The following is a 56,970-nucleotide window of genomic DNA, read 5'->3' on the forward strand; positions in this document are numbered from 1 at the left end:
CGCGGAAGGTCTCGATCGCATCCCACGGCGCGTCCTCCCAGACGTGCCGCCGCGTCGCCATGATCCTGCTCGACGCCGGGCCACCGTCGCGGGTGAACTTCCCGGTCAGGAGCCCGTTGTGCAGCGGGAAGTACGGGAAGAAGCCGAGCTGGTACCGCTCCACCGCCGGCAGCACCTCGCGCTCGGCCGCGCGAGCCAGCAGCGAGTAGTGGTTCTGCGCGGAGATGAATCGACCGGTCGAGCGGGCGCGCGTGGTGAACTCCGCCTCGGCGATCTGCCACCCCGTGAAGTTCGAGTGGCCGTAGTAGCGGATCTTCCCCTCGCGGACGAGCTCGTCGAGCGCGTCGGTGGTCTCGGCGATCGGCGTCTCCGGATCGGGCAGGTGCAGCTGGTACAGATCGATCCAGTCGGTGCGCAGTCGTCGCAGGGACTCCTCCACCGCCCGACGCACGTAGCGACGGGAGCCGCGGGCCGCGGGGAACGCGTAGCCCATGTCCCGCTCCTGCCCGAACTTGGTCGCCAGGACGACCCTGTCGCGGCGTCCCTCGAGCGCCTCGCCCATCAGGGTCTCGCTGGCGCCGGCGACCGCCCCGTACATGTCGGCGGTGTCGAAGAAGGTGATGTCGTTCGCGAGCGCGGCATCGATCACCTCGCGTGTGCCCGACAGGGTCTCGGTCGCGGTGCCGGCCCGTCCGAAGTTGTTGCAGCCGAGGCCGGTGGAGGAGACGAGAAGACCGGACGCGCCGACGCGGCGCTGGGACGAGACCATGTCCTCTACGTTAGCGGCCACGTCGGATCGGGCGGCATCCCGAACAGCACAGAGCCCCCGACCGGAGTCGAGGGCTCTGTGTCAGAGATCACGCAGGCGGCTGCGTGGGATCCGTCGGCGGGGCCGGCGGTGCCGCGGGCGGCGCCGGCGGTGCTGCCGGCGGAGCGGTCGGAGGTGCGGGCGGTGCTGCCGGCGGAGCGGCAGGAGGCGCCGGGGGCGTGGTCGGCGGCACCGGCGGAACCGGGGCACCCGTCGCCGGAGCGGTGGGCGTCGCCGGAGGCGCGTAGCCGGGCTGGGCGGGCGGCGCGTACCCCTGCGGGGCGGGCGGAGCGTAACCCTGCGGGACGCCGTAGCCGGGCTGCGGGGCACCGTATCCGGGCTGCGGGGCGGCGGATGCCTGTGCCGGAATGCCGTCCCAGGCGGTGCGGTCGCCGAGCAGCGAGTTCGCCGCCCACGATGCGGGCTGGATGTTCGAGTTCCAACGCGACTTGTCGAACGCGTTGATGCCGAGCCACACGGGCGGGAGGAAGAAGTAGAGGATGACCCAGACGGCATCCTTCTGCAGCTTGAGACCGACGCGCCAGGCCGCGATCAGGTCGAGGACACGAGCGGCGATGCCGGCGAGCGGGAGGATGAGGAACCAGCCCAGGAACGGGATGATCGCGCCGAGGATGCTGGCGCCGATCAGGTAGAGCACGAGCCAGGGGCTCAGGTCACCGAGCTTGTAGAAGATCATGGAGTTGTAGACCGGAACCCACGCACGCCACTTCCCCTGGACTCCCGCCTTCTCGAAGATCCTCATGTAGAACCACGAGTAGAGCGCGTAGATGGCGAGCGGCAGGATCGTGTAGACCAGGATCAGCGCGACGAGCGCGCCACCTGACAGACCCCCGTAGCCGTAGTAGTCGTCCATGGTTCCCTCCAAGAAGTTCATGATGCGGCGTCGTGCGTTGATCACAATAGCGTGTCGAAGCACCGGGCGCATGACTCTCCGCGCTCGGGCGCGTTCGATCCGGACCTGTACGGGAAGCCGGATTCCGCAGGTCTCGCAGCTACTCCGCCACGACGAGTTCGATCGTGCCAGGCTGGTCGGCGTCTCGGAGGACGATCCCCCGGGACTCGGCCCAGGACCGCAACGCACGAAGCGACCCCGCACGCGGCCGGTCCTCCGCGAGTGCGCGCACGAGCAGCCCCTTGGACTTCTTGTTGAAGTGGTTCAGCGCTCTGCCGTGCGGTGTCACGACGCGGACATAGGCGGAAGGCACGGTCACCGGAATCGGCCCGAGTGCCACGTATGCCTCGCTCCGCAGGTCGAGCACGAAGACGGGCGCTGCTGCGCCGATCGCCTCCGACGTCGCCTCTGCCCAGTGCCGGCGGAGGGGCGGGACCCCGGGAAGAGAGGTACCGGCCGCGAGGCGGTAGGTCGGCACGGCATCGAGGGCACCGACCGGGCCGAGCGGCGCGCTGTGGATCCAGACGTGCTCCCCCAGCCAGCGCCGCGAGGCCGCGGAGAGCGACGGCGCCTCGAGCGCGTCGTACAGCACCCCGGTGTAGCGGTCGACCGCCGCCATCGTGGGGGCCGTCCGCAGCGCGCGGTTGTGCGCGATGTCACCGAGCTGACGTTCGCTCAGCTTGAGGACCCGGCGCGCCGATGCCTCGTCCGCCGAGAGCTCGACGAGCGCGTCGACCACCGCGGTGCGATGCGCCGCCAGCCCGGGCAGTGCCAGCGAGCGGACATCGAGCGGCGCGCCGTCGCCGCCCACGTGCTTGGTCTCCGACGGAGGGAGCAGGATCTTCATGAAACCTCGGTGGATGCAGACGCGTCCGCCTCGGGACCCGAGCGGGTACCGAGGCGGACGTGTCGAAACGAGTGCTGCTAGGCGATGAGTGCCGCGTTGCCGGCGACGATCGTCAGGGTGTCGCCCTCCATGGAGAGGAACCCGTCCTGCGCGTTGGCCAGCACCTTGGTGCCATCGGACTGAGTGATGCGGACCTGGCCTTCGGCAAGGATGGCGAGCACCGGCTCGTGGCCGGTCATGAAGCCGATCTCACCCTCGACGGTCTTGGCGACCACGAGGCTCGCCTCTCCCGTCCAGACCTCCGCGTCAGCGGAGACGAGGCTGACATGCAGCGCCATGGTCAGCCGTTCTCCTTCTGGATCTTCGCCCACTGCTCTTCGACGTCGGAGATGCCACCGACGTTGAAGAAGGCCTGCTCGGCCACGTGGTCGAAGTCACCGCGGGTGATCGCATCGAACGACTCGATGGTCTCCTTCAGCGGAACGGTCGAGCCCTCGACACCGGTGAACTTCTTCGCCATGTAGGTGTTCTGCGAGAGGAACTGCTGGATGCGACGTGCACGCGACACGACGATCTTGTCCTCTTCCGAGAGCTCGTCGACACCGAGGATCGCGATGATCTCCTGCAGCTCCTTGTTCTTCTGGAGGATCTGCTTGACCGTCGTGGCGACGCGGTAGTGGTCCTCGCCCAAGTAACGGGGGTCCATGATGCGCGACGTCGAGGTCAGCGGGTCGATGGCCGGGTACAGACCCTTCGAGGCGATCTCACGAGAGAGCTCGGTCGTTGCGTCGAGGTGGGCGAACGTGGTCGCCGGGGCCGGGTCGGTGTAGTCATCGGCCGGCACGTAGATCGCCTGCAGCGAGGTGATCGAGTGACCACGCGTCGAGGTGATGCGCTCCTGGAGCACACCCATCTCGTCGGCGAGGTTCGGCTGGTAACCCACGGCGGAGGGCATGCGGCCCAGCAGCGTGGAGACCTCGGAACCGGCCTGCGTGAAGCGGAAGATGTTGTCGATGAAGAGCAGCACGTCCTGCTTCTGCACGTCACGGAAGTACTCCGCCATCGTCAGAGCCGAGAGGGCGACCCGCAGACGCGTCCCCGGCGGCTCGTCCATCTGGCCGAAGACGAGGGCGGTCTTGTCGAAGACACCCGCCTCTTCCATCTCGTGGATGAGGTCGTTGCCCTCACGGGTGCGCTCACCGACACCGGCGAACACCGACACACCACCGTGGTCCTGCGCGACGCGCTGGATCATCTCCTGGATGAGGACGGTCTTGCCGACACCGGCGCCACCGAACAGACCGATCTTTCCACCCAGCACGTACGGGGTGAGGAGGTCGATCGACTTGATGCCGGTCTCGAACATCTGAGTCTTGGACTCGAGCTGGTCGAAGTTCGGCGCCTTGCGGTGGATGGGCCAGCGCTCGGTGACCTCGATCGTCTCGCCGGGCTCGAGGTTGAGCACCTCGCCGATGACGTTGAACACCTTGCCCTTGGTCACGTCGCCGACGGGGACCGAGATGGCCTCACCGGTGTCGCGGACTTCCTGGCCGCGGACGATGCCGTCGGTCGGGTTCAGGGCGATGGCGCGGACGAGGTCGTCGCCGAGGTGCTGAGCGACCTCGAGCGTGATCTCGGTGGACTCTTCGCCCATCGCGATCGTGGTCTTCAGCGCGTTGTAGATGTCGGGGATCGAGTCGTGCGGGAACTCGATGTCGACAACCGGACCGTTGACGCGTGCGACGCGCCCGACGACCGCGGTCGCCGGCTGATCAGCCGGAGCGGTGAGGGTCATTTTCGTCTCTTTCCTGATGGTCTATTTGCTCGAGAGGGCGTCGGCGCCGCCGACGATCTCGGCGATCTGCTGCGTGATCTCCGCCTGACGCGCGTTGTTGCGCAGACGGGTGTAGTCGGTGATGAGCTTGTCGGCGTTGTCGCTGGCCGACTTCATCGCCTTCTGCGTCGCGGCCTGCTTGGCAGCAGACGACTGCAGGAGAGCGTTGAAGACGCGGCTCTGGATGTACACCGGCAGGATGGCATCGAGAACGGTCTCGGCATCCGGCTCGAACTCGTACAGCGGGTAGACGGTGCTACCGGCTTCCGACTCATCGGCTTCCGTGATCTCCAGCGGGAGCAGGCGCACGGATTCCGGCGACTGCGTCATCATGCTGACGAAACGGTTGTACACGAGGTGGATCTCGTCGACGCCGCCGTCCTGCCCACCACGGGAGAAGGCCTCGAGCAGCGTGGCCGAGATCTCCTCCGCGGTGTGGAACGACGGGGTGTCGGTGTCGCCGGTCCACTCCGCAGCGGAGGCGAGGCGTCGGAACTGGAAGTATCCGACGGCCTTGCGACCGATGAGGTAGAAGACCGGCTCCTTGCCCTGCTCCCGCAGGAGCTCCGCCACCTCGAGACCCTCACGGAGGATCTGCGAGTTGAAGGCTCCGGCGAGACCGCGGTCCGAGGAGAAGATCACGACCGCGGAGCGGGTGATGTTCTCGGACTCGCGGGTCAGCGGGTGATCCACGTTCGAGTGCGTCGCGACGGCCGATACGGCCCTCGTCACGGCACGCGCGAAGGGAGTGGACGCCTTGACGCGTGCCATCGCCTTCTGGATGCGCGAAGCCGCGATGAGTTCCATCGCCTTCGTGATCTTCTTGGTCGTCTGAGCAGAAGAGATCTTCTGCTTGTAGACCCTGAGTTGAGCGCCCATATGTCAGTACCTCACGCGGTTACGCGCGACGACCCTTGACGATCTTCTCCTGGTTGACGTCCTCAGCCTCGGCTGCAGCGTGCTCCTCGTGGCCCGGGGCGCCGATGGCGTGACCCTTGCCGCCCTGGAACTCCAGGATGAAGGCATCCGTCTGCTTCTCGAGCTCGGCGACCGTGGCGTCATCGAGGACGTTGGTGTCGCGCAGCGTGTCGAGAACCGTGGTGTTGCGACGCAGGTAGTCCAGGAGCTCGCGCTCGAAGCGGAGGACGTCCTCCACCTCGATCGTGTCGAGCTTGCCGTTGGTACCGGCCCAGATCGAGACGACCTGCTCCTCGACGGGGTACGGCGAGTACTGAGGCTGCTTGAGCAGCTCGGTCAGGCGCGCACCGCGGGAGAGCTGACGACGCGAGGCCGCGTCGAGGTCGGACGCGAACATCGCGAAGGCCTCGAGCGAGCGGTACTGCGCCAGCTCCAGCTTCAACGTTCCGGAGACCTTCTTGATCGACTTGACCTGCGCGTCACCACCGACTCGCGAGACCGAGATACCCACGTCGACCGCCGGACGCTGGTTGGCGTTGAAGAGGTCGGACTGGAGGAAGATCTGGCCGTCGGTGATCGAGATCACGTTGGTCGGGATGTACGCCGAGACGTCGTTCGCCTTGGTCTCGATGATGGGAAGACCCGTCATGGAACCGGCACCGAGCTCGTCGGACAGCTTCGCGCAACGCTCGAGCAGACGCGAGTGCAGGTAGAACACGTCACCCGGGTAAGCCTCGCGGCCCGGCGGGCGGCGCAGCAGGAGGGAAACGGCACGGTAGGCCTCGGCCTGCTTCGACAGGTCGTCGAAGATGATGAGGACGTGCTTGCCGCCGTACATCCAGTGCTGGCCGATGGCCGAACCGGTGTAGGGAGCCAGGTACTTGAAGCCGGCGGGGTCGGAAGCCGGAGCGGCCACGATCGTGGTGTACTCCAGGGCGCCGGCCTCTTCGAGCGCGCCCTTCACCGAAGCGATGGTCGAGCCCTTCTGGCCGATGGCGACGTAGATGCAGCGAACCTGCTTGTTGACGTCGCCCGACTCCCAGTTGGCCTTCTGGTTGATGATCGTGTCGATCGCGATGGCCGTCTTGCCGGTCTGGCGGTCACCGATGATCAGCTGACGCTGACCACGGCCGACGGGGATCATCGCGTCGATGGCCTTGATGCCGGTCTGCATCGGCTCGTGCACCGACTTGCGCTGCATGACGCCGGGCGCCTGAAGCTCGAGGGCACGGACAGCCTCGGTCTCGATCGCGCCGAGGCCGTCGATCGGGTTGCCGAGCGGGTCGACCACGCGGCCGAGGTAGCCGTCGCCGACGGGGACCGAGAGGACCTCACCGGTGCGGGTGACTTCCTGGCCGGCCTCGACACCGGTGAACTCGCCGAGGACGACGACACCGATCTCGTGCTCGTTCAGGCTCTGCGCGAGACCCTTGGTGCCGTCCGCGAAGATCACGAGCTCGTTCGCCATGACGCCGGGCAGTCCCTCGACGTGAGCGATGCCGTCGGCGGCGTCGATGACCGTGCCGACCTCGGTCGCCCCGGCCCCGGAGGGCTCGTATGCTGCGGCGAAGTCCTTCAGCGCGTCACGGATGACGTCGGGGCTGATCGATAGTTCTGCCATTGTCTTCCCTTTGTATCTGGGTGCGCGGTTCCCCGCGCGAAGTCGTGTTAGCCCGCGAGCTTCTGGCGAAGGTCGGCGAGTCGTGCGGAGATGCTGCCGTCGATGACGTCATCGGCGATCTGCACGCGCAGACCTCCGACCACGGCGGGGTCGATGACGACGTTGAGCGACACCTGACCGTCGTAGCGACGCGAGAGCGAGTCGCTGAGACGGGCGCGCTGCGCGTCGGTGAGGGCAGCCGCGGTGTGAACCGTGGCGACCACGCGACCGCGCTGGCTCGAGACGATGTCCATCGCCCGGTTCAGCAGCCGACGCACGCGGCGTCCGCGCGGCTGACGCACGAGCGACGAGATGATCAGCGTCGTGGCGGCGCTCGTGGAGCCTTCGGCCAGGAGACGCTCGATGAGCGTGCTCTTGGCGTCTTCTCCCCCGATGTGGCTGCCGAGCGCGAGCTCGAGCTCGGGGTTGGCCGCGATCACCCGGGAGAAGCCGAACAGCTCCCCTTCGATGTCCGCATCCGGCTCGGCGATCGCGGCAGCGCGGATCGCGAGCTCCTCGATACCGTCGACGAGTTCACCCGCGTTCGACCAGCGCTCAGCCACGGCGGTCTTCAGAACGCCCTGACTGCCTGCGGAGAACCCGCCGAACACCGCGGCGACGACGTTCTGTCGTGCCGCGGCGGGAGCGGAAGGGTCAGCAAGCGCGCCGCTCAGCTGGGACGACTCGCTCACAGCACGCGCGGCAGCCAGCAGCTCCCGTGCGGTGTCGAGAGAGACGTCCTTCGCTGCGGCAAGCGTCTTGATGGATGCCGCGAGTGCCTGAGTGGTCGCGCTGCCCATTACTGAGCCGCCTTCTCGGATGCCTCGAGCTCGGCGAGGAAGCGATCGACGACAGCCGTCGCACGTGCGTCGTCGGACAGCGTCTCGCCGACCACGCCACCGGCGAGGTCGATGGCGAGCGTTCCGACCTCGCTGCGCAGCGAGACGAGAGCGGTCTGACGCTCGGCCTCGATCTGCGTGTGCGCGGTGGCGGTGATGCGTGCGGCCTCGGAGGTCGCGGCATCCTTCGCCTCGGCGACGATCTTCTTGCCGTCCTCACGGGCGGCCTCGCGGATCTCGCCGGCCTCGGTACGCGCCTCAGCGAGCTGACGCGTGTACTCCTCGAGTGCCGCCTCCGCCTGCTTCTGCGCCTCGTCGGCCTTGGCGATGTTGCCCTCGATCGCGGCGGAGCGCTCATCGAGCATCTTCGTCAGCTTCGGAAGGGCGACCTTCCAGACCACGATGAGGATGACGATGAACCAGAGGCCCGACCAGATGATGTCGTACCACGCAGGGATGAGCGGGTTGTTCGGCTCACCCTCTGCTGCGAGGTTCGTGACAAGAGCGTTCAGCATCCTGTCTCCTTCAGAAGTCGGTGAGGATTACGGGAAGGGAATGAATGCGACGGCGATGCCGACGAATGCAAGCGCCTCGGTGAAGGCGATACCGATCCACATGAGGACCTGGAGACGGCCGGCCAGCTCGGGCTGACGAGCGACACCCTCGATGGTCTTGCCGACGACGATGCCGACGCCGATGGCCGGGCCGATGGCGGCGAGGCCGTAGCCGACCGCTCCGAGGTGACCGTTGATTTCAGCGAGAACCGTAGTAGCGTCCACGGGTTTTTCCTTTCGTTGGGTGGGAAGGCTGATGCCTGCCCGCTCAGTGCTCTTCTGCGACCGCGAGCTGGATGTAGACCGCGGTGAGGACGGTGAAGACGTATGCCTGGAGAACGGCGACCAGAATCTCGAAGAGAGTGAAGGCGCCGCCGAAGGCGAGGGTTCCGACACCGAGCGCGGCCCAGCCGCCGCCTGCGGTGAAGAAGAAGAACTGGGTCGCGGAGAACGCGAGGACCAGGATCATGTGCCCCACGACGAGGTTCATGAGAAGACGCAGCGTCAGCGTGACGGGGCGCAGGATGAACGTCGAGATGAGCTCGATGATCGCCACGATCGGCATCGCTGCCGCGGGGACGCCCTGCGGGAACAGCGAGTTCTTGAAGAACCGGAAGCCGTGGCGCTTGATGCCCGCGTAGATGAACGTCACGTAGCTGACGATGGCGAGCGTGAGCGGCACCGCGATGATCGCCGTTCCCGGCATGTTCAGGAACGGGATGATTCCCGTGATGTTCATGAACAGCACCATGAAGAAGATCGTGGTGAGGATCGGGAGGAAGCGGTCGCCGTCCTTGCGCCCGAGCATGTCGTGGGCGACGTTGGTCCGGACGAAGCCGAGCCCCATCTCCGTCAGGCTCTGGAAGCGTCCGGGCACCACCTTCATGCGGCGGGTGCCGAGCCACAGGAACAGCACCACGGCGATGACCGCGAGGAGCTGCACCAGATGGATCCGGTTCACAGGGATGGGTCCGACGTGGAAGAGGATCTCAGGGAAGAAATCGTCGATCGAAGGGCCGTGGAACTCGCCGTCAGAGGCGAGTCGAGGGGTCAGGGTCGCAGCAAGATTGAACAGCGCGGGCTCCAGCTTCGGGGCACCGGTCTAAACCGGGGCGACGATGGTCGGTGTGCTACACAGCGCAAGCGCTCGCGGGCGAGCGGCGGGCACGTCTCAACAGTATCAGAATCTGAGGGTCCCCTAAGACCGCGGACCCTCCTCGAGGGGCTCGTCATCGACCTTGTTCGCCGCTCCCGGGGCGCGATCCTCCGGCACCTCGGTCGGCAGGGTCGCATCGCTGACGTTCGGCAGGCGCATGCGGGTCAGCACGATCACGTCGATCGCGAGCGACATCAGCACTCCGGCGACGATCGAGAGGAAGAACACCATGGGGTGCAGCCACGGCTGTCCCGCGAGCAGGATCATCGCCACGACGAAGAGGCCGAGCTTGAGGAGCCAGCCTCCGAGCACGATCGCGAAGAAGAGCTGCACGTAGATCGGATCGCCGTACCAGCGGTTCGCGATGAGGATGCTGATGCCGGTGATCGCCAGGAAGACGGCGGCCAGGAGGACGCCGAGGAGGCCGCTGACGAGCCCCTCCCCCTGCGCGACGAGGTAGCCGATGCCGCCGGCGACGACGGCCAGCACGGCGGTCGCCACCGCCGACCAGATGAGGGTGCGACGCAGGATCGGCGTGCTGGAAACGGGGCTCGGGCTCATCAGGACTCCACGGGTGTCGGGTCGGTTGCGGCGGCCGCTGCGCTCTTCCTGCGGCGGGTGGGGCTCAGGGTGACGACGAGGCAGGCGGCGATGCCCACGATGCCGAAGCCGACGCCCGGCAGATACTGGCCGGGCCAGTCCTCCCGCGCTCCGACGTACATCAGCAGGACGGCGAGTGAGATCACGGCCGTCCAGGCGTAGAAGATGAGGACCGCGTCGCGGTCCCGGTGGCCCAGGTCGAGCATCCGGTGATGCAGGTGCTTGCGATCGGGCGAGAACGGCGAGCGGCCCGCGCTCATGCGCCGCAGCACGGCGAGGCCGAAGTCGAGCAGGGGCAGCAGCACCACGAGCAGCGGCAGCAGGATGGGCAGGAACGCACCGACCAGCTGGGAGCGGCCGACGCGCTCGGGGTCGAGGGCCGAGGGGTCCATCTGCCCCGTGATCGCGATCGCCGACGTCGCCATCAGCAGGCCGATCACCAGGGCGCCGGAGTCGCCCATGAACAGCTTCGCCGGGCTCCAGTTCAACGGCAGGAATCCGAGACACGCGCCGATCAGCACGGCGGCGATGAACGTGGACAGGTTGAAGTAGCTGGAGGCGCCGGAGTCACGCGTGAAGATGTAGGAGTAGGCGAAGAACACGCCGTTCGAGATGAGGCACACGCCCGCGACGAGGCCGTCGAGCCCGTCGATGAAGTTCACGGCGTTCATGACGATCACGATCGCGAACATCGTGATCGTGATGCTCAGCCAGCTGGAGACCACGATCAGATCGCCGAACGGCAGCGACAGGATCTGCAGGCCGCCGCCCACCGTGATGAGGCCGGCCGCCAGGAACTGCGCACCGAGCTTGATCATCCAGTCGATGTCCCACAGGTCGTCCACCACGCCGATGATCGCGATCAGCAGCGCCGCGCCCAGGATCGACCACATGGTCTGCGGCGGGATCCAGATGCTGTGGAAGAACGGGTTGATCGCCGAGAACCCGAAGGCCGCGGCGATGCCGAGGAAGATCGCCACTCCGCCGAGGCGCGGGGTGGGCGTGGTGTGCACGTCCCGCTCGCGGATGCCCGGGTACAGCTTGAAGCGGAGACTCAGCCGCCACACCACCCAGGTCAGCGCGAAGGTGATCGCGGCTGTGATGAGGATCGTGGCGAGATACTGCTTCACGAATCCGCGTCCTGCTGCTCCTCCGCATGCGCGTGGTCCTCGGGCTGCTCCTCGGGCTCGAGCAGATCGCCGAGCACCTCCTGCAGCTGCTCGCGCGTCACGGCGCCGTCACGGAGGATGCGCACGGTCGCGGGTTCGGCGTCGGGGCGGACGAGCGAGGTCGCGTCGACGATGGTGGAGGCGATGCCGTCCTTGCTCAGCCCGTCGGCGAGGTAGACCGCGACGCTGTCGCCCAGCATCTTCTCAGCGTCGTACGCCGAGATGGCCGCGGGTTGACCCGTGAGATTCGCGCTGGAGACCGCGAGCGGGCCGGTCTCGGCCAGCAGCTCCAGGGCCACCCTCCCCTCCGGCATCCGGACGGCCACCGTGCCGAGGGTCTCCCCCAGGTCCCACACCAGCGACGGCTGGGCGGGCAGGACGATGGTGAGCCCACCGGGCCAGAACGCCTCGACCAGGCGCTCCACGGGCTCGGGGACGGACTCGGCCAGAGCGGCGAGCGTCTCCTTCGTGCCGATCAGCACGGGCGGCGGCTGGTCGCGGCCTCGCCCCTTGGCGTCGAGCAGTCGCTGGACCGCGGCCGGGGAGAAGGCGTCGGCGGCGACGCCGTACACGGTGTCTGTGGGCATGACGATGAGGTCGCCACGGCCGATCGCCTGGCGCGCATTGCGCATGCCGGCGAGCAGCTGCGACTCGTCGCGGCAGTCGAAGATGGTTGACATGACGGTTCGATTCTATGCGGCGCGGGTGTTGCAGATGCTCGGAGGCGCCTGATCAGGGCCTGAGCGCAGTCGTGGCGCGGTCGCGCAGCGTGAGGTCGCGATGCGTCGCCGGCGCCCGCCACCCGTCGGCGGTGAGGATCTCGCGGATCGCCTCGCCCTGCAGCTCGCCGTGCTCGATCACGAGGAGACCGCCCGGGCGCAGCAGATCCCGCGCCCGCGAGCTGAGCACGCGCACGATGTCGAGGCCGTCCTCTCCGCCGTAGAGCGCCAGCGCGGGGTCGAAGAGCCGGACCTCGGGATCGCGGGGGATCGCGGCGTCGGGGACGTACGGCGGGTTCGAGATGACGACGGACGCCGTGCCGTCCAGCTCGGGGAACGCCTGCCCCAGATCGGACAGGACGAGCGTGAGGTTCTCGACACCGGCGACGTTCCGGCTCGCCCAGGCGTGCGCGTCCTCCGAGAGCTCGGCGGCGAAGATGCGGGCGTGCGGGACCTCGGTGGCCATCGCGAGGGCGATCGCCCCGCTGCCGGTGCCGAGATCGATGCCGATCGGGGCGGGGTCGGCCGCGTTCAGCAGCGCATCGATCGCATACTGCACGACGGTCTCGGTCTCGGGTCGCGGGACGAAGACGCCCGGTCCGACCGCCAGTTCGAGATGACGGAACGGCGCGGTCCCGGTGATGTGCTGCAGGGGCTCACGGGTCGCCCGTCGCGCGACCAGGGCGTCCAGCGCCTCCACCGCGTCGTCGTCGACCCCGTCGCCGCGGATGATCGCGGCCTGCACCTCGCCGCGGCGAAGATCGAGCGCATGACCGGCGAGGAGCTCGGCGTCGACCAGAGGATCCGGGACGCCGGCGTCGGCCAGGCGCTGGGCGGCGGCGCGCACGATCGCGGCGAGGGAGGTGTCGGGCATGGGTTCCAGCGTAGAGTGCTGACGGCTGTCACAAAGCCGACCGCGAAGGCCCCCTCACGTAGGCTGGACCGGCAGCGACCCCCGCACAGGAAGGCTCCTCATGCCCGGCATCCACTCCGACATCACGACCGCGTTCGGCAACACCCCGCTCGTGCGTCTGAACCGCGTGACCGAGGGCCTGGGAGCCACCGTCCTCGCGAAGCTCGAGTACTACAACCCGGCCTCCAGCGTGAAGGACCGCATCGGCATCGCCATGATCAACGCGGCCGAGGCATCGGGCGAGCTGACCCCCGGCGGCACGATCGTGGAATCGACCAGCGGCAACACCGGGATCGCCCTGGCGATGGTCGGCGCTGCGCGCGGCTACCGGGTCATCCTGACGATGCCCGCCTCGATGTCCAAGGAGCGCCGCGTCCTGCTGAAGGCCTTCGGCGCGGAGATCGTGCTCACCGACCCCACCAAGGGCATGAGCGGCGCGATCGAGGAGACCAAGCGCATCGTCGCCGAGACCCCCGGCGCCATCTGGATCCGCCAGTTCGAGAACGCCGCGAACCCGCAGATCCACCGCGAGACCACGGCACAGGAGATCCTCCGCGACACCGACGGCGCAGTCGACATCCTCGTCGCGGGCGTCGGCACCGGCGGCACCGTGACCGGCACCGGCCAGGCACTGAAGGCAGCGAAGCCCAGCGTGCAGGTCATCGCCGTGGAGCCCAGGGACTCCCCCGTGCTCACCGAGGGACACCCCGGCCCGCACAAGATCCAGGGCATCGGCCCGAACTTCGTCCCCGACGTGCTCGACCGCGAGGTGCTCGACGAGATCCTGACGGCCGAGTTCGAGGAGTCGCTGCGCGTCGCGCGCGACCTCGCAGCGAAGGAGGGACTGCTGGTCGGCATGTCCTCCGGAGCGGCCGTCGCCGCAGCACTGAAGGTCGCCGCGCGGCCCGAGAACGCCGGCAAGACGATCGTCGTGGTCATCCCGGACACCGGTGAGCGCTACCTCTCCACCGCGCTGTTCGAGGACCTGCGCGAAGACTGAGACCGTCGATGGGCATGATCGGGCGAATGCGCGAGGACATCGCGGCGGCTCGCCTCCGTGATCCGGCTGCGCGCAGCGCCGTCGAGGTGGCTCTGCTGTATCCGGGACTCCACGCCATCTGGGCGCACCGCGTCTCGCACGCGCTGTGGCGGCGCCGGCTGCGGCTGCTCGCGCGCGCCGGCTCCCAGGTCTCGCGCTGGTTGACCGGGATCGAGATCCATCCCGGCGCGAGGATCGGACGCCGCTTCTTCATCGACCACGGCATGGGCGTCGTGATCGGCGAGACGAGCGAGGTGGGTGACGACGTGATGCTGTACCACGGCGTGACCCTCGGCGGACGCACGCGGACGTCGGGCAAGCGGCACCCCACCCTCGGGGACGGTGTCGCTGTCGGTGCCGGAGCGAAGATCCTCGGTCCCGTGACGATCGGGGCAGGCTCCGTGGTCGGCGCGAACGCGGTGGTCACTCGCGACGCCCCGGCGGACAGCATCCTCGTCGGCGTTCCTGCCAAGCCTCGACAGCGCCACGTCGGTGAGGACACGCGGGCTCTCCTGACCGCCCCCGACTACGCGATCTGAGCGGCGACGCGCAGGACTAGCGGCGACGGCCCTTGGCGGCGTCGACCTTCTTGCGCAGGAAGATCAGCGGGAGCACGACACTGCCGACCGCGGTGATCAGCCACACGATGACCGACCCGAGCAGCCAGCCGGTCAGGTCCGTGATGCGCAGACCACCGATGGGGAGCAGCACGACCACGACGAGCGAGATGAGCGTCGAGAAGATCCCGATGCCTCCCATCAGCACCGGCGCGTAGCGATCGGCGAGCTTTCCGACCCACGGCGCGAGCACGCTCTGCAGGATCGCGAAGATCAGGATGCAGATGACGAAGCCCCACCACTTGTCCCACTCGATCTGGAACCCGTCGAGGAGGAGGTCGGCGGCGATGAGGCCGAGACCGGCGGACACGACGTACATCAACCCGCGGAACAGGAGTGTGATCACGCGCCTGAGCCTAGCGCCCCACGCCCCGCGCGTGCGGACAGCGACGCTCCGACGGACATCCGCGTCGCCGAAGACGACGACGGCGCCGAGTCACACCCCCGAAGGAGCATGGCCCGGCGCCGTCCTGGGGGCGGGTCAGTGACGCGCGCGTGAGCGACGTGCGGCCGCCCACGCACCGGCCAGCAGCAGAGCGAGACCGACGACGGCCGCCGTGCCCGCCGGGAACGACGAACCCGTCTGAGCCAGGTCACCGTTCGCGGGGGCGTGCGCCGGAGGCGTCGAGCTCGCCGGGGGCGTCGGGGGCGTCCGCGGGCGCACGACCGTCGGGTTCTCGACCGTGACGGCCACGGGCTGCGACGCATCGGTCACGGTGACGGTCGCGGTCGGACCGACATCCGCACCGGCGACGCGGAACGTCGGGCGGCCGTACTGGACGACACCGTCGGCGACCGTGACATCCGCGGGGCGGGCCTCCGTGAGCGTCACGGCAGTGCCGACGGGGATGTCCTCGGGAAGCGTGGTCGTCCGGCCGTCTGCGATCGAGAGGTCGCCCCGCACCGTGTCGCCATCCACGCCGTATTCGTAGTGCACCGTGTAGGCGGAGCCGTCGGGCAGGACGGCGGCCCCGTCCCCGGTGACGTGCTTGGTGACCGACAGGTTCCCCGTCGGGACGGCGGCACGGTCGGCGACGTTCTCGAGCACCAGTGCGACCGGGTCGCTGCTGCCCGGGGTGATCGCATACGTGCCGTCGCCGTTGTCCACGACCCCTGCACCCGTGATCGTGTGGGTCCCCCACGCGACTCCGTCGATCGCGGGGATGTCGATCTCCGAGATCACGAAGGTCGATCCGATCGGATAGCGCTCCGACATCGCACGATTCCCCTCGCCGACCGTGATCGGCAGGGTGCGCGTCTCGCCGGCCACCTCGTACTCCACGGTGAACACGGTGCCCGCCGGGACCGACGACGCCGCGTCGCCCGAGACGGACTTCGCGATCGAGAACCGCGTGTACGCGTCGCCGTCGCCGATGCCTCCGCCGAACCCGGTGTAGGTGAAGCTGCCGCTGGCCTTCGTCGACTGCACCAGAGCATCGTTCCGATAGGTGTCGCCGCGGAAGAAGGCGCCGTCCGGGGCCGTGAGGTACTGGATCTGGTAGACGCGCTTCTGGTCGGCGGGGACGTTGCCGACGATGAGCGAGAACGACTTCTGTCCGGCGGCATAGGTGTTCTCGACGATGTCCGCAGCGGGCACGCCGACGGCGGGACCGGCGAGGTTCCCGTCTTCGTCGACCGGCCGCCAGGAGACGTCGAGGGAGCCCACCAGGCTGTGGCTCTCGGCATCGGGGCCGCCCGGCACGAGGGTGTCGGCGACCGTGAACCGGCCGTCCTCCGCCAGGCCGCTCGGCACGCTGATCATCCAGCCCCAACGGCCGTCCTGAGCCGACTGCCAGCCGACCTTGGCGGCCGAGACGACGGCACGATCGGGCAGCTGGACGATGCCGCCCTCGCCGGGGATGTCGGCCAGGATCGGCGCGCCGCCGCCCTCGAACGCGAGCGTCGACGCGGTGGTCGCCGCGACGGCCTCCGCCTTGAACCACACGCTTCCGTGCACGTCGTCCCGGTCGTTGACGAAATCGGTCAGCGTGCACGTGAGCACGGGCAGGTCATCGTCGCTGACCACGCACGACCCGACCACGTCGCCGGCGGCGTTCTTCAGCTCGAACGCGGCATCGACGACGCGGCGGAGCTCGGTCGGGAGGGTCATGCCGAAGGTCTCGCCGCCCACCGCGCTGTCGGGCACCGCCCAGTCGGCCGTCACCACGAGCCACTGCCCGACCCGCGTCGGACCGCCCTCCCCCTCGACGAAGGACAGCTCCACGTGGGAGATGGCATCCGGATAGGTCTCGGTCGCGGCGGTCGCCGCGGCTGCGGCGGTGAGCACGCCGGTGACGGCGAGTACGATCCCCAACGCCGCCGCGACGAAGGATGACATTCTGCTTCTGGGCATGGTGTTGTTCCCCCCGGGCCGTGGCCCTGATCGACGAGTGTCGACAGTAACGTGTTACCTGCGACCTCTTCAGGGTATACGAATGCCCGGCCCCTGCCTGAATACCGGCAGGGCCCGCGGGGGGCGGAACGGGGCGTCAGGAATCGGCGCCGACGGCGGCGAGACGAGCCTCTTCGTCGGCGGTGATCGCGCTCTCGATCAGCGGGTCGAGAGCGCCGTCCATGACCTGATCGAGGTTGTACGCCTTGAACCCGGTGCGGTGATCCGCGATCCGGTTCTCCGGGAAGTTGTACGTGCGGATGCGCTCGGAGCGGTCCATGCCGCGGATCTGCGATCGGCGGGCGTCCGAGGCCGCGGCGTCGAGCTCCTCCTGCTGACGCGCGAGCAGACGGGCGCGCAGCACGCGCATGCCCGCCTCGCGGTTCTGCAGCTGGGACTTCTCGTTCTGCATGGAGACGACGATCCCCGTGGGGACGTGCGTGATGCGCACGGCGGAGTCCGTGGTGTTCACGGACTGCCCGCCGGGCCCGGAGGAGCGGAACACGTCGATCTTCAGATCGTTCTGGTCGATCTGGATCTCTTCCGGCTCGTCCACCTCCGGGAAGACCAGCACACCCGTGGTCGAGGTGTGGATGCGTCCCTGCGACTCGGTCGCGGGGACGCGCTGCACGCGGTGCACACCGCCCTCGTACTTCAGGTGGGCCCAGACGCCCTGCGCGGGATCGGAGGACGAGCCCTTGATCGCGACCTGGACGTCCTTGTAGCCGCCGAGGTCGGACTCGTTGCGCTCGAGCAGCTCCGTCTTCCAGCCCTTGGACGCCGCGTACTGGATGTACATCCGCAGCAGATCGGCGGCGAACAGCGCGGACTCCGCGCCGCCCTCCCCCGCTTTGATCTCCATGATCACGTCACGGGCGTCATCGGGATCGCGAGGGATCAGCAGACGCCGCAGACGCTCCTGCGAGGTCTGCAGCTCCTCCTCCATCGCCGGGATCTCGGCTGCGATCGACTCGTCCTCGCGGGCGAATTCGCGGGCGGTCTCCAGGTCGTCTGTCGCGGCGACCCAGGCCTCATAGGCCGCGACGATCCGCGACAGCTCGGCGTAGCGACGGTTCACGCGCTTCGCACGGGCGGCATCGGCGTGCACCGCCGGGTCGGAGAGCTCCTCCTGCACCCGGCGATGCTCGTCGATCAGAGTCTGGACGGACTCGAACACGGCTCAGCCGCTCAGCGGATGTTGTTGTCGTGCCCGTGCGCGCCCGAGGGCAGCGTGGGGATCGACTTCTGCATCTGCACGAGGAACTCGACGTTCGAGTTGGTCTCCTTGAGCTTGCCGAGCACGACCTCGAGGGCCTGCTGCTGGTCGAGGCCGGCGAGGGCGCGACGCAGCTTCCACGTGATCTTGACCTCGTCGGCCGAGAGCAGCATCTCTTCGCGGCGGGTGCTGGACGCGTTCACGTCGACCGCCGGGAAGATGCGCTTGTCGGCGAGGGCGCGGGACAGGCGAAGCTCGCTGTTGCCGGTGCCCTTGAACTCCTCGAAGATGACCTCGTCCATCTTGGAGCCGGTCTCGACCAGCGCCGTGGCGAGGATCGTGAGGGATCCGCCGTTCTCGATGTTGCGCGCCGCGCCGAAGAAGCGCTTGGGCGGGTACAGCGCCGAGGCGTCGACACCACCGGTGAGCACACGACCGGAGGCCGGGGCCGCCAGGTTGTACGCGCGGCCGAGGCGGGTGATCGAGTCGAGCAGCACGACGACGTCGCGGCCGAGCTCGACCAGACGCTTCGCGCGCTCGATGGCGAGCTCCGCGACCGTGGTGTGGTCTTCGGCCGGACGGTCGAACGTCGAGGCGATGACCTCGCCCTTGACCGAGCGCTCCATGTCGGTGACCTCTTCGGGGCGCTCGTCGACGAGCACGACCATGAGGTGGACCTCGGGGTTGTTCTGCGCGATCGCGTTGGCGATCTGCTGCAGGACGATGGTCTTGCCGGCCTTCGGCGGCGCGACGATGAGACCGCGCTGGCCCTTGCCGACCGGGGCGACCAGGTCGATGATCCGCTGCGTGAGCTTCTCCGGAGCCGTCTCCAGACGCAGGCGCTCCTGCGGGTAGAGCGGGGTCAGCTTGCCGAACTCCACGCGGGTGGCCGCGTCGTCGACCGACAGGCCGTTGATCGAGTCGACCTTGACCAGCGCGTTGTACTTCTGGCGGCCCTGCTGCTCGCCCTCGCGGGGCTGCTTGATCGAGCCGACGACGGCGTCGCCCTTGCGCAGGTTGTACTTCTTCACCTGTCCGAGGGACACGTACACGTCGCTGGGGCCGGCGAGGTAGCCGGTCGTGCGCACGAAGGCGTAGTTGTCGAGGACGTCGAGGATGCCGGCGATCGGGATCAGGACGTCGTCCTCGCCGATCTCGGTGTCGAACTCGTCGGTCGGGGCGCCGCTGCGGCGCTTGTTGCGCTGACGGTTGCGGCTGTTGCCACCGGCCTGGTCGTCGTCGGCCGCGGGCTGTGCCTGCTGCTCCTGCGCGGCGCCGTTCTGGCCACGTCCGCGGTTGCGGCTGCGGCTGCGGTTGCGACCGCGTCCGCCCTGCTCCTCGCCACCGTCGGAGGAGTCGGCGCCGTCGTTGCCGTTGTTCTGCGCGTTGTCGTTCTGGGCGCCGTTGTTCTGCGACCCGTTGTTCTGCGTGTTGCCGTTGCTCTGTGCGTTGCCGTTGTCGGCGGGCGCGGCGTCGGCTGCGGCGTCCGTCGCGGGCTTGGCCGCGGGAGCCTCGGCATCGGCGGCCGGCTTCTGGGCGCGTCCACGTCCGCGTCCGGTCGTCTTGGGCGCGGTCTCGGCCGGTGCCTCGGTCGCGCTCTCGGCGGCAGGTGCCTCCGCGGGCGCGGCGTCCGCGGCCGGAGCCTCGGCGTCGGCCTTCTTCGCACGGCTGCGACGCGGGGCCTTCGCCTTCGGGGCCGCCTCGGCCGTCTCGGCGCCGGCAGCAGCCTCGGACGAGGCCTCCGCCTTCGGTGCCTTCTCGGCCTTCTCTGCCTTCGCGGACTCGGCCTTCTCGGCCTTCGCCGCCGCCGTGGCGGTGCTCGCGCGACGCGGTGCGCGCTTGCGCGGCGCGGTCTCGGTCGACGACTCCGCGGTGGCCGCGGGTGCTTCCACGGCCGGAGCCGACTGATCGTTCTGGGTCTCGGAGAGGTTCTCCACGAGTACTCCCTTATATGTCATGGGGAATGAGCGTTGAACGCACACAACGGGTGCTGCGCACGATCGCACGGGCTGACGCTCGGCGCCAGCCAGCCTCGGCACTTGTGCCTCAGGGGTTTGCGTGCGGGTCTTGCAAGAGTTGCAATGGGGCCAGATTCACGTAGTTACGTGGAGCCCTCCGCTCGAGTCCCCACTGTACCACCACGGACGTCGACTGCGAGCAGGAGCGCCTCCCACGGGGTGTCGGTGACTCGATCGGCCAGCTCGACCGCGTCCTGACGGCTGCCCGGTCCGTCGGCGAGCACGAGGACGCTCGGCCCGGCACCGGAGACGACGGCAGCGAAGCCCTCCGCGCGGAGCGCCTGGACGAGGCGCTGCGTCTCGGGCATGGCCTCGGCACGGTAGTCCTGGTGCAGGCGGTCCGCCGTCGCGTCGAACAGGAGCTCGGGGCTCTGCATCAGGGCGGCGACCAGCAGGGCGGAACGCGAGAGGTTGAAGACGGCGTCCGCCGTGGACACCTGCGGCGGCTGCAGCGACCGCGCCTGAGAGGTGGACATCGTGTAGGCCGGGACCAGGACGAGCGGCGAGACGCCGCGGTGCACGAGGAGCTTCTTGTGCTGGGGGCCTCGTTCGCCCATCCAGGCGATCGTCAGACCGCCGAAGAGGGCGGGGGCGACGTTGTCGGGATGCCCTTCCAGCTCGGTGGCGAGACGCAGCAGGGCGGCGTCGTCGATCTCCACATCGCCCTCGAGCAGCCCCTTCGCCGCGAGCACTCCGGCGGCGACTGCGGCACCGGACGACCCGAGTCCGCGACCGTGCGGGACCCCGTTCTCGGCGACGATGCGCAGGCCCGGAGCCGGACGGCCGGCGTCGGCGAACACGTAGTCGATCGTGCGCACGATGAGGTTCGACCCGTCGCGCGGGATCTCGCCCGCACCAGAACCGGTCACCTCGATCTCGAGCTCGCCCGCGGGCAGCGCCGTGACCTGGAGCGTGTCGTAGACGCTGAGCGCCAGACCCAGCGTGTCGAAGCCCGGTCCGAGGTTCGCGCTCGTCGCGGGCACCCGCACCTCGACGGTGCGTCCCTCGAACGCGTACCCGTCGACGGAGGCGAGCGCTTCGGCCATCGTCACTCGCCTTCCACCCGGAGCACAGACACGACCTTCGCCACGACGGCGCTGTCGGCCAGAGAGTCGACCGTCGCGCTGAGCGCCTGCTCGGTCGCGCGGTGGGTGCCGATGATCAGGCGCGCGGTCGGCTCGTCCTCGCCCTCGACGGTCTGCACGACCGTCGCGACCGAGACGCCGCCGTCGCTGAGGATGCCGGCGACCGTGGCGAGCACGCCCGGCGCGTCGGAGACCTCGAGGGTGATCTGGTAGCGGGTGGTGACGTGCCCGATCGGCACGACCGGCAGGTTCGCACGGGTGGACTCGCCCACTCCGACGCCGCCGGCGATGTGACGTCGGGCGGCGGAGACGACGTCGCCGAGCACGGCGGACGCGGTCTGCACGCCACCCGCTCCGGCGCCGTAGAACATGAGGGATCCGGCGGCCTCGGCCTCGACGAAGACCGCGTTGTTGGCGCCGTGCACGGAGGCGAGGGGGTGCGAGTTCGGCACCAGGGCCGGGTACACGCGCACCGAGATCGACTCGGCGCCGTTCGCCTCGATGCGCTCGCAGACGGCGAGCAGCTTGATGACGAAGCCGGCGGCGCGGGCCTCCTCGATCATGGAGGCCGTGATCGAGGTGATGCCCTCACGGTAGACGGCCTCGAGCGGCACGGCGGTGTGGAACGCGAGGCTGGCGAGGATGGCCGCCTTCTGCGCGGCGTCGTATCCCTCGACGTCGGCGGTCGGGTCGGCCTCGGCGTACCCGAGACGCTGGGCATCCGCCAGCACGTCGGCGAAGTCGGCGCCCTCCGTGTCCATCCGGTCGAGGATGTAGTTCGTGGTGCCGTTCACGATGCCCATGATGCGCACGACGCGGTCCCCCGCGAGCGAGTCGCGCAGCGGACGGATGATCGGGATCGCCCCGGCGGCGGCGGCCTCGTAGTACACGGAGGCGCCCACCCGGTCGGCGGCCTCGAACAGCTCGGGACCGTGGGTCGCCAGCAGCGCCTTGTTGGCGGTGACGACGTCGGCACCGGAGCCGATCGCCTGGAGGATGCTCGTGCGCGCCGGCTCGATGCCGCCGATGAGCTCGATCACGATGTCGGCGCCCACGATCAGGGACTCGGCATCGGTGGTGAAGAGCTCCTTGGGCAGCTCCACATCGCGCGGCGCATCCACGTCGCGCACCGCGATGCCGGCGAGCTCCAGCTCGGCGCCCGCTCGGTCGGCCAGCTCGTCGCCGTGGCGCAGCAGGAGGGCCGCGACCTGCGAGCCGACCGCTCCGGCGCCCAGCAATGCCACACGAAGTCGTCGGTAGTCAGTCATGGTTGCTCCTTCGGGGGTGGGTCATCGGTCTCCCTCGGGGGCGTTCGCCCCGTCGATGCCCGCGTCGCGGGCCAGCAGATCGTCGATCGTCTCGCCGCGCACGATGATCGTCGACCGTCCGTCGCGGACGGCGACGACCGGCGGTCGCGGCACGTGGTTGTAGTTGCTCGAGAGCGAGACGCAGTAGGCGCCCGTCGCCGGCACGGCGAGCAGATCGCCCGGTACGAGATCGGCGGGCAGGTACTCGTGGTCGACGACGATGTCGCCCGACTCGCAGTGCTTGCCGACCACGCGGCTCAGGCGCGGCTCGCCCGTCCCGGCGCGCGAGGCCAGGCGTGCGGAGTACTGCGCCCCGTAGAGCGCGGTGCGGGCGTTGTCGCTCATCCCGCCGTCGACGCTGATGTAGCGACGCACGGCACCGGAGTCGATGGTCACGTCCTTCGTGGTGCCGACCTCGTAGATCGTGACGCCGGCGGTGCCGACGATGGCGCGACCGGGCTCGAACGACAGCGCGGGGACGGCGATGCCGCGTGCGGCGCAGCCCTCGGCCACCGCGGCCACGATCTCGGACGCGAGCTCGTCGATCGGGGTGGGGTCGTCGATGCGCGTGTAGGCGATGCCGAACCCGCCGCCGAGGTTGAGCTGCGGGACGGGCCCGGCTTCGAGCAGGGTGGCATGCAGATCGAGCACGCGGGATGCGGACTCGCGGAAGCCCGCGACACCGAAGATCTGGGAACCGATGTGGCAGTGCAGCCCGGCGAACACCAGGCCGGGGATCTCGCGGATCCGGGCGACGGCCTTCTCGGCGTCAGGGAGCGGGAAGCCGAACTTCTGATCCTCGTGCGCCGTGGCGAGGAAGTCGTGCGTCTCGGCGTGGACGCCGCTGATGACGCGGACCAGCACGCGCTGCGTGGCTCCGGTGCGGGCCGTGATGGCGGCGAGGCGCTCGATCTCGATCGCGCTGTCGACGATGATCGTGCCGACGCCGACCTCCACCGCACGCTCGAGCTCGGCGACGGACTTGTTGTTGCCGTGGAAGCCGATGGACGCCGGCGCGACCCCGGCGGCGAGGGCGACGGCGAGCTCTCCCCCGGTGCAGACGTCCACGCGCAGTCCCTCGTCGACGACCCAGCGCGCGACCGTCGTGCAGAGGAACGCCTTGCCCGCGTAGTAGACCTGAGCGGTCGTGCCGTTGTCGGCCGCCGCCCGGTCGAACGCGCCCCGGAACTGCCTCGCGCGACCGCGGACCTCGTCCTCGTCGAGCACGAGCAACGGGGTGCCGTACGTGCGGGCGAGCGTCGTGGCGCTGATGCCGGCGATGTCGAGGGCTCCCTCGGCGTCCCGCACGGCGGAGGCCGGCCACACGCCGTCGGCCAGATCGTTCGCGTCCTCGGGGACGACGAGCCATTCCGGAGCGAGCGAATCGGCAGGGAGAAGCACTGATCACCAATCGTGGGAAGGATCTCGGGCGGGGCGCGCACATCGAGGCTGACCCGATTCTAGGGCACCGGCCGGATCCCCCTGGTCACGGTGACGCGCGGCGTCAAGCCCCCTGCGCCGGTTCGTCTCGGCCTCCTAGGGTGGGGGCGTGACGAACACCGAATCACGAACCGAAGCCCCCGCGCGCCCCGGGCTCGTCGCGCGCAACACCGGCCCGCTCATCGCCTGGGCGCTCGCCCGGCGCCCGGTGCGCGCGGCCCTGCTCTACAGCGAGCGACGCGGCCCGATGCTCGCCGACAGCGTCACCTACCGCGCGCTCTTCAGCGTGTTCGCCGGTGTGCTGCTGGGGTTCTCGATCGCGGCGCTGTGGCTCGCCGGCAACCCGGTCGCGTGGCAGGCGATCATCGACGCCGTGCAGTCGGCCGTGCCGGGGCTCATCGGCAAGGACGGCGTGATCGGCACGGACGCCCTGAACGCCCCCGCGTCGCTGTCGATCGCCGGCATCATCTCGCTGGTCGCCCTCATCGGCTCCGCTCTGGGCGCGATCGGGTCGCTGCGCACCGCCGTGCGCGTGCTCGCCGGGACGCTGCAGGACGACATCCTGTGGATCTGGGTGATCCTGCGCAACCTCGCGCTCGCCCTCGGCATCGGGCTCGCCTTCGTCGTCTCGGCGTTCCTCACCTTCGCCGGCCAGCTCGGGGTCACCTGGATCACCGGTCTGCTCGGCATCCCGGAGGACTCCCCCGTCGCGGCCTGGACCGTCCGGCTCGTGTCGCTCCTCGTCGTCTTCGCGCTCGACACGGCGCTCATCATCGGCGTCTTCCGTCTGCTCTCGGGCGTGCGCCCGTCGGCGCGGTCGCTGTGGTCGGGCGCCCTGCTCGGCGCCTTCGGGCTCCTCGTGCTGCAGGAGCTGTCCGGACTGTTCGTCGGCGGCGCGACGAGCAACCCGCTGCTCGCCTCGTTCGCCTCGCTGCTGGCGCTGCTGATCTGGCTGAACTTCTCCGCCCAGGTGATGCTGTTCGCCTGCGCGTACATCGTGACCGCCGAGGAGGAGACCTCGGATCGCGTGCACGCACGGTTCGCGGCGACGACGTTCGCGCAGCGCCGCATGCAGCGCGCCGAGGTCGAGGTGCAGACCGCGACCGCCGAGCTCCGTGCCGCCCAGAAGGCTGCCGCGGAGGAGCGCTCGTCCTGACCCGCTCTCGCCCTGACCCGCTCTCGTTGTGACCAAAGCGGCTATTCTGGTCACAACGAGAGGAAGTCATGGACTCCCGACGCACGACGATCGCCCTGCCGCACGCCACGGTGTCGGTCCGGGAATGGCGCCCGGCCGCGGAGACGGGCCCGCCGGTGCTGCTCCTGCACGGCGGCGGCGCCGACAGCGCCGAGCTGTCCTGGGGCGAGGTCGGTCCGGCCCTCGCGGAGGCTGGACATCGCGTACTCGCCCCCGACCACCCCGGGTTCGGGCAGAGCCCTCGTGCGGGATGGACGCTCACGCAGGAACGACTCGTGCGCCACGTCGCGGAGCTCGTCGACGCACTCGGCCTCGCCGACTACGCCGTCGCGGGTCTGTCGCTCGGCGGCGGGATGGCAGTCGGGCACCTCCTGGATCAGCCGGGCCGCGCGCGGACCGCCGTCCTCCTCGGGTGCTACGGGCTGATGCCCCGCCTCGCCGACGGCTTCCTGGGTCCGACGACGCATCTCACCTCCTTCCTCCTGCTGCGCACCGGGCTGCTCGCCAGGATGACCCGCTCGTACGCGCACAGCCGGCCCGCGATGGAGCGTGCACTCCGCGATCTGGTCCGTGAACCGGCGTCGCGCACACCCGCGCTCGTGGACGCGGTGCTCACCGAGGCGTCAACCGGGACCGGGCTGGAGGTCTTCGGCGAATGGCAGCGCGACCAGGTGCTCTGGAACCAACTGCGCACCGTGTACACGGATCGGCTGCCGTCCCTGCGCACGCCGGTCCTCCTGGTGCACGGGGATCGCGACAGCGGCGTCCCCCTCGCACGCGTCAAGAGCGCCGCCGACCTGCTCCCCGCCGGCGCGCTGCTGACCGTCCCCGGCGCCGGCCACTGGGTGCAGCGCGACCGCCCCGACCTCGTCATCCCCGCGATGATCGACCACCTGAGGAGGGATGATGCCCCGACCCCGCGTGCCTGACCGACGCGAGCGCATCCTCGACGCGACCGAGGCGCTCGTGCTCGCCCACGGCTTCGACGCGATGAGCGTGGCCGCGATCGCCGACCGGGCCGGTGTCGGCAAGGGCGCGGTGTACCTGGAGTTCTCGGGCAAGCACGACATCCTCGATGCGGTGCTGCAGCGCGGGAACGCGCGCATGGCCGAGCGGGTGCGTCGCGAGTACGGCGACGACCCGCGTCTCAGCGAGGCGTGCCGGGCGACCGCGCGAGCGCTGCTCGACGACCCGCTGATGACGGCGGCGTTCCTCGACGATCAGGGCGTGCTCGGCGCCCACGTCCTCGAGGTGACGGACGGCCGCTACCGCGCACGTCACGAACGGGTGATCGCCTGGTTCCGGGATCTGCAGGAGCGGGGTCGGATCGTGGCCGACGTCGATCCGCAGGCCCTCGCGCTCGCCCTGTCGAGCACGACGATCGGGTTGCTCTCGGCCGCTCGCCTGCTCGGTCCCCTGGATCGCGCGCAGCTGGAGAGCGCGATCGAGACCATCGGCCGGATGGCCGCGACGTTCGAAGGAGACTGACGATGCATCTGGAGACCTCCGGGCCCGCGGGCGCTCGACCGCTCCTGCTCCTGCACGGGGGCGGTGTCGCCGGCTGGATGTGGGACCCGCTGCGCGCGCACCTGCCCGCGGACCGCCGGGTGCTCGTGCCCGATCTCCCCGGTCACGGTCGCAGCGCGCATGTGCCCTACGTCTCGCATCGGGAGACGGTCGAGGCGCTCGCGCGCATCCTCGAGTCCGTCGATCAGTCCGCCACGGTCGTCGGATTCTCCCTGGGCGCGCAGCTCGCCGTCCTGCTCGCTGCCGAGCGGCCCGATCTCGTCGAGCGTGTGGTCGTCGTCAGCGCGCAGGCCGTGCCGATGCGTGCCGTCGGACCGACTCTGGCGCTGCTCGGGGCGACCGCGGGTCTCGCGCGGAGGGAGTGGTTCGCGCGTCTCCAGGCCCGCGAGCTCTTCGTGCCGGAGGAGCATCTGGCCGATTACGTGCAGACGTCGGCGATGATCTCCCGCCAGACGCTGCTCGCCGCGGTCGAGGAGAACCTCCGCTTCGTCCCACCCGCCTCCTGGTCGGCGTTCCCCGGCTCGGCGCTGATCCTCGTGGGCGCGCGGGAGAAGAAGCTGATGGCGCGATCGGCCACTGTGCTTCACGCCGTGCTCCCCCACAGCGAGCTCGACGTGGTGGACGGGTGCGGCCATGGCATCCCGCTGCAGCGTCCGGACCTGCTCGCCCGACGGATCGAGGCGATGCCGGGGCCCGGCACCACCTGACCCCGCGCGCGTGTCAGCTCGGGCAGACGCCCTTGTCCTGCAGCGACGTGTCAGTGACGATCGCGCCGTTCACGTCGATGTCGATCACGGCCGCGCCGTCGACGATCTCGAGCCCGGTGAGGGTGAGGCCGGCGGGGAGTTGGTCGGCGATGCACACCCGCTGCGGCTGCGTGAGGCCCTCGCCGAGCGAGCCCAGCGACGAGCCGACGCGGTCGAGGTCGATGTCGAGTCCGCCGATGCTGGCCGCGACCGGCGTCAGCTCGAGGTCGCCCTCGATCGCGCCCGGGGTGAGCGTCAGCGACAGCGGCACGTCCGCACCGAACACGGTGATCGATCCGCTCACCGTCGCGTTCGGCGCATCGAACTCGACGGACTCGACCGGCAGGTCGGTGCCGGCGAGCAGCGACGTGAACTGCGCCTGATCGATGCGGATCGTGCCGGAGGCCCCGCCCAGGTCGCCGCCGCGCAGCGGCACACCCGTCGCGGTGACATCCGCCGCCCCCGTGATGCCCTCCAGCGTGACGGAGTCGGTCGAGAGGTGCAGGGTGTCGAGGCTGCCGCCGATCAACTGCGGGAGCAGCAGACCCTCGGTCTCGACGTCGAGCTGCTGGTCGGCGGGAAGATCGAGCTGCTCGACGACGATCGACCGCACGATGCCGGGCAGCACGGCGCGCGCGATGAACTCGGCGGCCACGACGAGCAGCGCCAGCACGACCACCACGATCAGCAGCACCCACGGCCAGCGACGGCGCGTGCGCGGCGCCGTCTCCGTCGCCTGCGCAGGGGCGGACCCGGGGATGACGAGCGTCGGGTGCTCGGCCGCGGGTTCCGGATACGGCAGGGTGTGGTTGTCGTCGCTCATGCCTGCCATCCTGCCGTACCGGAACGCGCGGCTGCGCGCACTACATGCGCTCTGGTGCGCTGACGCCCAGGAGGTCGAGCCCGTTGCGGAGCACCTGACCGGTGGCGTCGTTCAGCCAGAGACGCGTGCGGTGGACGCTCTCGATCGGGTCGTCGCTCAGCGGGATCACGCGGCAGTTGTCGTACCAGCGGTGGTACAGGCCGGCGAGCTCCTCGAGGTAGCGGGCGACGCGGTGCGGCTCGCGGACCTCTGCGGCGAACGCGACGATGCGCGGGAACTCCTGCAGGGCGCCGAGCAGCGCCCCCTCGGTCTCGTGCGTGAGGGTCTCCGGGGCGAACTCGGAACGGGCGATCCCGGAATCGGCGGCGTTGCGGGCCACGTTGTGCGTACGGGCGTGCGCGTACTGCACGTAGAACACGGGGTTGTCGTTCGTGCGCTTCTGCAGCAGCTCGGGGTCGAGGTCGAGCGGCGAGTCGGCGGGCGAGCGCTCCAGCGAGTAGCGCAGCGCGTCGGTGCCGAGCCAGTCGAGCAGGTCGTCCATCTCGATGATGTTGCCCGCACGCTTGCTGAGGCGGGCGCCGTTGATCGACACCATCTGGCCGATCAGGACCTCGACGTTCTTCTCCGGGTCCTGACCCGCGGCGCCGGCCACGGCCTTGAGGCGGTGCACGTAGCCGTGGTGGTCGGCACCGAGCAGGTAGATCTTGTTCTCGAAGCCGCGATCGCCCTTGTTCAGGTAGTACGCGGCGTCGGCGGCGAAGTAGGTGTACTCGCCGTTCGAGCGGCGGATGACGCGGTCCTTGTCATCGCCGAAGTCGGTCGTGCGCACCCACACGGCGCCCTCGTCGTCGAAGACGTGGCCCTGCTCGCGCAGACGGTCGACGGCCTGGTCGATCAGGCTCGTGCCGGAGGCATCCTTCGCGTGCAGCGTGCGCTCGGAGAACCAGACGTCGAACGGCACGTTGAACCGGTCGAGCGAGTTCTTGATCTCGGCGAGCTGGAACTCGTAGGCGAGCTCCATCGCGACGCTCGGCTGCTCCGCTTCCGGGAGCTCCAGCAGGTCGGGGCGCGCCTCGAGGACACGACCGGCGAGGGTCGTGATGTACTCGCCCGGGTAGCCGCCCTCCGGGGTGGGCTCGCCCTTCGCGGCCGCGAGCACCGAGCTGGCGAAGCGCTGCATCTGGGCACCCGCGTCGTTGATGTAGTACTCGCGCACGGCGTTCGCACCGCTCGCGAGGAGCAGACGCACGATCGAGTCGCCGAGCGCCGCCCACCGGGTGTGCGCGATGTGCAGCGGCCCCGTCGGGTTGGCGGAGACGAACTCGACGTTCACGCTCACGCCCGCCTGCGACGTGTTCGTGCCGTAGGCGGCGCCGGCGTCGACGATCACCTTCGCCAGCGCGCCGGCGGCAGCCGCGTCGAGACGGATGTTGATGAACCCGGGACCGGCGACCTCGGCGCTCGCGATGCCGTCCACGGCGGCGAGGCCGTCGACGATCTGCTGGGCGAGCTCCCGCGGGTTCGTGCCGAAGGGCTTGGCCAGACGCATGGCGATGTTGGAGGCCCAGTCGCCGTGGTCCCGGTTGCGCGGACGCTCCAGCACGATGTCGGCCGCGGTGAGCTCCAGCGGCTCGCCGGGACGTCGTTCCTCGGCGATCGGTGCGAGGACGGCCAGGAGGGCTGCGGCAAGCGTTTCGGGGTTCATAGCCTCCCCAGTTTACGCGGGTCGCACGGCCCACCCGGACGACGCCGGGCGCGCGGAATTTGCGTTCGCCCCGCAGTGATCTACTCTCATGCCATGAAGGCCGCCGCCACCCGCCATCGACTGCGCACCGCAGGGGTCGCCATCGCCCTGCTCCTGGCCGTCGCGGCGGGCGTTCTCGGCATGTGGCGGCCCTGGACTCCGCTGCCCTCCACCGCACCGGTCGGCGCCCCTGTCGACGGAGCCGCCGCGGCACCGGAAGCCATCGCGCCCGCGCCTCTCGCCCTGCCGGATCACCCCACCGTGCTGGTGTTCGGAGACTCGTGGACGTACGGCTCGGCCGCGACCACGCCGACCCTCGGATACGCCTACGTCCTCGCCGAGCTGCTCGACGGCGAGACCATCGTGAACGGCGTCCGCGGCAGCGGCTACCTCAAGCCCGGGATCGACGGTCCCACGTTCGGCGAGCGCATCGCCGCACTCGACTCCGCGCTCACGCCCGACCTCATCATCATCCAGGGCTCGATCAACGACCGCGCGCAGGGCGCCGCCGGCTACCGCGCGGCCGTGACCGCCGCCTGGGACGCGCTGGCCGCGAAGTACCCGGACGCCACGATCGTCGTGCTCGGGCCGGCACCGCACGAGCTCCCGGTGGGCACGGAGACCGCCCGCATCGACACCGACCTCGCCGAACTCGCCGGAGCCCGCGGCTGGTGGTACATCTCCCCCATCGCACAGGACTGGATCACCGAGCAGAACTATCTCGACGTGATCGACGTGGACCTCGGGCGCAAGCATCCTTCCACGGAAGGACACCGCTACCTGGCCGAGAAGCTCGCCACCGCACTCGACGAGCTGCGCGCCGCGCCGGTCACCGAGGCCGGCGGGTCGGAGACCACCCCCGACGAGTGATATTGTCGATCGGTACGCCTCCGTAGCTCAGTGGATAGAGCGCCGGTTTCCGGTACCGTAGGTCGCAGGTTCGACTCCTGTCGGGGGCACACGGGTTGTACGCGGATGGTATGTGATTTCGTACGCGTAACCCCCAAGTACGAGAAAAGCCGCCTGGTTTCAGGCGGCTTTTCTCGTACTTGGGGGCGCTTGCGACGAGAGCACCTCGCCTCACATCCACTTCTGTCGCTTGAAGATGACGTACAGAACGACCGCGAACGCAACCATGCCGCCGACGGCCAGCGGATACCCGAACGCCCAGTGGAGCTCAGGCATGTTGTCGAAGTTCATCCCATAGATCGCGCCGATGAGCGTCGGAGCGAAGAGGATCGCTGCCCAGCCGGAGATCTTCTTCATGTCTTCGTTCTGCCGCTGAGCGACGAGGGTGCCATTGACCGTGAGTATCTGCGAGAGGGAATCACGGAGCTCGCTGACCTGCGTCTCGACGCGGCTGAGGTGGTCGGCGACGTCCTGCAGATACGACTGCAGCGGCTCTGGGATGTCGTAGCGACGAAACCCCTTCCGCAGGGCCGCGAGCACCTCGGCGAGACCGGAGGTGGCCTGCTGAAGGTCGATGATCTCCTGGCTCAGGCGGTAGATGCGTTCGGTGACCGTCGCATCGCCGCGAAAAACCTGGCGTTCGATCTGTTCGCGGTCTATGGCGAGACCGCGAAGAACGGGCGCATATCCGTCGACGATGGCGTCGAGGAGGCGGTAGACGATGGCTTCGGGGCCGTGGTGCAACAGCTGCTCGTCGTCGAGGAGGGTGCGGTCGCCGCGGTCGGCGGCGCCGGACGCGTCGTCGGCGTCGAGACCGTCGATCCATCGGCCGTCCTGGCAGAAGACCGCGACAGCCTGCGGGCGCACGAGGATGTGGAACTCGGCGAAGTCGACGTCTTCCTTCGCGTCGATGTACCACGCCGACCGGACGACGAGGAAGAGGGTGTCGTCGTAGCGTTCAAGCTTCGGACGCTGCCTGGCGTGGAGGAGGTCCTCGACCAGCAGCGGGTGGAGGTCCCAGGCGCTCGCGAGTTCAGCAACGTCCTCCGTCGTCGGCTTCGGGTACAGCAAGAGCGCAGTCCGACGCTCATCCTCATCGGTGAACGCCTGAGCACTGTCCACCGTGGTGTCGCGGGGCGCCCGGACCAGGTGGCCGTCATCGACGTACCGGGTCCGTCGCGTCGTCTCCTCGGCAGGATTCGATGCGCCGACGGTGCGGCGGCGGAACACCCCGCCGCGGCGGCGGCTCGTCTCGTCGCTCGTGGGCTGTGTCATCACGTGTCCTCTCGCTCTGTTCGGAGTATGCCGCAGATCGTGACAAGGATCAGGGAACCCGCGGCGCGAGCACCTCTTGCAGTGCCGGAGCAACGACCCGGACCAGATCATCGACGTCCGCGTACACAAGGGCGGGCACGCCGATGATGCGACGGGCGGTGACGATGCCGACGAGCATGGCGGATGCGAGGCCCGTGCGCAGCACTGCATCCGCGTCGCCACTTGCTTGCGTGCCTTCCCGCAGGCGGGACTGGATGAAGTCACGAAGCTGGTCGTTGGCATGCTGGTTCACGATGGCACCTCTGAGCATTGCCATGAGCGGTTCAGATTCTTCGTTCGGCCCTTCCCAGGCCTGCAGGTATGCGCGGACGACCCGCTCTCCCAGGTGCTCGTCGGGGCCCTCGAAAGCAGTGTCGAAGCGGTCGAGGGCGGATGTCGGCACCGCCATCACCGCGGCGAACAGCTCTTCCTTGGAACGGAAGAACTGCATCACCTGAGACGCATCGACGCCCGCGTCTGCGGCAACGCGACGGATCGTCGTCGCGCCGAAGCCATCGGCGGCGAACCGCGCCCGGGCGGATTCCAGGACGGCGAGACGCGTGTTGCCCGGGCCTGGTCGCCGCCCGGGACGTCGAGTATTGACCGGCTTCTCCTGAGTGCTCACCCATTCAATCTACGCCTCGCCTCTCCGTTTCTCAACGTGTGTTGAGTTTTGCTGAGATCGGACGTACGCTCGCACCGACCCGAAGTCCTGGGCCGCGTCCACGAGATGAAGGAACCGCCATGTCCACCGAACAGAAGATCTTCACGCCTTCCCAGCCGCTCCCCGCCGGTCGAACCGGACTCCTCACCGCGTTCGCGCCCGGGACCAGGGTGCTCGAAGCCGGTTACCAGGTCGCACCGCCGTTCCGGCCACTCCCGGTCGACGTCGTCTTCGAGAAGGACGTAGCCGTGCAGCTCCGCGACGGCGTGACGATCTTCGTGGACATCTTCCGACCCGTCGGGTTGGAGACAGTACCGGTGGTCCTCGGCTGGAGCCCTTACGGAAAAGCACAGGGGACCTCGATGAGCGTCATGGGCGTGTTCGGGCTCGTCGGACTCCCCAACTCCGCCGTCTCCGGTCTTGAGAAGTTCGAGGGACCTGACCCCGCCTACTGGTGCGCGCAGGGATATGCGGTCTGCAACCCCGACATCCGCGGCGTCGTCGACTCCGAGGGCGACAGTGTGCTCTGGGACCGTCAGGACGGACGCGATGCCTACGATCTCATCGAGTGGCTCGCCGAGCAGGACTGGTGCAGTGGCAAGGTCGGGATGACCGGCACGTCCTATCTGGCCGTCTCCCAGTGGTTCACCGCCGCAGAGCAGCCGCCCCACCTCGCCGCCATCAACCCGTGGGAAGGCGTCAGCGATGTGTACCGCGATCTGGTCCTGCGTGGTGGCATGCCCGACACCGGTTTCGCTCGCCAGCTGCAGGAAGGCAGCTTCTTCGGCAAGAACCTCAAGGAGGACATCCTCGCCGAGGTCGACGCGCATCCCCTGTTCGACGAGCTCTGGACAGAGAAGGTCGCCGAGTTCGACAAGATCACCGCGCCCGCGTACATCGTCGCGAGCTACTCCAACACCCTCCACACAGCCGGCACCTTCCGCGCCTGGCGCCGCATCGCCTCTGAAGAGAAGTGGCTGCGCATCCACAACGGCCAGGAATGGCCCGACTACTACGACCAAGACAACGTCGAAGACCTCCGTCGCTTCTTCGACCACTATCTGAAGGGCATCGACAACGGATGGGAGACGACGCCGCGTGTGCGCTACTCCGTCCTCGATCTCGCCGGAGGAGACATCGTCAATGAGCCGGCGGATGAGTTCCCTCCGACCGACGCCGTCTCGACGAAGCTCTACCTCGACTCACACACCCGACGCCTGACGCCTGACGCTCCCAGGGAGGCTGCGACCGTCACCTACGACGTCGACAAGAACCCGAACGCCGCGTCGTTCCTTCTCCGCTTCGACGAGGCGACAAGGCTCGTCGGATACCCGAAAGCGCACCTCTTCGTGGAAGCACGTGACGCCGACGACATGGACCTGTTCGTCCTGATCCAGAAGCTCGACGCCTACGGCACGCCTCTGCAGCAGTTCACCGTCCCCAACCAGAGCGCCATGGCTCACGACCTCACCGACCACGGCGCGACGATTCTCAAGTACAAGGGGTCCGACGGTCGACTGCGCGCCTCCGCACGTCACCTCGACGAGACGCTCACGACCGATGACGTGCCGGCGCACTCTTTCGACCGCGTCGAGAAGCTGTCACCGGGCGAGATCGTCGAGATCGAGATCGACCTGCTCCCGCTCGGGCTCGCCTTCGTCGCCGGCGACCAGCTCCGGTTCATCGTCAGCGCCCGCAACCTGCTGGGAACCCTGATGCCGGGCATCGAGGAGTACGTCCCCGTCAATCAGGGCGCGCACGTGATCCACACCGGCGCCGACCGTGCGTCCTACCTGCAAGTACCCATGCGAAAGGGGTGACAAGGGTGCGGTGCGGCGGCTGGCTGTCGTTGCCTCTCCGAGCGCGGCAGCAGCGTCCGCGTACACCCCACACGTACAGAAGACCCCGCCCGATTGGGCGGGGTCTTCTTCGTGTGAGGCGCGGGGCGCGGCGTCGATTCAGCGGCGCGCTGCGGGCACCGGCGTCATCTGCCAGGAGTACATGTCGCTCTCGACGTCGTAGCGCAGCACGTTCAGCTTCCCGGTCACTTCGACGGCGGCGTCGATGTAGTAGTGGCTGGCGCCGTCGTGATAGACGGCGTTGTCGCCGTCGGCGTGCAGCTCAGCCGTCCTGACGTGTCCGGCGATGATCGTCTTGTGGAACCGGCCCTGGCTCGCCGGGTACTTCTCCGTCAGCCAGTGCTCGGGCGTGGCGGCGCGCCAGTGCTCGCCCGCCAGCTCGTCGATCCCGGCATGCACGAAGATCTGACCCTCGGTCTCGTGAACACGCGGTCGGCGGCGGAGCCAGGAGAAGAGTTCCGCGTGCTGCTTCAAGACCTCGCGTCGGAGCCGCATGCTGACCTCGGCGTCGATCTCGTCATGGACGACCGTGCGGATCACGCTCTCGGAGACGAACGACCGAACGGTCGTCAGTCCTTCGTCGGACAGAATCCACGTCGGGTCCTCGTCATCGGTGTCGGCCGGATCGCCGGCGTCGAGCCACTCCAGCAGCCCGCAGTCGTGGTTGCCGAGAAGCACCGTCACCCGGTCGGGGTGGCGCTGGGCGACCTCTCGAACCAGTTCGAGCACACCGCGGGAGTCCCGCCCACGATCGACATAGTCCCCGAGGAGCACGAGGGAGGCATCGGGGTTCCCCTCGAGGTCGACGATGTCCAGCGCCGCATGCAGCGCCTCCAGATGTCCATGAATGTCTGAAACGGCAGAGATGCTGGCGATGGTCGCTCCTTTTCCGGCGGGACTGTGACAACACCGGATCCCGCCGGATATTCCGAGGACGAGAGCCGCGACTCAGCAGCCCGGTACCGGGATCGCCCTGATGTAGAGACCGCTTTCGACCGGACTGTGGAACCCGCGGGTGACGAAGCTGCCGTCCGCTGCGACCTCGAGGGGACGGAAGCACCACGCCAGCCGCACGCCCTGCGCATCGGCCACCTCGAAGCCCGCCGCGAGACTGCTGTCGCTGCGCAGCAGTTCCATCGACTCGGGCGTGAGCGCACCCGCGACCGACAGCTCGATGCGACCGGGGACGATGCCCTGCTCCTCGCGCGGTGCGAGCGCGGCATACGACGGGGTGACCGTGGCGCCCGGATACTCTGCGGGGTCGATCTCCGAGCGCGAGTCCACGTCGACACCGACCGCGGTCACCGTCGCGCTCGCGGGGACGCAGGACGAATCGGAGTACATGACGGCCGGATCGAGGAACTCGCCCACGAACTCACGCCGTTCCTGCGGAGCGAGCCGTGCTTCCTCGGCCTCATACTGACGGCAGACGGTGCCGTCGGCGGACAGGACGGTGACCGCGACCGTGGCGGACTCCCAGTGCTCTTCCGTCGCGTTCGTGAGAGCGGTGGTCACCCGCGTGCCGTTCGAGTCCCGGTACACGGCGAGCTTCGGTGCCTCGATCACCAACTCCTCCGCCGTCGGTACGCGTTCGTCCGGCATGTTCTGGATCGAGGAGCCGAAAGCTCCCGCCGCCGAGAGCATCATCGAGACGACCAGAGAGACGCGGAAGAACGAGAGCACATAGAACACGATGGAGATGATCATGCTCACCTTCGTCGTGGTCGTGCGCGCGATCAGATGGATCACGATCGATCCGACGAGAATCACCGTCGTCACGACGAGGGCGACCGGATCGAAGAGCGCTCCGAGCACGGATCTGTTCAGCTCCTGATCGACGTCATCGTTCGAGAGCCCCGCGTAGCCGAAGACATCGCCGAGCCCGAGGACTTCGTAGATCATCCAGAACATGGCCACGAGCCCGAGCACCTTGAGAACGACGACACGGGCGCCCTGCCGCTTCCGAGCGGGCGGCCGACCGGTCGGGTGCGGATACGCGTTCATCCGTGCCTCCGCATCGCGCTCATGCGCCGGTTCGGGGTGTCCGCACCTGCTCCTGGGCGCACCGGCGGGTGGTCGATGGACGGGGAACGCATCATCCTGCGTCGCCTCTTCTAGGGTTGGCGCGGCTCATCGCGAGCAGGTCGGGCTGTCCTGCGGTTCAAAGATCGGCGCTGCTGAAGCGCCGTGGCGGAGGCTTCCCGAGTCTGCCCGCCCGGGAATCGATACTAGTGGTCGCGGGAGGCCGTCCCCCGCGCCTCCCGATAGGCTGATCCGGTGCCCCTCCTCTCCATCGCCGGCTCGACGCGTGCCCCGCACCGTCTCCGCTCGGCGACCCCGATGAGGGAGTGGATGCGCGTCGTCCTGCACCCGGGCACGAACGGGTGGACCAGCGTGTGGGGCACGCTCTCGCACGGCGAGATCGCCGGCTGCCCGCCGCCACGGAACTAGATCACGCCTCGAACGGGGCGGTGGTCTTCTGCGCCCTTCACCCCTTCTCTCGCGTGAGGTCTTTCCGTGTCCCCGAATCCTGCCCCTGCCCGTTTCCCCCTCGCCCCGCACGCGCTGTGGCGCGGCATCCGCTCCACCGCCCGCAGCGACACGCTCGGCGGCGCGCTCCTGCTCGGCGCGACGATCGCCGCCCTGATCCTCGCCAACAGTCCCGCCGCCTCCTGGTACGAATCCGTCCGGGACTTCACCTTCGGCATCCCCGAGCTGCACCTCGAACTCAGCATCGGCGCCTGGGCGGCCGACGGCCTGCTCGCGATCTTCTTCTTCGTGGTCGGCCTCGAGCTGAAGGAGGAGTTCGTCGCCGGCCGCCTGCGCGATCCGCGCCGGGCGGCACTGCCCATCGCGGCAGCCGTCGGCGGTGTCCTCGTGCCCGCGCTCCTCTTCGTCCTGATCAACGCCGGAAGCGGAGCGGATGCCCTGCGCGGCTGGGCCATCCCCACCGCGACCGACATCGCCTTCGCCGTGGCCGTGATCGCCGTGGTCGGGAAGTTCCTGCCGCCGGCCCTGCGTGTGTTCCTGCTGACTCTCGCGATCATCGACGACCTCATCGCGATCACCATCATCGCGACGTTCTACACCGACACCATCAGCTTCCCGTGGCTGATCCTCGCGCTGCTGCCGCTGGCCGGCTTCGCCGCCCTGGTGGCGAAGGGCGTGCGGGCCTGGTGGCTCCTCCTCCCCCTCGCGATCGCGGTGTGGGTGTGCATCCACGCGTCCGGCATCCACGCGACCGTCGCGGGCGTACTGCTCGGCTTCGTCGTCCCCGTCACGGCGACCGATCGCGCCCGGGTGCGCACGGGCACGGATGACGGGGGTCGACCGCTGTACGACGGGATGGCCGCGCACTTCGCCGACCGCTGGAGCATCGTGGCGACACTGTTCGCGGTCCCCGTGTTCGCGTTCTTCGCCGCCGGGGTCACGATCGGCGGATGGGCGGGCCTCGCCTCCGCTTTCGCCGATCCGATCACGATCGGGATCGTCGTGGGGCTCGTCGCCGGCAAGCCGATCGGCATCCTCGCCACGACCTTCCTGCTGAGCCGGGTCCCGGCGCTTCGCCTGGATGAGACCCTGCGCTGGCCCGACCTGGCCGGCATGGCGTTCCTCGCGGGGATCGGCTTCACGGTCTCACTGCTCGTGGGCGAGCTCGCGTACGGCTCGAGTTCCGTCGCGGACGAGCACGTGAAGATCGGCGTGCTCGTGGGATCGCTCGTGGCCGCACTGCTGGGAGGAATCGTCCTCGCCTGCCGCAGTGCCCGCGCGCGCAGGTCCTCCTCCGCCGGGTGATCGACCCGGGGCGGGTGCGGGTCAGTCCCGCATCCGCCCGAGCAGCCAGACGAAGTACGGGGCGCCGACCAGCGCCACCATGAGGCCGGCCGGCAGCTGCGACGGCGCGATCAGGATGCGACCGAGCGTGTCGGCGACGAGCACCATCAGTCCGCCCAGCACCATCGCGACCGGGATGACCCTGCCGTGCCGCGCACCGACGAGCGTTCGTGCGAGATGCGGGGCGACGAGACCGACGAACCCCACGGTGCCGACCGCGACCACCGCGACGGACGCGAGCACGGCGGCGAGGGCGAGCACTCCGAGCCGGGTGCGCTGGGGAGGGACACCGAGGATGCGGGGCGTGTCCTCGTCGATCGCGAGCAGGTCGAGCTGGCGACGCATTCCCCAGAGCAGCGGTACGGCGATGACGAGCACGACGGCCACCGGCATCACGTCCGGGAGCGAGCGCCCGTAGGTCGTGCCGGACAGCCAGGTGAGGATGCGCGGGGTCTCCCACGGGTCGGAGCGCAGCAGCAGGAACGTCGTCACGGCGCTGATCGCATAGCCGCAGCCGATTCCGACGAGCACGAACCGGTCGGGCAGCAGCCCACCCCGCCAGGCGAGCAGGGTGATCAGGGCGAACGTGAGCAGCCCGGCGACGATGGCCATGGCGATGATGGCGGGGCGGGCCCCACCGCCGACGCTCGACGTCACCACGATGACGGCACCGAGTCCCGCACCGGCGGTGATGCCGAGCAGACCGGGCTCGGCGAGCGGATTGCGCACGGTCCCCTGCACAGCCACACCCGCGAGGGCGAGGGCGGCACCGGCGAGGATCGCGGCCGCGACGCGAGGCCCGCGTTCGTCGAGGGCGCGAGTCACGAGGTCGGGAGCCGCCTGCTGCAGCCACAGGCCGATGTCGCCGAGCCGGAGCCAGAGCGTGCCCGCGAGCATGCCGATCACGACGGTCGCCGCCAGCAGTGCCACGGCGACGAGCGCCACGACGACGAAACGGCGCCGGGTGCGCAGGGTCGAGCGTGCCGTGCGGATCGCCCGCGAGGCCCCGGCATCGCGCATCCGCAGGGCGAGGATCACGATGACGATGCCGCCGAGCAGGGCCGTCGGGATGCCGGTGGGGATCGAGGTGGCCCCCTCGGCACCCAGGATCGCCCGCAGCACGGCGTCGGCGAGGAGGATGAGGAGGGCGCCCAGGAGGCCGGAGACCGGCACCAGGAAGATGTGGCGCCGCAGCGCGGGCACGCGTGCGGCGAGGAGTCGCGCGAGCACCGGAGCGCCCAGGCCGACGAAGGCGATGGGACCGGCGAGGGTCACGGAGGTGCTGGTCAGCAGCACGGCGCAGAGCACCGCGATCGAGCGCGTCGAGCGCACGGGCACACCGAGGGACGACGCGGTGTCCTCGCCGAGTCCGAGCACGTCGAGGCGCCGCGACAGCAGCAGAGCCACGAGCAGCACGGCGACGATCAGCGGTGCGGCGCGGGCCGAGGCGTCGAGGTTCAGCTGGCCGAGCGACCCGCTCCCCCAGGCGAACAGCCCGGTGGTGTTCTCCTTGAACAGGATGAGCAGCATCGCGGTGCCGGAGTCGAGGGCCATCGCGATGGCGGAGCCCGCCAGGATCAGACGGGTGGTCGTGGTGCCGGCGGCTCGACCGGTCAGGCCGAGCACGAGGGCGGCGGCCAGCAGACCGCCGACGAACGCCACACCGCTCGAGGCCCACAGCGGGACGGCGACCCCGAAGGCGGCGACGGCGGTGAGGGAGAAGTAGGCGCCGGCGGTCACCGCGAGCGTGTCCGGTGAGGCCAGGGCGTTGCGCGTGATCGACTGCAGCAGCGCACCCGCGACCCCGAGCGCGAATCCGACCGCGATGCCGGCGAGGAGCCGAGGCAGACGCGACCCGGTGAACACGTCGGCGACCGGCACCCCGCCGACAGCCACGTCGTCGCCGAGCAGCGCGCGCCACAGGTCAGCGGCACCGATGCCGGAGGTCCCCTGCGTCAGGTGCCAGAGGCCGACCACGACGACCGCGACGAAGAGCGCGACGAGAAGGCCGATGCCTCCGAGCGTCCCCCGGCGATCATCGACCGCGCCGTCGGCCGGCTCCCCGTTCTCGGGAAGCCGGCCGACGGTGTGCGGAGCGGTCGGTGCGGTCACTTGCCGACGATGACCTCGACGAAGGCGTCGATCGCCTGTTCGCCCGAACGCGGGCCACCCGCACCCCAGACGCCCGGGGGGAACTCGAACGCGCGCCCCTCCTTCACGGCGGGCAGCGAGGTCCAGATCGAGCTCTTCGCGAGCTCGGTGACGTAGCTGTCGGGGGTGCCGTCGTTCGAGTAGATGAGGTTCGCGTCGCCGACAGCGGTCAGGCCCTCGATGTCGGTCTGCGCCAGGCCGTAGGCCGGGTCGACGCCGCCGCTGCCGTAGGACTTGTTGATCTCGTCGGTCCAGGCGCCGGTGAGGCCCAGCTCCTCGCCGAGCTCCGTGAACAGCGCCCCGCTGCCGTAGGGGCGGATGACGACGTTGCCGCCCTCGATCCAGCCGTCGAAGAACACGAAGTCGGTCGTGGCGAGGTCGGCGTCGGCGACCTTCTCCTTGGCGTCGGCGAGGTGCGTGTCGAACTCCGCGAGCACCTGGTCGGCGCGCTCGGTACGGCCGGTGGCCTCGCCGATCAGCGAGAACACCTTCTTCATGTTGTCGATCTGGCCCGAGCCGTCGGCGCCGATCGTGGCGAGGACCGGGACGTCGCGCTCCTCGAGCTTCTTGATCAGCTCGTCGTCGGCGCTGTACGCCTCGATGACGATGAGGTCGGGGTCGGTCGCGTAGAGCGCATCCAGGTCGGGTTCCCCGCGCTCGCCCACGTTGACCACACCCTTCGGCAGCTTCTCGGCGCTCACGTAGGTCTCGTAGCCGTCGATCGAGGCGGCTCCGACGGGCGTGACGCACAGCGAGAGGAGGTCCTCGGTCTGCTGCCACTCGAGCACGACCACGCGCTCGGCCGGCTTGTCGAGCTCGACGGTGCGGCCGAGGCTGTCGGTCAGCGAGACCGGGTCGGTCGACGTCGTCGTGGTGTCGTCGGTGCAGCTCTGCGACGCGACGGCGTCGGCGGTGTCGCTGCCGGCCGAGACGTCGGTCGTGCCGCAGGCGGTCAGCGTCAGCGCGGCGATGCCGGCCACGGCGACGGCCGCGAGGCGGGTTGCGCGGGTCATGGGGTGTCCTCTCGGGAACGGTCGGTGGAAGGGGGGACGGAGGCGGCGTCGTGCAGGCGCGGGGCGTGACGGCCGACCGGGTCGATCCGCAGCCGGCGGGTGCGCGGGTCAACGCTGACCTCGACGCTGAGCTGATAGGCGAGGCCGATGTTCTCGGCCGTGAGCACGTCGAGCGCCGATCCGACGGCCAGCACCCGTCCCGCCGCCATGAGCAGCAGGTCGTCGGCGACCCGGGCCGCATGGTCCAGATCGTGCAGCACCACGCCCACAGCGACCCCGTGCACGTCGGCGAGGTCGCGGATGAGGTCGAGGGTCTCGACCTGGTACCGCAGATCGAGGTGGTTCGTCGGCTCGTCGAGGAGCACCACGCCCGTCTCCTGAGCGAGGCAGGCCGCGAGCCAGACCCGCTGCAGTTCGCCGCCGGAGAGCTCTCCCGCCGCGCGATCGGCCATCGAGCGCACCCCTGTCGCGTCGAGCGCGCGCTCGACCGCATCCTGGTCCTCGCGGCTCGCTCCCGCGAAACGGCGGCGGTACGGGTGCCGTCCGAAGGAGACGACCTCGCGCACGCTCAGGCCCTGTGGAGCGGTGCGGGACTGGGCGAAGAGCGTGACCTGCTGCGCGAACTCGCGGGCGCTCAAGGCGGCGACGGCGCGTTCTGGCACCTCCGCCGCGCCGCCCAGGACGACGTGCCCGTCGGAGACCGGATGCAGGCGTGCGAGGCTGCGCAGCAGCGTCGACTTCCCGGAGCCGTTCGGACCGACGAGGGCGGTCACCCGTCCCGGCAGCAGTTCGACCGACACATCCTGGACGACCGTCGTGCGGCCGAATCCGAGCGACAGGCCGTCGCCGGCGAGGCGGGAGGCCACGCGCTGACCGCGCGAGGGCGGCGTCGTGGGGCGTGCGGCATTCATGAGGAATCCTGCGTCTGAGGGGGTGGGTGCAGGTTCCTGGTCGTCAGGGCGACGGCGGCGAACACTCGGGTGAGGTGCGTTCTTAGGGTTACCTTGCCTAATCAGGCTAGGTCCGCGCGGGCGCGTCCGCAATCAACGCTCCACGACAGCAGATACGGCGTTTCGGACACGTCAGGGGGTGGCGTCGGTCCCCGTCGCCGCGAGATACGCCCCGGGCGTCGTGCCCATCACGCGCTTGAACGACGCGATGAAGGTGCTCGACTGCGCGTAGCCCATCAGCTCGGCGACCTCCTGCACCGGCAGCCCCTCGGACAGGAGCGACAGGGCGCGGTGCACCCGCAGCACCTGGCGCCACTGCATGAAGGACAATCCCGTGTGCAGGCGGAACAGTCGGGTGACCGTGCGCTCGCTGATGCCCAGCAGCTCCGCCCAGTCGCTCAGCGCGCGGTCGTCCGTCGGATCGTCGAGGAGCGCGGAGACGATCGGCTCCACGCGCGCGGCGTCCGGAACCCGCAGCGACAGCTGCCGCTCGGTCGGGGCGAGCACATCGAACACCACGGCCTCGGCCCGCAGGCGGGCGGGCTCGGTGAGGTCCGTCCGCTCGAGGTGCCTCAGCAGCGAGGCGAGGATGGGCGTGATCTCGACCGCGACGACCTCGGGGAACGAGACGGGCGAGCGCTGCGCGTCGAAGAGCGCATCCGACAGCGTCGTCCGGGCGGTGGTCCGCCCCGCGTGCTCGACATCGGCGGGGATCCAGAGCCCGTGTCCCTCCGGAACCGTGACGACGGCATCCGCCAGCCGCACGGTCATCGTCCCTCCGCGCACCCAGACCAGCTCGTGCATCGGGTGGGTGTGCGGCTCGAACTCCAGCGGCACCGGGACGAAGACGCTCTCGGCGAAGATCGCGAACGGCGCCGGAACGACATCGGGCACCTGCACCCCCGCCACGACGACGGTGTTCTCCTCCCGCCGCCACGCGCCGCGTCCGGTGGGGACAGGACGTGATCGGGGCATGTGCCGAGTCTACGAAGCGATCACCGGGATGGACGTCACTCCTAGTGGTGGAACGCCGGCTGCGGCTTCTCGGCGGGCATAGGAGACTCCAGCGCGTCGAGGTGCTCGACCTCGGTCTGGATCGCCTGCAGCAGTTCGGCCGCGAGGTCCATGCTGAGCCCGTTGCGCACGACGATGCGCTGCACGGTGATCTGCTCCAGGTCGGCGGGCATCGGGTACGCCGGGATCAGCCATCCCTTCATCCGCAGCCGATCCTGCAGATGATAGAGATTCCAGTTCTTCGTGTGCCCGTCTGCGAGACGCCAGGCGAAGACCGGGATGTCGCTGCCGTCGTTCCAGAGCTCGAACGCGTCGAGCTTCGCGATTCCCGCGGACAGGAACTTCGCCACATCCTGCGACGCCTGCTGCACGGCGCGGTATCCCTCGAAGCCGAGGCGGAGGAACAGGTAGTACTGCAACACCACCTGGGCGCCGGGCCGGGAGAAGTTCAGCGCGAACGTGGGCATCTCCCCGCCGAGGTAGCTGACCTGGAAGACCAGGTCGTCGGGGAGCCACTGCGCATCGCGCCAGACCACCCAGCCGAGCCCCGGGTACACGAGGCCGTACTTGTGGCCGGAGGTGCTGATCGAGTGCACGCGCTCGAGCCGGAAGTCCCAGATCAGGTCGGGCTGCAGGAACGGCGCGATCATCGCCCCGGACGCCCCGTCGACGTGGATCGGGATGTCGAGGCCGGTGCTCTTCTGGATCTCGTCGAGCGCTGCGGCGATCTCGGCCACCGGCTCGTACATCCCCGTGTAGGTCACCCCCATGATCGCGACGACGCCGATCGTGTTCTCATCGACGTACTTCGCCAGGTCATGCCCGTCGAGCGTCTTGTGCTCCGCACTGATCGGCACATAGCGGGGCTCGACATCGAAGTAGTTGCAGAACTTCTCCCAGCACACCTGCACCGCCGACGACATCACGAGGTTCGGTGTCGAGGTGTCCTTGCCGGTCGCGCGTCTCGCCTGCTGCCACCGCCGCTTGAAGGCGAGCCCGCCCAGCATGCACGCCTCGGACGAGCCGATGGTCGAGGTGCCGATGCTCTTCTCCGCATCCGGGGCGTTCCAGAGGTTCGCCAGCATGTGCCAGCAGTTGTCCTCGATCGCCGCCGTCTGCGGGTACTCGTCCTTGTCGATCATGTTCTTGTCGAACGACGCGGCGTAGACCTGCTTGGCGTCGTCATCCATCCAGGTGCTGACGAAGGTCGCGAGGTTCAGCCGCGCGTTTCCGTCGAGGATCGTCTCGTCCTCAACGATCTGCTTCGCCGTGTCAGGAAGCGACTCGCCTGTGGGGATGACGTGACGCGAGGTGAGCGTCGCCTCCCCCGGCCTCGTGAACATCGGCTGGTCGTCGGTGGAGGGAGTACTCATGTCCGGAACCTTTCGCATCGCTGATGGCGTCACGCCGGCGACACGCTCGGTAGCTGACGCTGGTCGTGTGCCGTCCACTCTGGCAACCGGAGCCGCACCGCGCTACCCCGATTCGCAGAACCGCCGCGAGCGCTCAGACACGTTCTCCGCGCAGCTCGATGCTCTGGTCGGGTTCCCAGATCTCGGGTGAGCGGTGTGTGACGAAGACGATCGTGGCGTCCGCGCTCGTGACGGCAGCGACGACGGCGCGCTCCGTGGTCTCGTCGAGCGCTGAGGTGGCTTCATCCAGCACGATCACCGGTGCGTCCTTGATGAGGGCCCGGGCGATCGCGAGCCGCTGGCGCTCGCCCCCCGACAGCGCGGCGCCGTGTCTGCCGACTTCCTGATGGATGCCGGCAGGATCCCGATCGAGAACGGACCCGAGCCCCGCTTTCTGCGCCGCGGCGACGATCTGTTCCTCGCCCACCTCCGGACGACCGATGCGGATGTTCGAGGCGATGGTGCCGGTGAAGACCACCGGGTCCTGCGGGACATAGGCGACGCGGGACACGAGCTCACCCTCCGTGAGTGCCCCGAGCGGAACCCCGCCGAGCGCGATCTCACCGATGTCCGGGTCGTCGAAACGCAGGAGCAGACCGAGAAGCGTGCTCTTCCCGGAGCCCGAAGGCCCGGCGATGTGGGTGCGGCTGCCCTCGCGGATGGTCGCGGTCACGGGTTCGAGTGCGGTCGACGCAGCCACGGAGCGGAGTTCGATCCGGTTGTCGCGGGGCAGCACTCCGGAGCCGACGGCAGGGACGGAGAGGGCAGGCGCGGTGACGACATCCCGATACGCGGCGCTGGTCGCCCGCAGCTCGCTCACGGCGATACCGGCGAGGGCGAGATCATCGAGCGGTGCGCTCGCCCTGCCGACGAGGACGATCAGTGCGAGAGCCGCGAACGGGTCGGCGAATCCCCCCGTCGCCGTCAAGAACAGCAGGATGCCGCCCAGAGGCAGCGCGGTGGCGAGGGCCGACGCGAATGTCGCCGGTGCCGCAGCTCGATTCGTGCGTCGCATCGCGGCCTCCTGCGGCAGCCAGTGACCCTCCGTGCGGGCGAGAGCGCCGGCCGGACCGGCCACGGTCTGCAGCAGCTCGAGGTGATCGACGAGCTCGAGCGTCGCGGCGGTCGCGCGTCGATCCGCCACGTGCCGAGCGGCGTCAGCTCTCGCGAGACGTCGTTGTGCGAGCACCTGCGCGCTCAGCGCGACGACGAGCAGAGCCGCTGCCACCGATGCCGGCGCCGGCCCACCGACCACGGCGGTCCCCGCCACGAGCAGCACGGGCACGAGCGGGGCGAGGATGAGCGTCTGGAGCTGATGCGCGGGCACCCCCATCAACGAGGGGATGCCGACGCCTGCCGCCTGGGTGACGAGAGAGCGATGCGCCGGGGTGAACCAGGCGAGCTTGGTCCGCGCCAGCGCGGTGCCGAGCGCCCGGTAGAGGTCGCCCGCGAACCGGGCTCCGGCGAGGTAGCCCGCACGTGAGCAGAGGACGGTGACGATGACGGAGACCGCGGCCAGAACCAGCACCCCCTCCGGTCTCCCTCGGTTCGCGATGGCCAGCGCCAGGCCGGTGTAGGCGGCGGCCTCGACCGCGCCGATGAGCACCCACCCGAGGCTGATCGAGAGGAGCAGTCGGCGCGCGGTGGCGGGGAACGCGGAGAGCATCGGGACGTCGGAGCGAGTGCGTGCGGTCATCGTGTGATTCCTTCCTGTGCACGCTCGGCACGTGCCACGGCGACATGGACGTCGGCGCGGACGGCCAGTTCGGGGTCGTGCGTCACCACGATCACGGTCTTCCCCTCGTCGTGCGCGCGGCTTTGCAGCCGACTCCAGAAGCGGTCGGCGGAACGACGATCCAGAGCACTCGTCGGCTCGTCCAGGAGGATCACCGGCGCGGGAGAGAGGAAGGCACGGGCCAGACCGATCCGCTGCCGTTCCCCTCCGGAGAGCGCGGTTGCCTCGGCATCGAGGGGTACCGCGAGCCCGACCTGCTCGAGGGCGACCCGAAGATGGTCATCGTCGGTGGACGAGGTGAGCTGCAGGTTCTCCTTGACGGTGCCGGTGAGCACGTCGCCGCCCTGAGGAACGAGCAGTGCGGCGTGCGGCCGCGTGTCTTCGCGGATCTCATCGACCGGAGCACCGCCGAGGCGGATGACGCCGCCGGTGAGAGGCTGCAGGCCGGAGATCGCACGCAGAAGTGTCGATTTCCCCGCCCCGCTCTGCCCGGTGACGACCGTGACGGCTCCGGGCGGGGCACGGAACGAGATCGGATCGAGCACCGCTCGCCCCTCGACGAAGACGCTGACGCGATCGGCCTCCACCTCCGCGCGTCCCGTCGGTGCGATCCTCGCTCCCGACGCGACCGGCGTCTCGCTCAGCAGCTCCTCGATCCGCCCGGCAGCGGCTCGACCGGCGGCGACGTAGTCCAGGCCGTGACCGAGTCGGAGTGCCGGTGCCACGAGCGCGAGGCTGAACAGAATCACGGCAGCGAGTCGAGGAGCGTCCCACTCCGATCCCACGGCGTAGGCGATGGCGAAGCTCGCCACTGCTTGCAGCAACCCGACCGCCATCGCGGCGGGGGTCGCGATCCGGCGCACCCAGAGGACCATCCCGTGCGAGAAGCGGTCGGTCGCGGCCGTGTAATCCGACAACGCCCCCGAAGCGGCGCCGCTCAGACGCAGTACCTCGATCCCCCGCGCATAGTCGTCCACCGCTGTCGTGATCTCCGTCATCACCTGCGCACGCTGCGCGCCGTGTGTGGCCGAGAGCCGCGGGATCACGGTCAGGTACACGATGCCGGCGAGCAGTCCCGGGATCAGGGCGAGCAGCGCGAGCGGTCCGGCGACGCTCAGGAGCAGCATCACGGCGACTACGGGAACGACCACGAGCGTGGCGAGTTCGGAAGGCAGGTGGGCGATCATGTGATGCAGTGCGGTGACATCGTCCGCGACGAGGCGACGCAGTCGGTCGCCCGGGTAGAGGGTGAGCCGATGGGCGGGGAGCCGCAGGATGTGCCCGGCAACTCGGCGCCGCACCCGTGCCTCGAACCGCGCCTCCGCCGCGTGAGCCAGCCAGGACGCCACTGCGGCGAGCGCGGCCGTGACCACCCACACTCCGCAGGCGACGAGCACCCATGCTCCCCCGGAATCGTCGAGTGCCCGGATGATGCACCACAAGGCCGCAAGGTGACCGACACCGGCGAAGACGGCGAGCACGACGGCGGCGGAGAGCGCGGGCAGTGCGGGCGCCAGCTCGGCGCGAAGGAGAGGATCACGGGGACGGGAAGACTTGCTCACGCAAAAAGTATACGCGTATAGTTAGGCATGCCTATCCTCAGGAGGAAGACATGAGCAAGATCGATCGCGAGCAGATCGTGGCCACGGCGCTCGAGCTGATCGTCGCCGACGGCGAGTCCGCTGTCGCGATGCGGCCGCTCGCCGCTCGCCTCGGCGTGACCCCGATGGCCCTGTACCGCTACTTCGCCGACCGGGATGCACTGCTGCTCGCGCTCGTCGAGAAGGTGTCCGAGGAGATCGTCATCCCCACGCCCCGGGAGAATCCGCGCGAGACCGCTGTCGCGCTCGCCCTCTGCCTGCACGACTTCCTCGTGGCGCACCCGTGGATGATCCGATTGATCTCCACGGGACGCCTGGCCAGCCCCGCCGGATTGCAGTTCCCCGAGGGTTTCCTCTCCTGTGCCCGAGAGGCCGGCCTCGACGACACCGCGGGCTTCGTCTTCTACCGGACGATGTTCGCCACAATCCTCGGCCAGGCCACCATCACGTCCGCGCGCCGGCGCGACGACACCGGCCCGCTGCCCGCCGAACCGACGGTCGGCACCGTGCCGATCGTGGCCTCGCTCTCGGCGCGCTGGACAGCGCTCGATGCCGCCGCGACACCCGCGGTCGTCTTCGCCGCGGCGACGGCAGTCCTGCCTGCGCCCTGATCCCCCCACGCCCGATCGCTCCGCACCCCGAACACAAGGAGACCCCTATGCCCATTTCCCGCCTGAACCGACGTGCGTTCGCGCCGGCGATCACCCTCGTCACCGGACTCGCGCTTCTCGCCGGGTGCGCATCCGCCCCCGCCGACAGCGCGGAGGACCCCGCCGGAGGACCGACCGATGCGGCGTTCCCCGTCACGATCCACAATGCCTTCGGTGATGCCACCATCGACCACAAGCCCGCCAGGGTCGCCACCCTCGGCTACGCCGATGTCGCGCTCGCCTCGGCGCTCGGTGCGAACGTCGTCCTCGCTCCGCAGTCGTTCTCGGTCATCGCCGGCGAAGGGAAAGACCCCAACCCGCCCTACGTCGACGCGCTCGCCGACGACGCCACCTGGGTCAACCCGATGAGCATCAACGTCGAACAGGTCGCTGCGGCACGCCCCGACCTCATCCTTGCCACAGCGGGCTTCACGCTCGACGAGGCGCTCTACGTCCAGCTGAGCGACATCGCCCCCGTCGTCACCTTCGAAGAGCAGCTCTACGCCGCGACGAGCGAGGCATCCGCCCGCCGCATCGCCACTGCACTCGGCGAGGCGGAGGCTGCCGAGAAGCTCATCACCCGTGCCGACGAGGCGATCGCAGACCTCCGCACGGAGCTGCCCCACCTCGACGGCGGCACGTTCCTGTACGGGCAGGCACGCGACGGCGTCGTGGTGATGCTCGTCGATGAGCAGAACGTCACCGCGCGCTTCATGCAGCAGCTCGGGCTCGTCGCGCTTCCCGCCGTGGCCGAGCTCCAGGGCACGGGCTCGGTTCCCGGAGCCGTCGATGTCAGCTTCGAGCAGGCTCCGCTGTTCGACGATGCGGGCGTGCTGTTCATGACCTACCAGTCCGGTGCACTCCAGGAATCCTTCGAGAAGGACCCGATCGTGTCGTCCCAGACCATCATGGACACCCGCTACGTTCCCGTCGACCTGGAAACCGCGACCGCGCTGCAGGATCCGAACATCGCCGCCGTGCCGTGGCTGCTCGACCAGCTCCGCCCCGGCCTCGCGCTCATCCCCGCGCCGTGACGATCAGCCTCCAGGAGGTGCGTCCGGATGCCGACGTCACCCCGCGCCGGCGCCCGCGGCACCTCCTGGTGGCCGGTCTGCTCCTTGTCGTCCTGCTCTGCGCGCTGCTCGTCGCCAGCATCCTGATCGGCTCCCGGCCGGTATCGCCTGCGGCGCTCATCGCCCTCCTCGGCGGTGACGCCGACCCCGACACGCTCATCCTGTTGCGCGATGTGAGGGTTCCACGCACGTTCGCCGCCGTCCTCGTCGGCATCGCCCTCGCCTGGGCCGGCGCCCTCATGCAGGGGATGACGCGCAACCCCCTCGCCGACCCCGGCCTCCTCGGCGTCAGCTCGGGAGCGGCGTTCGCGGTGACCATCGCCCTCAGCTGGCTGGGGGTGCGAAGCGCCATGGGCCTGGCCACCGCGTCCGTGGTCGGCGCTGCCGTCATGACCATCCTCGTGCTGGCGCTGGGCCTACGCGGGAAGGCGAACGACTCGCGTCTGATCCTCGCCGGCGTCGCCTTCAGCATGACCGTCGGCGGTGTCCAGACCAGCATCACCCTGCTCAACCCCCGCGCGCTCGATGCGATGCGCGCCTGGTCGGCCGGCTCTCTCGCCACGCCTGATGCCGATGTGGTCGGCGCCGTCCTCCCCCTCATCGCCGTGGCCCTCGTGCTCGCGCTCCTGCTCGCCAGACCGCTGAACGCGCTCGCCCTCGGCGACGACGCTGCCCGAGGCCTCGGCTCACACCCTCTGCGCACGCGGGCGGGTGTCGCTGTCGCCGCCGCACTGCTGGTCGGGGCGGCGACCGCTATCGCCGGCCCGATCGGATTCGCCGGCCTCATGATCCCGCACCTCGTCCGCCCCTTCACCGGCCCGGACACCACCCGCATCTTGATCGCCGGCGCCGTCGCGGGGCCTGCACTGCTCCTCTGCGCCGACGTCATCGCCCGCATCGCGCTGTGGCCGGGAGAGATCCCCGTGGGCATCGTCACAGCCGCCCTCGGTGCACCAGTCCTGCTCCTGCTGATCCGGAGAAGCCGATGACGACGAACACCCCTGCGCCGGCCACCCGACGGCCCGCGGCCTCCGCGGCGCCATCCTTCCGCTGGAGCATGGCGTTCGCCCTGCTCCTCGGGATCCTCTTCGCCTCCCTGCTCGCGGGCGACCTGCTGCTGTCCCCCGCCGAGGTCTGGGCCGCACTCACAGGCCGGGCTGCCGACTTCACGACGACTGTCGTCCTGTCCTGGCGTCTCCCCCGTGCCGTCGCCGGCGTCGCGTTCGGGGCCGCATTGGGCACGGCCGGTGCGATCTTCCAGAGTCTGACCCGCAACCCCCTGGGCAGCCCCGACGTGATCGGATTCAACACGGGCGCCTACACCGGTGTTCTCGTCGTGCTCCTCGCCGTTCCCGCCGCGGGATTCCTCCCCCTCGCCGCAGCCTCGCTCCTCGGCGGGCTCGTGACGACTGGCGTCGTCGTCGCACTCACTGCACGCTCGGGAATGGCGGGACGCACCTTCATCCTCACCGGAATCGCCGTCAGCGCCTTGCTCTCCTCGGTCAACACCTGGCTCGTCTACAAGACAGACACGGCGACCGCCACCGCAGGCTCGCTCTGGGCATCGGGGACTCTCGACAACACACGGTGGGTGAACCTCTCCCCGGCGCTGGTGGCGCTCGGCGTCCTCACGATCCCCGTGGTCGTCGCCGCGACCCGCCTGCGCTTCCTCGCGCTCGGAGACGATGTCGCCACGGCTCTGGGCGTGCGGGTGCGGACGAGCCGCTTCGCCCTCATCGTCGGAGCCGTCGCCCTCACCGCCGTCACCACGGCGTCGGCGGGCCCCATCATGTTCATCGCCCTCGCCGCACCGCACCTCGCTCGCGCGACACTCCCCCGCAGCCACCCCGTGGTCGCCGCGGCATTGACCGGCGCCCTGCTCCTCAGCGGAGCGGACTGGATCGCCGCTCATGCCTTCGCTCCGACCCAGCTTCCAGTCGGCGCCGTGACCGTCACGATCGGAGGCGCCTACCTCGTGCTCATGCTGCTCCGACGAGACCGGCGAACGCCGTCGCCCTGAGGTCCGCCCGCTCCGCACACCGCTGTTGTGCCATATATCCAAATGTCCTACAGTTAACGCCATGACGACGTCTCCCCTCGTTCCCACCGGCCGGAACGTGCCCCTGTCCGTGCAGATCGCCGCGCAGCTGCGCGAGCAGATCACCGGCGGCAGCTGGCCCGTGGGGACGAAAATCCCCGGCGAGCATGAGCTCGTCGAACTGCTGGGGGCCAGTCGGAACACGGTCCGCGAAGCGATCCGCGGGCTGGTGCACAGCGGGATGCTCGAAGCTCGTCCCGGAGACGGCACCTACGTGAGTGCCGCCTCGGAACTGGAGGTCGCTCTGCAGCGACGCGCGGGAGCCGAGAACATCCGGCAGGTCTTCGAGGCACGGGAAGCCCTCGAGCTGTACGCCGCGGGCCTCGCCGCCGAGCGTGCGGTCCCCGAGGACGTCGACCGCATGCAGCGCGCACTGGACGCCCGCGACACGGCGTCGGACGTGGACGAGGCCATCGAACGAGACCTGGAGTTCCATCTGGAGATGTTCCACACGAGCGGCAACCCGCTGATGGCGGATCTGTACCGCAACCTCGACCGGTTCGACGCGATGGCGGTACCCGAAGCCGCCACGCCGCTCGAAGCGCGCGAGGGTTTCATCGGCCCCTGGCTCGACGACGACCCCCATCGCGCGCTCCTCGCCGCCATCCGCGACCACGATCCGGAGGCGGCACGCGCCGCCGTCACCCGGCTGATCGCCCACGGGCGCCGCCTCCTCCTGGAGACACGGCACTCCTGACCCGTTCCGCCTCCATCGGTCTCCCGCCTGCACGGGAGAGACCGATGTCGACGCTGCCTCCCACACGATCCCTCAGACAAGGACCCCATGGCTCACTCCGCCACCGCCCCCGTGCCGACCTCGACGGCGACCCGCGCCGTGCGCCGAGGACTGGTGCTCACCGGCATCATGTTCATCGCGGCCAACCTCCGAGCCGGGATCACGGTCGTCGGCCCCCTGCTCGGCGAGGTGCAGCAGGATCTGGGGTTCAGCGCCGTCGAAGCCTCGGCCCTGATCGCCCTCCCGCTGCTGTGCTTCGCAGTGTTCTCGCCGCTCGTGGCTCCGATCGCCGCACGGCTGGGCATGGAGCGCACGCTCGCGTCTGCGCTCGGGGTGCTCGCCACCGGACTGGTGATCCGGTCGGTCCCCGGTCTGCCCTGGCTCTGGGCCGGGACCGCGCTGCTCGGCATCGCGATCGCGACCATGAACGTGCTGCTCCCCGCCCTGCTCAAGCGCGACTTCCCCGCCGAGGTGAGCAAGCTCACCGGACTGTTCTCGGCGCTGTCCGCCCTGGTGGCGGCGACCGCATCCGCCGTCGCGGTCCCGGTCGCCGGGTTCACCGATCTGGGGTGGCGACTCGCCTTCGGCATGTGGGCCGGAGTCGCCCTCGTCGCCCTCGGTGTCTTCCTGCCCCAGATCGCGCGGCGCACGTTCCCCCGCCACGACCACTCCGCCGCCCTCGACGCCCACCCCGGCGGAGGGCGCTCACCGTGGTCGAGCGCTCTCGGCTGGCAGGTCACCGTCTTCATGGGCCTCGGCTCCACGTTCTTCTACACGGTCCTGACCTGGTGGCCCTCCATCGAGGAGACCCACGGTGCGACCCCGGCCGTCGCGGGCGCACACCAGGGGATCATGCAGGTGTTCTCGATCGGCGGCAGCCTCCTCGCCGCGGCCATCCTGCCGCGGATGCGGAAGAGCCAGATCGGGGCGGTCGCGATGTTCGTGCCCCTCTCGATCGTCGCCGTGGTCGGGCAGCTCGCCCTTCCCGACCTCGCGATCCTCTGGAACGCGTTCCTCGGGGTGTCGATCGGCGGCTCGATCGTCATCGCCCTGGCGATGTTCGGACTCCGCACCCGCGCACACGCCCAGGCCGCGGCCCTCTCGGGCATGGCGCAGTCCGTCGGGTACCTGCTCGCCGCCGGAGCCCCTCTCCTGTTCGGTGCGATCTCCGAGGCGACGGGTTCCTGGACGACCCCACTGCTGATCCTCGTGGGGCTGCAGGCGGTCAGTCTCGTCGTCGGCATGCTCGCGGCCCGCGATCGGTACATCTCCTGAGTCGCAGGACCGGAAGCGAAGCCGGAAGGTCCCCCGGGTGAATTCCGGGTGACGCCCGCGATTCCGGGGAGCGCCGTGGGTAGCATGACCCGAAAGCGGGGGGTCGCCGAGGAGTGGTCTCTCGTCGTCAACGGCTGAGGGCGGTCGACTCGGCCCGGAGAAAGGGAGCACATCCATGGCCGAACTGATCGTCATCTCCTTCGACACCGAGCCGCAGGCGGAAGGCGCCTACGACGAGATCCTGTCCCTCCAGAACGACCTGGTCGTCGAACTCGCCGGCCTCGCGCTCGTGAAGGTCGATGAGAAGGGCAAGACGAAGGTCGAGTACCCCGGCGCCGCCGGGAACATCGGCGTCGGCGCCGCGGGCGGAGCGCTCTTCGGCGTCCTCATCGGCCTCCTCTTCTTCGTCCCGATCGCCGGGCTGCTCTTCGGCGGCGTGTTCGGAGCGCTGTTCGCGGGGCTCGACAAATCCGGCATCGACGCCGAGTTCCGCGACCGGGTGAAGAGCACCGTCTCCGCGGGGAAGTCCGCCGTCGTCGTGTACGCGACCAAGCTCACGGAGGACAAGTTCGCGGCGGCCCTGGCCCCGTTCGACGGCACGGTCGTGCAGACGTCGCTCTCGGCCGAGGACGAGAAGGCCCTCATCCACGATCTCGGCGGCGCACAGTAGTCGACGAAGTCGGATGCCGGACGCCGCAGCGACGTCGTTCGCCCGGCGGCGCCCGGCATCCACTTCCTCCTCCCCCACGAACGAGAAGTAAGGAACTGCCATGACCGCGGAACTGCCCGGATCGATCCTGCCCCTTCCTGACCGCGAGTATCAGGGACCGGTCGTCTTCGACGCGAAGAAGTCGGAAGCCGACTTCCCTCCCCTCGTCGCGAAGCGCCCGCCGAAGACCGCCCCGAACGTGCTCGTGATCCTGCTGGACGACGTCGGCTTCGGCGCCTCCAGCGCGTTCGGCGGGCCGATCCACACGCCCACGGCGGAACGGCTCGCGAACACCGGGTTGAAGTACACCCGGTTCCACACCACCGCGCTGTGCTCCCCCACCCGCGCGGCGCTGCTCTCCGGTCGCAACCACCACGCCGTGGGCATGGGGCACATCACCGAGACCGCGACGCCCTCCCCCGGCTACCGCTCCACGCGGCCGAACTCCGCTGTTCCGCTGCCGGAGATCCTGCGGCAGAACGGCTACAACACCGCGCAGTTCGGCAAGTGCCACGAGGTGCCCGTGTGGGAGACCGGGCCGACGGGGCCGTTCGACCACTGGCCCGCCTTCTCGGGCTTCGAGCGCTTCTACGGCTTCATCGGCGGGGAGACCAACCAGTGGACGCCGGCTCTCGTCGACGGCGTCACCGCGGTCGAGCCGCCGACGGATGAGGGCTACCACCTCATGCCCGACCTGGCGGACAAGACCATCGACTACGTCCGCCAGCAGAAGAGCCTGACCCCGGACAAGCCGTTCTTCATCTACTTCGCCCCCGGAGCGACGCACGCCCCGCACCACGTTCCGAAGGACTGGATCGCGAAGTACAAGGGCGCCTTCGACCACGGATGGGATGCGCAGCGCGAGCAGACGTTCGCCCGCCAGATCGAACTCGGCGTGATCGCGCCCGACTCGACGCTCACCGAGCGCCCGGAGGGGCTCCCCGCCTGGGACGACGTGCCGGACGAGCAGAAGCCGATCCTCGCGCACCAGATGGAGGTCTATGCGGCCTTCCTGGAGTACGCCGACTTCCACACCGGCCGGGTCATCGATGCACTCGAGGAACAGGGCATCCTCGACGACACCCTGGTGTACTACATCATCGGCGACAACGGGGCGAGCGCGGAGGGCGGCATCAACGGCGCCTACATGCTGACGACCGCGTCCAACGGCGGCGGGCAGTTCGAGACCGTCGAGTTCTGGAACGAGCACCTCGACAAGGTCGGCGGCCCCGAGGCGTACAACCACTACTCGGTGGCCTGGGCGCATGCGATGTGCACGCCCTACCAGTGGACGAAGCAGGTGGCGTCGCACTACGGCGGCACCCGCAACGGCACGATCGTGCACTGGCCGAGCGTCATCGACGGCGCCGGCGACGTGCGGCATCAGTGGCACCACGTCATCGACATCGCCCCGACGATCCTCGACGTGGCGGGACTCGCCGAACCGCACACCGTGAACGGGGTCACTCAGATCCCCATGCACGGTGTCTCGATGGCGTACAGCTTCAACGCGCCGGACGCGGACGAGCGGCACGTCACCCAGTACTTCGAGCTCATGGGCAACCGCGGGATCTACCACAAGGGCTGGACGGCGCAGACGAAGCACCGTACGCCGTGGGATGTCGTCTCGAAGGCGCCGGACTTCTCCGCCGACGTGTGGGAGCTGTACGACACCTCGGTCGACTGGACGCAGTCGAACAACCTGGCCGCGGAGCATCCCGAGAAGCTGGCGGAGATGCAGCAGATGTTCCTCATCGAGGCGGCACGGCACAACGTGTTCCCCCTCGACGACCGCGCGGCCGAACGGATGAACCCCGCGATCGCCGGGCGGCCGACCCTCGTCACGGGCGACTCGCTGCGGCTGTACCCCGGGATGATCCGACTCGGCGAGAAC

Annotated in this window: 53 protein-coding genes and 1 tRNA gene (2 of these 54 only partly in view); 19 read left to right on the top strand and 35 right to left on the bottom strand. The window is 69.5% G+C overall.

Annotated features, from left to right (window positions below; all coding sequences use genetic code 11):
• The 15 genes from AC07VM_RS17575 to prmC all read right to left on the bottom strand — a co-directional run.
• On the bottom strand, window positions 1-769 hold the 5' portion of the coding sequence (locus tag AC07VM_RS17575; RefSeq protein WP_494912507.1) for an aldo/keto reductase. Its footprint begins 215 nt before the window's first position; 769 of the gene's 984 nt are visible here — the first part of the coding sequence; it begins with the start codon at window positions 767-769; the stop codon falls past the left edge of the window.
• An 88-nt stretch (window positions 770-857) separates the two neighbouring features.
• Window positions 858-1,703, bottom strand: coding sequence for a large exoprotein (locus tag AC07VM_RS17580; RefSeq protein WP_494912508.1), 846 nt, complete (start codon window positions 1,701-1,703; stop codon window positions 858-860).
• A 118-nt stretch (window positions 1,704-1,821) separates the two neighbouring features.
• Window positions 1,822-2,568, bottom strand: coding sequence for a YaaA family protein (locus AC07VM_RS17585; RefSeq protein ID WP_494912509.1), 747 nt, complete (start codon window positions 2,566-2,568; stop codon window positions 1,822-1,824).
• Between the two features lie 77 nt (window positions 2,569-2,645).
• The gene (locus AC07VM_RS17590; RefSeq protein ID WP_017830988.1) at window positions 2,646-2,906 is read right to left on the bottom strand and encodes a F0F1 ATP synthase subunit epsilon; all 261 of its coding nucleotides are present in this window, start codon (window positions 2,904-2,906) and stop codon (window positions 2,646-2,648) included.
• 2 nt (window positions 2,907-2,908) lie between these two features.
• Window positions 2,909-4,363 (bottom strand): F0F1 ATP synthase subunit beta, encoded by a 1,455-nt coding sequence (gene atpD, locus AC07VM_RS17595; protein ID WP_017830989.1) that lies wholly within the window; start codon window positions 4,361-4,363, stop codon window positions 2,909-2,911.
• Window positions 4,364-4,384: 21 nt separating this feature from the next.
• Window positions 4,385-5,281, bottom strand: coding sequence for a F0F1 ATP synthase subunit gamma (locus tag AC07VM_RS17600; protein ID WP_267418113.1), 897 nt, complete (start codon window positions 5,279-5,281; stop codon window positions 4,385-4,387).
• Between the two features lie 19 nt (window positions 5,282-5,300).
• Window positions 5,301-6,941, bottom strand: coding sequence for a F0F1 ATP synthase subunit alpha (gene atpA, locus AC07VM_RS17605; RefSeq protein ID WP_267418112.1), 1,641 nt, complete (start codon window positions 6,939-6,941; stop codon window positions 5,301-5,303).
• 47 nt (window positions 6,942-6,988) lie between these two features.
• Window positions 6,989-7,780: a F0F1 ATP synthase subunit delta gene (locus tag AC07VM_RS17610; RefSeq protein WP_494912510.1), complete on the bottom strand. Its 792-nt coding sequence runs from the start codon at window positions 7,778-7,780 to the stop codon at window positions 6,989-6,991.
• Complete coding sequence (locus AC07VM_RS17615) at window positions 7,780-8,334, bottom strand: F0F1 ATP synthase subunit B (protein ID WP_267418110.1); 555 nt, start codon at window positions 8,332-8,334, stop codon at window positions 7,780-7,782. The genes AC07VM_RS17610 and AC07VM_RS17615 overlap by 1 nt, the downstream gene beginning before the upstream one ends.
• Before the next feature lie 27 nt (window positions 8,335-8,361).
• Window positions 8,362-8,598: an ATP synthase F0 subunit C gene (gene atpE / locus AC07VM_RS17620; protein WP_017830994.1), complete on the bottom strand. Its 237-nt coding sequence runs from the start codon at window positions 8,596-8,598 to the stop codon at window positions 8,362-8,364.
• A gap of 43 nt (window positions 8,599-8,641) precedes the next feature.
• Window positions 8,642-9,427, bottom strand: coding sequence for a F0F1 ATP synthase subunit A (gene atpB / locus AC07VM_RS17625; protein ID WP_494912615.1), 786 nt, complete (start codon window positions 9,425-9,427; stop codon window positions 8,642-8,644).
• Between the two features lie 144 nt (window positions 9,428-9,571).
• The gene (locus tag AC07VM_RS17630; protein WP_267418106.1) at window positions 9,572-10,090 is read right to left on the bottom strand and encodes a Cg1360 family ATP-synthase-associated protein; all 519 of its coding nucleotides are present in this window, start codon (window positions 10,088-10,090) and stop codon (window positions 9,572-9,574) included.
• Complete coding sequence (locus tag AC07VM_RS17635) at window positions 10,090-11,259, bottom strand: MraY family glycosyltransferase (RefSeq protein ID WP_267418105.1); 1,170 nt, start codon at window positions 11,257-11,259, stop codon at window positions 10,090-10,092. Before AC07VM_RS17635 ends, AC07VM_RS17630 begins: the two co-directional genes overlap by 1 nt.
• A complete protein-coding gene (locus tag AC07VM_RS17640) occupies window positions 11,256-11,978 on the bottom strand; it encodes an L-threonylcarbamoyladenylate synthase (RefSeq protein WP_267418104.1) in 723 nt (240 codons plus the stop codon). The genes AC07VM_RS17635 and AC07VM_RS17640 overlap by 4 nt, the downstream gene beginning before the upstream one ends.
• Window positions 11,979-12,030: 52 nt before the next feature.
• Window positions 12,031-12,891 carry a peptide chain release factor N(5)-glutamine methyltransferase gene (gene prmC, locus AC07VM_RS17645; protein WP_494912512.1) on the bottom strand — a complete coding sequence of 287 codons (861 nt, stop codon included), beginning with the start codon at window positions 12,889-12,891 and terminating at the stop codon, window positions 12,031-12,033.
• A gap of 100 nt (window positions 12,892-12,991) precedes the next feature.
• Between prmC and cysK the strand changes: the two genes are divergently transcribed.
• Both cysK and epsC read left to right on the top strand, forming a co-directional pair.
• On the top strand, window positions 12,992-13,930 hold the full coding sequence (gene cysK / locus AC07VM_RS17650) for a cysteine synthase A (protein WP_494912514.1): 939 nt from the start codon (window positions 12,992-12,994) through the stop codon (window positions 13,928-13,930).
• Between the two features lie 8 nt (window positions 13,931-13,938).
• Window positions 13,939-14,508, top strand: coding sequence for a serine O-acetyltransferase EpsC (gene epsC / locus AC07VM_RS17655; RefSeq protein ID WP_267418101.1), 570 nt, complete (start codon window positions 13,939-13,941; stop codon window positions 14,506-14,508).
• 16 nt (window positions 14,509-14,524) lie between these two features.
• On the opposite strand, the gene AC07VM_RS17660 is transcribed toward epsC, so the two are convergent.
• The 7 genes from AC07VM_RS17660 to lysA all read right to left on the bottom strand — a co-directional run bounded on the left by AC07VM_RS17660 (window position 14,525) and on the right by lysA (window position 24,005).
• On the bottom strand, window positions 14,525-14,932 hold the full coding sequence (locus AC07VM_RS17660; protein WP_267418100.1) for a phage holin family protein: 408 nt from the start codon (window positions 14,930-14,932) through the stop codon (window positions 14,525-14,527).
• Between the two features lie 135 nt (window positions 14,933-15,067).
• Window positions 15,068-16,924: a DUF5979 domain-containing protein gene (locus AC07VM_RS17665; protein ID WP_494912517.1), complete on the bottom strand. Its 1,857-nt coding sequence runs from the start codon at window positions 16,922-16,924 to the stop codon at window positions 15,068-15,070.
• A 151-nt stretch (window positions 16,925-17,075) separates the two neighbouring features.
• Complete coding sequence (gene prfA, locus AC07VM_RS17670; RefSeq protein ID WP_267418098.1) at window positions 17,076-18,155, bottom strand: peptide chain release factor 1; 1,080 nt, start codon at window positions 18,153-18,155, stop codon at window positions 17,076-17,078.
• Between the two features lie 11 nt (window positions 18,156-18,166).
• Entirely contained in the window at window positions 18,167-20,131 is a 1,965-nt protein-coding gene (gene rho / locus AC07VM_RS17675; RefSeq protein ID WP_494912519.1) for a transcription termination factor Rho, read from the bottom strand.
• Between the two features lie 164 nt (window positions 20,132-20,295).
• Window positions 20,296-21,258: a homoserine kinase gene (thrB, locus tag AC07VM_RS17680; protein WP_267418096.1), complete on the bottom strand. Its 963-nt coding sequence runs from the start codon at window positions 21,256-21,258 to the stop codon at window positions 20,296-20,298.
• 2 nt (window positions 21,259-21,260) lie between these two features.
• On the bottom strand, window positions 21,261-22,565 hold the full coding sequence (locus tag AC07VM_RS17685) for a homoserine dehydrogenase (protein WP_267418094.1): 1,305 nt from the start codon (window positions 22,563-22,565) through the stop codon (window positions 21,261-21,263).
• Between the two features lie 21 nt (window positions 22,566-22,586).
• On the bottom strand, window positions 22,587-24,005 hold the full coding sequence (lysA, locus tag AC07VM_RS17690; RefSeq protein WP_494912520.1) for a diaminopimelate decarboxylase: 1,419 nt from the start codon (window positions 24,003-24,005) through the stop codon (window positions 22,587-22,589).
• A gap of 148 nt (window positions 24,006-24,153) precedes the next feature.
• Between lysA and AC07VM_RS17695 the strand changes: the two genes are divergently transcribed.
• The 4 genes from AC07VM_RS17695 to AC07VM_RS17710 all read left to right on the top strand — a co-directional run bounded on the left by AC07VM_RS17695 (window position 24,154) and on the right by AC07VM_RS17710 (window position 27,473).
• The gene (locus AC07VM_RS17695; RefSeq protein ID WP_494912521.1) at window positions 24,154-25,200 is read left to right on the top strand and encodes a YihY/virulence factor BrkB family protein; all 1,047 of its coding nucleotides are present in this window, start codon (window positions 24,154-24,156) and stop codon (window positions 25,198-25,200) included.
• 68 nt (window positions 25,201-25,268) lie between these two features.
• A complete protein-coding gene (locus AC07VM_RS17700; RefSeq protein ID WP_494912522.1) occupies window positions 25,269-26,168 on the top strand; it encodes an alpha/beta fold hydrolase in 900 nt (299 codons plus the stop codon).
• On the top strand, window positions 26,161-26,727 hold the full coding sequence (locus AC07VM_RS17705) for a TetR/AcrR family transcriptional regulator (protein ID WP_494912523.1): 567 nt from the start codon (window positions 26,161-26,163) through the stop codon (window positions 26,725-26,727). The genes AC07VM_RS17700 and AC07VM_RS17705 overlap by 8 nt, the downstream gene beginning before the upstream one ends.
• Window positions 26,728-26,729: 2 nt before the next feature.
• Window positions 26,730-27,473, top strand: a complete 744-nt coding sequence (locus tag AC07VM_RS17710; RefSeq protein ID WP_494912524.1) for an alpha/beta fold hydrolase — start codon at window positions 26,730-26,732, stop codon at window positions 27,471-27,473.
• A gap of 13 nt (window positions 27,474-27,486) precedes the next feature.
• On the opposite strand, the gene AC07VM_RS17715 is transcribed toward AC07VM_RS17710, so the two are convergent.
• Window positions 27,487-28,335: an LmeA family phospholipid-binding protein gene (locus AC07VM_RS17715; protein WP_494912525.1), complete on the bottom strand. Its 849-nt coding sequence runs from the start codon at window positions 28,333-28,335 to the stop codon at window positions 27,487-27,489.
• 40 nt (window positions 28,336-28,375) lie between these two features.
• Window positions 28,376-30,040, bottom strand: coding sequence for an arginine--tRNA ligase (gene argS, locus AC07VM_RS17720; RefSeq protein ID WP_494912526.1), 1,665 nt, complete (start codon window positions 30,038-30,040; stop codon window positions 28,376-28,378).
• 93 nt (window positions 30,041-30,133) lie between these two features.
• Here argS and AC07VM_RS17725 point away from each other — a divergent pair, with 93 nt between their 5' ends.
• The gene (locus AC07VM_RS17725; protein WP_494912527.1) at window positions 30,134-30,949 is read left to right on the top strand and encodes an SGNH/GDSL hydrolase family protein; all 816 of its coding nucleotides are present in this window, start codon (window positions 30,134-30,136) and stop codon (window positions 30,947-30,949) included.
• 16 nt (window positions 30,950-30,965) lie between these two features.
• Window positions 30,966-31,038: transfer RNA gene (locus AC07VM_RS17730), tRNA-Arg, on the top strand.
• A 121-nt stretch (window positions 31,039-31,159) separates the two neighbouring features.
• Here AC07VM_RS17730 and AC07VM_RS17735 read toward each other — a convergent pair.
• Complete coding sequence (locus AC07VM_RS17735) at window positions 31,160-32,263, bottom strand: magnesium and cobalt transport protein CorA (protein WP_494912528.1); 1,104 nt, start codon at window positions 32,261-32,263, stop codon at window positions 31,160-31,162.
• Window positions 32,264-32,312: 49 nt separating this feature from the next.
• The gene (locus AC07VM_RS17740; RefSeq protein ID WP_494912530.1) at window positions 32,313-32,927 is read right to left on the bottom strand and encodes a TetR/AcrR family transcriptional regulator; all 615 of its coding nucleotides are present in this window, start codon (window positions 32,925-32,927) and stop codon (window positions 32,313-32,315) included.
• Between the two features lie 119 nt (window positions 32,928-33,046).
• Here AC07VM_RS17740 and AC07VM_RS17745 point away from each other — a divergent pair, with 119 nt between their 5' ends.
• Window positions 33,047-34,786 carry a CocE/NonD family hydrolase gene (locus AC07VM_RS17745; protein WP_494912531.1) on the top strand — a complete coding sequence of 580 codons (1,740 nt, stop codon included), beginning with the start codon at window positions 33,047-33,049 and terminating at the stop codon, window positions 34,784-34,786.
• 138 nt (window positions 34,787-34,924) lie between these two features.
• Here AC07VM_RS17745 and AC07VM_RS17750 read toward each other — a convergent pair whose 3' ends face one another.
• Both AC07VM_RS17750 and AC07VM_RS17755 read right to left on the bottom strand, forming a co-directional pair.
• Entirely contained in the window at window positions 34,925-35,752 is an 828-nt protein-coding gene (locus tag AC07VM_RS17750; RefSeq protein WP_494912617.1) for a metallophosphoesterase, read from the bottom strand.
• A 21-nt stretch (window positions 35,753-35,773) separates the two neighbouring features.
• Window positions 35,774-36,829 (bottom strand): hypothetical protein, encoded by a 1,056-nt coding sequence (locus AC07VM_RS17755; protein WP_494912532.1) that lies wholly within the window; start codon window positions 36,827-36,829, stop codon window positions 35,774-35,776.
• A 273-nt stretch (window positions 36,830-37,102) separates the two neighbouring features.
• Between AC07VM_RS17755 and AC07VM_RS17760 the strand changes: the two genes are divergently transcribed.
• Both AC07VM_RS17760 and nhaA read left to right on the top strand, forming a co-directional pair.
• Window positions 37,103-37,276: a hypothetical protein gene (locus tag AC07VM_RS17760; RefSeq protein ID WP_267418083.1), complete on the top strand. Its 174-nt coding sequence runs from the start codon at window positions 37,103-37,105 to the stop codon at window positions 37,274-37,276.
• 66 nt (window positions 37,277-37,342) lie between these two features.
• Complete coding sequence (gene nhaA, locus AC07VM_RS17765) at window positions 37,343-38,620, top strand: Na+/H+ antiporter NhaA (RefSeq protein ID WP_494912534.1); 1,278 nt, start codon at window positions 37,343-37,345, stop codon at window positions 38,618-38,620.
• Window positions 38,621-38,641: 21 nt separating this feature from the next.
• Here nhaA and AC07VM_RS17770 read toward each other — a convergent pair whose 3' ends face one another.
• The 7 genes from AC07VM_RS17770 to AC07VM_RS17800 all read right to left on the bottom strand — a co-directional run bounded on the left by AC07VM_RS17770 (window position 38,642) and on the right by AC07VM_RS17800 (window position 48,496).
• A complete protein-coding gene (locus AC07VM_RS17770; protein ID WP_494912535.1) occupies window positions 38,642-40,771 on the bottom strand; it encodes an iron ABC transporter permease in 2,130 nt (709 codons plus the stop codon).
• Entirely contained in the window at window positions 40,768-41,823 is a 1,056-nt protein-coding gene (locus tag AC07VM_RS17775; protein ID WP_494912536.1) for an iron-siderophore ABC transporter substrate-binding protein, read from the bottom strand. Before AC07VM_RS17775 ends, AC07VM_RS17770 begins: the two co-directional genes overlap by 4 nt.
• Window positions 41,820-42,734 (bottom strand): ABC transporter ATP-binding protein, encoded by a 915-nt coding sequence (locus AC07VM_RS17780; protein ID WP_494912538.1) that lies wholly within the window; start codon window positions 42,732-42,734, stop codon window positions 41,820-41,822. Before AC07VM_RS17780 ends, AC07VM_RS17775 begins: the two co-directional genes overlap by 4 nt.
• A gap of 171 nt (window positions 42,735-42,905) precedes the next feature.
• Window positions 42,906-43,748: a helix-turn-helix domain-containing protein gene (locus tag AC07VM_RS17785; protein ID WP_494912540.1), complete on the bottom strand. Its 843-nt coding sequence runs from the start codon at window positions 43,746-43,748 to the stop codon at window positions 42,906-42,908.
• A 41-nt stretch (window positions 43,749-43,789) separates the two neighbouring features.
• Entirely contained in the window at window positions 43,790-45,160 is a 1,371-nt protein-coding gene (gene gad, locus AC07VM_RS17790) for a glutamate decarboxylase (RefSeq protein ID WP_494912541.1), read from the bottom strand.
• Between the two features lie 133 nt (window positions 45,161-45,293).
• Complete coding sequence (locus AC07VM_RS17795) at window positions 45,294-46,895, bottom strand: ATP-binding cassette domain-containing protein (protein ID WP_494912542.1); 1,602 nt, start codon at window positions 46,893-46,895, stop codon at window positions 45,294-45,296.
• Window positions 46,892-48,496, bottom strand: a complete 1,605-nt coding sequence (locus AC07VM_RS17800) for an ATP-binding cassette domain-containing protein (protein WP_494912543.1) — start codon at window positions 48,494-48,496, stop codon at window positions 46,892-46,894. The genes AC07VM_RS17795 and AC07VM_RS17800 overlap by 4 nt, the downstream gene beginning before the upstream one ends.
• Window positions 48,497-48,546: 50 nt before the next feature.
• Between AC07VM_RS17800 and AC07VM_RS17805 the strand changes: the two genes are divergently transcribed.
• The 8 genes from AC07VM_RS17805 to AC07VM_RS17840 all read left to right on the top strand — a co-directional run.
• Window positions 48,547-49,146, top strand: a complete 600-nt coding sequence (locus AC07VM_RS17805) for a TetR/AcrR family transcriptional regulator (RefSeq protein ID WP_494912544.1) — start codon at window positions 48,547-48,549, stop codon at window positions 49,144-49,146.
• Window positions 49,147-49,193: 47 nt separating this feature from the next.
• Window positions 49,194-50,219, top strand: coding sequence for an ABC transporter substrate-binding protein (locus AC07VM_RS17810; protein WP_494912545.1), 1,026 nt, complete (start codon window positions 49,194-49,196; stop codon window positions 50,217-50,219).
• Complete coding sequence (locus AC07VM_RS17815; protein WP_494912546.1) at window positions 50,216-51,247, top strand: FecCD family ABC transporter permease; 1,032 nt, start codon at window positions 50,216-50,218, stop codon at window positions 51,245-51,247. The genes AC07VM_RS17810 and AC07VM_RS17815 overlap by 4 nt, the downstream gene beginning before the upstream one ends.
• Window positions 51,244-52,278 carry a FecCD family ABC transporter permease gene (locus tag AC07VM_RS17820; protein WP_494912547.1) on the top strand — a complete coding sequence of 345 codons (1,035 nt, stop codon included), beginning with the start codon at window positions 51,244-51,246 and terminating at the stop codon, window positions 52,276-52,278. Before AC07VM_RS17815 ends, AC07VM_RS17820 begins: the two co-directional genes overlap by 4 nt.
• A gap of 61 nt (window positions 52,279-52,339) precedes the next feature.
• Window positions 52,340-53,053, top strand: a complete 714-nt coding sequence (locus tag AC07VM_RS17825; RefSeq protein ID WP_494912549.1) for a FadR/GntR family transcriptional regulator — start codon at window positions 52,340-52,342, stop codon at window positions 53,051-53,053.
• Between the two features lie 87 nt (window positions 53,054-53,140).
• The gene (locus AC07VM_RS17830; protein ID WP_494912550.1) at window positions 53,141-54,367 is read left to right on the top strand and encodes an MFS transporter; all 1,227 of its coding nucleotides are present in this window, start codon (window positions 53,141-53,143) and stop codon (window positions 54,365-54,367) included.
• Window positions 54,368-54,542: 175 nt separating this feature from the next.
• Complete coding sequence (locus AC07VM_RS17835; RefSeq protein ID WP_267418065.1) at window positions 54,543-55,037, top strand: DUF1269 domain-containing protein; 495 nt, start codon at window positions 54,543-54,545, stop codon at window positions 55,035-55,037.
• A 100-nt stretch (window positions 55,038-55,137) separates the two neighbouring features.
• Window positions 55,138-56,970, top strand: partial view of an arylsulfatase gene (locus AC07VM_RS17840; protein WP_494912551.1) — the 5' portion only. The gene runs 522 nt beyond the window's last position; only the first 1,833 of its 2,355 coding nucleotides appear in the window; it begins with the start codon at window positions 55,138-55,140; the stop codon falls past the right edge of the window.

This window comes from Microbacterium sp. GW821-FHT01D02, from assembly GCF_059422585.1.

Coding starts and splice junctions, on each gene's coding strand:
- AC07VM_RS17580 (WP_494912508.1), bottom strand. CDS start 1,703: ATGAACTTCTTGGAGGGAACCATGGACGACTACTACGGCTACGGGGGT.
- AC07VM_RS17585 (WP_494912509.1), bottom strand. CDS start 2,568: ATGAAGATCCTGCTCCCTCCGTCGGAGACCAAGCACGTGGGCGGCGAC.
- AC07VM_RS17590 (WP_017830988.1), bottom strand. CDS start 2,906: ATGGCGCTGCATGTCAGCCTCGTCTCCGCTGACGCGGAGGTCTGGACG.
- atpD (WP_017830989.1), bottom strand. CDS start 4,363: ATGACCCTCACCGCTCCGGCTGATCAGCCGGCGACCGCGGTCGTCGGG.
- AC07VM_RS17600 (WP_267418113.1), bottom strand. CDS start 5,281: ATGGGCGCTCAACTCAGGGTCTACAAGCAGAAGATCTCTTCTGCTCAG.
- atpA (WP_267418112.1), bottom strand. CDS start 6,941: ATGGCAGAACTATCGATCAGCCCCGACGTCATCCGTGACGCGCTGAAG.
- AC07VM_RS17610 (WP_494912510.1), bottom strand. CDS start 7,780: ATGGGCAGCGCGACCACTCAGGCACTCGCGGCATCCATCAAGACGCTT.
- AC07VM_RS17615 (WP_267418110.1), bottom strand. CDS start 8,334: ATGCTGAACGCTCTTGTCACGAACCTCGCAGCAGAGGGTGAGCCGAAC.
- AC07VM_RS17630 (WP_267418106.1), bottom strand. CDS start 10,090: ATGAGCCCGAGCCCCGTTTCCAGCACGCCGATCCTGCGTCGCACCCTC.
- AC07VM_RS17640 (WP_267418104.1), bottom strand. CDS start 11,978: ATGTCAACCATCTTCGACTGCCGCGACGAGTCGCAGCTGCTCGCCGGC.
- prmC (WP_494912512.1), bottom strand. CDS start 12,891: ATGCCCGACACCTCCCTCGCCGCGATCGTGCGCGCCGCCGCCCAGCGC.
- cysK (WP_494912514.1), top strand. CDS start 12,992: ATGCCCGGCATCCACTCCGACATCACGACCGCGTTCGGCAACACCCCG.
- epsC (WP_267418101.1), top strand. CDS start 13,939: ATGGGCATGATCGGGCGAATGCGCGAGGACATCGCGGCGGCTCGCCTC.
- AC07VM_RS17665 (WP_494912517.1), bottom strand. CDS start 16,924: ATGTCATCCTTCGTCGCGGCGGCGTTGGGGATCGTACTCGCCGTCACC.
- thrB (WP_267418096.1), bottom strand. CDS start 21,258: ATGGCCGAAGCGCTCGCCTCCGTCGACGGGTACGCGTTCGAGGGACGC.
- AC07VM_RS17685 (WP_267418094.1), bottom strand. CDS start 22,565: ATGACTGACTACCGACGACTTCGTGTGGCATTGCTGGGCGCCGGAGCG.
- AC07VM_RS17700 (WP_494912522.1), top strand. CDS start 25,269: ATGGACTCCCGACGCACGACGATCGCCCTGCCGCACGCCACGGTGTCG.
- AC07VM_RS17710 (WP_494912524.1), top strand. CDS start 26,730: ATGCATCTGGAGACCTCCGGGCCCGCGGGCGCTCGACCGCTCCTGCTC.
- AC07VM_RS17715 (WP_494912525.1), bottom strand. CDS start 28,335: ATGAGCGACGACAACCACACCCTGCCGTATCCGGAACCCGCGGCCGAG.
- argS (WP_494912526.1), bottom strand. CDS start 30,040: ATGAACCCCGAAACGCTTGCCGCAGCCCTCCTGGCCGTCCTCGCACCG.
- AC07VM_RS17725 (WP_494912527.1), top strand. CDS start 30,134: ATGAAGGCCGCCGCCACCCGCCATCGACTGCGCACCGCAGGGGTCGCC.
- AC07VM_RS17735 (WP_494912528.1), bottom strand. CDS start 32,263: ATGACACAGCCCACGAGCGACGAGACGAGCCGCCGCCGCGGCGGGGTG.
- AC07VM_RS17745 (WP_494912531.1), top strand. CDS start 33,047: ATGTCCACCGAACAGAAGATCTTCACGCCTTCCCAGCCGCTCCCCGCC.
- AC07VM_RS17755 (WP_494912532.1), bottom strand. CDS start 36,829: ATGAACGCGTATCCGCACCCGACCGGTCGGCCGCCCGCTCGGAAGCGG.
- AC07VM_RS17775 (WP_494912536.1), bottom strand. CDS start 41,823: ATGACCCGCGCAACCCGCCTCGCGGCCGTCGCCGTGGCCGGCATCGCC.
- AC07VM_RS17780 (WP_494912538.1), bottom strand. CDS start 42,734: ATGAATGCCGCACGCCCCACGACGCCGCCCTCGCGCGGTCAGCGCGTG.
- AC07VM_RS17785 (WP_494912540.1), bottom strand. CDS start 43,748: ATGCCCCGATCACGTCCTGTCCCCACCGGACGCGGCGCGTGGCGGCGG.
- gad (WP_494912541.1), bottom strand. CDS start 45,160: ATGAGTACTCCCTCCACCGACGACCAGCCGATGTTCACGAGGCCGGGG.
- AC07VM_RS17795 (WP_494912542.1), bottom strand. CDS start 46,895: ATGACCGCACGCACTCGCTCCGACGTCCCGATGCTCTCCGCGTTCCCC.
- AC07VM_RS17805 (WP_494912544.1), top strand. CDS start 48,547: ATGAGCAAGATCGATCGCGAGCAGATCGTGGCCACGGCGCTCGAGCTG.
- AC07VM_RS17810 (WP_494912545.1), top strand. CDS start 49,194: ATGCCCATTTCCCGCCTGAACCGACGTGCGTTCGCGCCGGCGATCACC.
- AC07VM_RS17820 (WP_494912547.1), top strand. CDS start 51,244: ATGACGACGAACACCCCTGCGCCGGCCACCCGACGGCCCGCGGCCTCC.
- AC07VM_RS17825 (WP_494912549.1), top strand. CDS start 52,340: ATGACGACGTCTCCCCTCGTTCCCACCGGCCGGAACGTGCCCCTGTCC.
- AC07VM_RS17830 (WP_494912550.1), top strand. CDS start 53,141: ATGGCTCACTCCGCCACCGCCCCCGTGCCGACCTCGACGGCGACCCGC.
- AC07VM_RS17835 (WP_267418065.1), top strand. CDS start 54,543: ATGGCCGAACTGATCGTCATCTCCTTCGACACCGAGCCGCAGGCGGAA.